This is a genomic window from Streptomyces sp. NPDC001508 (assembly GCF_040298665.1).
Taxonomy (GTDB): domain Bacteria; phylum Actinomycetota; class Actinomycetes; order Streptomycetales; family Streptomycetaceae; genus Streptomyces.
Genome location: NZ_JBEPAP010000018.1, coordinates 56,173 through 105,806, shown reverse-complemented (window position 1 = coordinate 105,806; position 49,634 = coordinate 56,173). Strand labels below are relative to the sequence as shown.

General features: G+C 70.8%; 47 protein-coding genes, 1 tRNA gene and 1 pseudogene (1 of these 49 running past the window's edge). 18 read left to right on the top strand and 31 right to left on the bottom strand.

All coding sequences use genetic code 11. The features are described from left to right. Positions 1-698: 698 nt before the first annotated feature. Positions 699-772 (bottom strand) — tRNA-Thr (locus tag ABT245_RS18655). 206 nt (positions 773-978) lie between these two features. Between ABT245_RS18655 and ABT245_RS18650 the strand changes: the two genes are divergently transcribed. From ABT245_RS18650 to ABT245_RS18640, 3 genes are all read left to right on the top strand, one after another. Continuing rightward, positions 979-2,115: an ABC transporter ATP-binding protein gene (locus ABT245_RS18650; protein WP_351734829.1), complete on the top strand. Its 1,137-nt coding sequence runs from the start codon at positions 979-981 to the stop codon at positions 2,113-2,115. Between the two features lie 242 nt (positions 2,116-2,357). Then, entirely contained in the window at positions 2,358-2,816 is a 459-nt protein-coding gene (locus ABT245_RS18645) for a hypothetical protein (RefSeq protein WP_351734827.1), read from the top strand. Positions 2,817-2,920: 104 nt separating this feature from the next. Further along, positions 2,921-3,652: a nucleotidyltransferase family protein gene (locus tag ABT245_RS18640; RefSeq protein ID WP_351734825.1), complete on the top strand. Its 732-nt coding sequence runs from the start codon at positions 2,921-2,923 to the stop codon at positions 3,650-3,652. A gap of 6 nt (positions 3,653-3,658) precedes the next feature. On the opposite strand, the pseudogene ABT245_RS18635 reads toward ABT245_RS18640, so the two are convergent. The 8 genes and pseudogenes from ABT245_RS18635 to ABT245_RS18600 form a co-directional block, all read right to left on the bottom strand. After that, a pseudogene (locus ABT245_RS18635) lies at positions 3,659-4,339 on the bottom strand (IS200/IS605 family accessory protein TnpB-related protein); the annotation flags it as partial. 604 nt (positions 4,340-4,943) lie between these two features. Continuing rightward, positions 4,944-6,671, bottom strand: coding sequence for a DoxX family protein (locus ABT245_RS18630; RefSeq protein WP_351734823.1), 1,728 nt, complete (start codon positions 6,669-6,671; stop codon positions 4,944-4,946). A 117-nt stretch (positions 6,672-6,788) separates the two neighbouring features. After that, the gene (gene rlmB, locus ABT245_RS18625; protein ID WP_351734821.1) at positions 6,789-7,730 is read right to left on the bottom strand and encodes a 23S rRNA (guanosine(2251)-2'-O)-methyltransferase RlmB; all 942 of its coding nucleotides are present in this window, start codon (positions 7,728-7,730) and stop codon (positions 6,789-6,791) included. A 99-nt stretch (positions 7,731-7,829) separates the two neighbouring features. Further along, positions 7,830-9,230, bottom strand: a complete 1,401-nt coding sequence (gene cysS, locus ABT245_RS18620; protein WP_351734819.1) for a cysteine--tRNA ligase — start codon at positions 9,228-9,230, stop codon at positions 7,830-7,832. A gap of 216 nt (positions 9,231-9,446) precedes the next feature. Further along, positions 9,447-9,851 carry a PPOX class F420-dependent oxidoreductase gene (locus tag ABT245_RS18615; protein WP_351734817.1) on the bottom strand — a complete coding sequence of 135 codons (405 nt, stop codon included), beginning with the start codon at positions 9,849-9,851 and terminating at the stop codon, positions 9,447-9,449. Positions 9,852-9,912: 61 nt separating this feature from the next. Beyond that, a complete protein-coding gene (gene ispF / locus ABT245_RS18610) occupies positions 9,913-10,482 on the bottom strand; it encodes a 2-C-methyl-D-erythritol 2,4-cyclodiphosphate synthase (protein ID WP_502982147.1) in 570 nt (189 codons plus the stop codon). Then, the gene (gene ispD, locus ABT245_RS18605) at positions 10,472-11,248 is read right to left on the bottom strand and encodes a 2-C-methyl-D-erythritol 4-phosphate cytidylyltransferase (RefSeq protein ID WP_351734815.1); all 777 of its coding nucleotides are present in this window, start codon (positions 11,246-11,248) and stop codon (positions 10,472-10,474) included. Before ispD ends, ispF begins: the two co-directional genes overlap by 11 nt. A 332-nt stretch (positions 11,249-11,580) precedes the next feature. Beyond that, positions 11,581-12,063: a CarD family transcriptional regulator gene (locus tag ABT245_RS18600; RefSeq protein ID WP_003953493.1), complete on the bottom strand. Its 483-nt coding sequence runs from the start codon at positions 12,061-12,063 to the stop codon at positions 11,581-11,583. Positions 12,064-12,666: 603 nt separating this feature from the next. Here ABT245_RS18600 and ABT245_RS18595 point away from each other — a divergent pair. Beyond that, the gene (locus ABT245_RS18595; RefSeq protein ID WP_351734813.1) at positions 12,667-13,332 is read left to right on the top strand and encodes a copper chaperone PCu(A)C domain-containing protein; all 666 of its coding nucleotides are present in this window, start codon (positions 12,667-12,669) and stop codon (positions 13,330-13,332) included. An 83-nt stretch (positions 13,333-13,415) separates the two neighbouring features. On the opposite strand, the gene phoP is transcribed toward ABT245_RS18595, so the two are convergent. Together phoP and phoR are read right to left on the bottom strand one after the other, a co-directional pair. Then, on the bottom strand, positions 13,416-14,087 hold the full coding sequence (phoP, locus tag ABT245_RS18590; protein WP_466437636.1) for a two-component system response regulator PhoP: 672 nt from the start codon (positions 14,085-14,087) through the stop codon (positions 13,416-13,418). A gap of 5 nt (positions 14,088-14,092) precedes the next feature. After that, positions 14,093-15,352 carry a two-component system sensor histidine kinase PhoR gene (gene phoR, locus ABT245_RS18585; RefSeq protein ID WP_351734810.1) on the bottom strand — a complete coding sequence of 420 codons (1,260 nt, stop codon included), beginning with the start codon at positions 15,350-15,352 and terminating at the stop codon, positions 14,093-14,095. A 227-nt stretch (positions 15,353-15,579) separates the two neighbouring features. Here phoR and phoU point away from each other — a divergent pair, with 227 nt between their 5' ends. Beyond that, the gene (phoU, locus tag ABT245_RS18580) at positions 15,580-16,269 is read left to right on the top strand and encodes a phosphate signaling complex protein PhoU (protein ID WP_351734808.1); all 690 of its coding nucleotides are present in this window, start codon (positions 15,580-15,582) and stop codon (positions 16,267-16,269) included. 849 nt (positions 16,270-17,118) lie between these two features. Beyond that, the gene (locus tag ABT245_RS18575; protein WP_351734806.1) at positions 17,119-17,274 is read left to right on the top strand and encodes a hypothetical protein; all 156 of its coding nucleotides are present in this window, start codon (positions 17,119-17,121) and stop codon (positions 17,272-17,274) included. Positions 17,275-17,356: 82 nt separating this feature from the next. Here the strand turns inward: ABT245_RS18575 and ABT245_RS18570 are convergent, their stop codons facing one another. Next, on the bottom strand, positions 17,357-18,445 hold the full coding sequence (locus tag ABT245_RS18570; RefSeq protein WP_351734804.1) for a hypothetical protein: 1,089 nt from the start codon (positions 18,443-18,445) through the stop codon (positions 17,357-17,359). Positions 18,446-18,731: 286 nt separating this feature from the next. Between ABT245_RS18570 and ABT245_RS18565 the strand changes: the two genes are divergently transcribed. Further along, positions 18,732-20,069 carry a DUF1254 domain-containing protein gene (locus ABT245_RS18565; protein WP_351734802.1) on the top strand — a complete coding sequence of 446 codons (1,338 nt, stop codon included), beginning with the start codon at positions 18,732-18,734 and terminating at the stop codon, positions 20,067-20,069. 3 nt (positions 20,070-20,072) lie between these two features. Then, a complete protein-coding gene (locus ABT245_RS18560; protein WP_351734800.1) occupies positions 20,073-20,420 on the top strand; it encodes a YidH family protein in 348 nt (115 codons plus the stop codon). A 111-nt stretch (positions 20,421-20,531) separates the two neighbouring features. Here the strand turns inward: ABT245_RS18560 and ABT245_RS18555 are convergent, their stop codons facing one another. Next, complete coding sequence (locus ABT245_RS18555) at positions 20,532-21,293, bottom strand: phosphoglyceromutase (protein ID WP_351734798.1); 762 nt, start codon at positions 21,291-21,293, stop codon at positions 20,532-20,534. 150 nt (positions 21,294-21,443) lie between these two features. Between ABT245_RS18555 and ABT245_RS18550 the strand changes: the two genes are divergently transcribed. Continuing rightward, on the top strand, positions 21,444-22,712 hold the full coding sequence (locus tag ABT245_RS18550) for an MDR family MFS transporter (RefSeq protein ID WP_351734796.1): 1,269 nt from the start codon (positions 21,444-21,446) through the stop codon (positions 22,710-22,712). 24 nt (positions 22,713-22,736) lie between these two features. Here the strand turns inward: ABT245_RS18550 and ABT245_RS18545 are convergent, their stop codons facing one another. Beyond that, positions 22,737-23,171 (bottom strand): DUF2000 family protein, encoded by a 435-nt coding sequence (locus tag ABT245_RS18545; protein ID WP_351734794.1) that lies wholly within the window; start codon positions 23,169-23,171, stop codon positions 22,737-22,739. Positions 23,172-23,220: 49 nt separating this feature from the next. Here ABT245_RS18545 and ABT245_RS18540 point away from each other — a divergent pair, with 49 nt between their 5' ends. Then, the gene (locus ABT245_RS18540) at positions 23,221-24,018 is read left to right on the top strand and encodes a helix-turn-helix transcriptional regulator (protein ID WP_351734792.1); all 798 of its coding nucleotides are present in this window, start codon (positions 23,221-23,223) and stop codon (positions 24,016-24,018) included. A gap of 25 nt (positions 24,019-24,043) precedes the next feature. Here ABT245_RS18540 and ABT245_RS18535 read toward each other — a convergent pair whose 3' ends face one another. Both ABT245_RS18535 and mshA read right to left on the bottom strand, forming a co-directional pair. After that, positions 24,044-24,553 (bottom strand): type III secretion system chaperone family protein, encoded by a 510-nt coding sequence (locus ABT245_RS18535; RefSeq protein ID WP_351734790.1) that lies wholly within the window; start codon positions 24,551-24,553, stop codon positions 24,044-24,046. Beyond that, positions 24,546-25,883 (bottom strand): D-inositol-3-phosphate glycosyltransferase, encoded by a 1,338-nt coding sequence (gene mshA / locus ABT245_RS18530; RefSeq protein WP_351734898.1) that lies wholly within the window; start codon positions 25,881-25,883, stop codon positions 24,546-24,548. Before mshA ends, ABT245_RS18535 begins: the two co-directional genes overlap by 8 nt. 261 nt (positions 25,884-26,144) lie before the next feature. On the opposite strand from mshA, the gene ABT245_RS18525 reads away from it, so the two are divergent. Next, positions 26,145-26,930 carry a class I SAM-dependent methyltransferase gene (locus ABT245_RS18525; protein WP_351734896.1) on the top strand — a complete coding sequence of 262 codons (786 nt, stop codon included), beginning with the start codon at positions 26,145-26,147 and terminating at the stop codon, positions 26,928-26,930. 757 nt (positions 26,931-27,687) lie between these two features. On the opposite strand, the gene ABT245_RS18520 is transcribed toward ABT245_RS18525, so the two are convergent. The 3 genes from ABT245_RS18520 to ABT245_RS18510 form a co-directional block, all read right to left on the bottom strand. After that, positions 27,688-27,855: an HNH endonuclease gene (locus tag ABT245_RS18520; RefSeq protein WP_351734788.1), complete on the bottom strand. Its 168-nt coding sequence runs from the start codon at positions 27,853-27,855 to the stop codon at positions 27,688-27,690. Further along, complete coding sequence (gene ltrA / locus ABT245_RS18515; RefSeq protein WP_351734786.1) at positions 27,855-29,114, bottom strand: group II intron reverse transcriptase/maturase; 1,260 nt, start codon at positions 29,112-29,114, stop codon at positions 27,855-27,857. Before ltrA ends, ABT245_RS18520 begins: the two co-directional genes overlap by 1 nt. Before the next feature lie 97 nt (positions 29,115-29,211). Next, positions 29,212-29,406 (bottom strand): hypothetical protein, encoded by a 195-nt coding sequence (locus tag ABT245_RS18510; protein WP_351734784.1) that lies wholly within the window; start codon positions 29,404-29,406, stop codon positions 29,212-29,214. A gap of 884 nt (positions 29,407-30,290) precedes the next feature. On the opposite strand from ABT245_RS18510, the gene ABT245_RS18505 reads away from it, so the two are divergent. Then, a complete protein-coding gene (locus tag ABT245_RS18505) occupies positions 30,291-31,376 on the top strand; it encodes a C40 family peptidase (RefSeq protein ID WP_351734782.1) in 1,086 nt (361 codons plus the stop codon). A gap of 457 nt (positions 31,377-31,833) precedes the next feature. Beyond that, positions 31,834-33,147 carry a PP2C family protein-serine/threonine phosphatase gene (locus tag ABT245_RS18500; protein ID WP_351734780.1) on the top strand — a complete coding sequence of 438 codons (1,314 nt, stop codon included), beginning with the start codon at positions 31,834-31,836 and terminating at the stop codon, positions 33,145-33,147. Between the two features lie 251 nt (positions 33,148-33,398). Here the strand turns inward: ABT245_RS18500 and ABT245_RS18495 are convergent, their stop codons facing one another. From ABT245_RS18495 to ABT245_RS18480, 4 genes are all read right to left on the bottom strand, one after another. Then, entirely contained in the window at positions 33,399-33,746 is a 348-nt protein-coding gene (locus ABT245_RS18495) for a DUF2516 family protein (protein ID WP_351734894.1), read from the bottom strand. A 101-nt stretch (positions 33,747-33,847) separates the two neighbouring features. Beyond that, positions 33,848-34,642 carry a hypothetical protein gene (locus tag ABT245_RS18490; protein ID WP_351734778.1) on the bottom strand — a complete coding sequence of 265 codons (795 nt, stop codon included), beginning with the start codon at positions 34,640-34,642 and terminating at the stop codon, positions 33,848-33,850. A gap of 77 nt (positions 34,643-34,719) precedes the next feature. After that, positions 34,720-35,229: a helix-turn-helix domain-containing protein gene (locus ABT245_RS18485; protein WP_351734776.1), complete on the bottom strand. Its 510-nt coding sequence runs from the start codon at positions 35,227-35,229 to the stop codon at positions 34,720-34,722. A gap of 589 nt (positions 35,230-35,818) precedes the next feature. Then, the gene (locus ABT245_RS18480) at positions 35,819-36,130 is read right to left on the bottom strand and encodes a hypothetical protein (RefSeq protein ID WP_351734774.1); all 312 of its coding nucleotides are present in this window, start codon (positions 36,128-36,130) and stop codon (positions 35,819-35,821) included. Between the two features lie 283 nt (positions 36,131-36,413). On the opposite strand from ABT245_RS18480, the gene ABT245_RS18475 reads away from it, so the two are divergent. Then, complete coding sequence (locus ABT245_RS18475; RefSeq protein ID WP_351734772.1) at positions 36,414-37,613, top strand: NAD(P)/FAD-dependent oxidoreductase; 1,200 nt, start codon at positions 36,414-36,416, stop codon at positions 37,611-37,613. Between the two features lie 144 nt (positions 37,614-37,757). After that, positions 37,758-38,654: an RNA polymerase sigma-70 factor gene (locus ABT245_RS18470; RefSeq protein ID WP_351734770.1), complete on the top strand. Its 897-nt coding sequence runs from the start codon at positions 37,758-37,760 to the stop codon at positions 38,652-38,654. Between the two features lie 16 nt (positions 38,655-38,670). Here ABT245_RS18470 and ABT245_RS18465 read toward each other — a convergent pair whose 3' ends face one another. Continuing rightward, positions 38,671-39,171 (bottom strand): HAD domain-containing protein, encoded by a 501-nt coding sequence (locus tag ABT245_RS18465; protein ID WP_351734893.1) that lies wholly within the window; start codon positions 39,169-39,171, stop codon positions 38,671-38,673. A gap of 259 nt (positions 39,172-39,430) precedes the next feature. On the opposite strand from ABT245_RS18465, the gene ABT245_RS18460 reads away from it, so the two are divergent. After that, positions 39,431-40,273: a nitroreductase/quinone reductase family protein gene (locus tag ABT245_RS18460; protein ID WP_351734768.1), complete on the top strand. Its 843-nt coding sequence runs from the start codon at positions 39,431-39,433 to the stop codon at positions 40,271-40,273. 352 nt (positions 40,274-40,625) lie between these two features. On the opposite strand, the gene ABT245_RS18455 is transcribed toward ABT245_RS18460, so the two are convergent. Both ABT245_RS18455 and ABT245_RS18450 read right to left on the bottom strand, forming a co-directional pair. After that, on the bottom strand, positions 40,626-42,800 hold the full coding sequence (locus ABT245_RS18455) for a phosphotransferase (RefSeq protein WP_502982146.1): 2,175 nt from the start codon (positions 42,798-42,800) through the stop codon (positions 40,626-40,628). 233 nt (positions 42,801-43,033) lie between these two features. Further along, positions 43,034-43,909, bottom strand: a complete 876-nt coding sequence (locus ABT245_RS18450) for a GntR family transcriptional regulator (protein ID WP_351734766.1) — start codon at positions 43,907-43,909, stop codon at positions 43,034-43,036. Between the two features lie 190 nt (positions 43,910-44,099). Here ABT245_RS18450 and ABT245_RS18445 point away from each other — a divergent pair, with 190 nt between their 5' ends. Further along, positions 44,100-44,282 carry a hypothetical protein gene (locus ABT245_RS18445; RefSeq protein WP_351734764.1) on the top strand — a complete coding sequence of 61 codons (183 nt, stop codon included), beginning with the start codon at positions 44,100-44,102 and terminating at the stop codon, positions 44,280-44,282. Here ABT245_RS18445 and ABT245_RS18440 read toward each other — a convergent pair. Both ABT245_RS18440 and ABT245_RS18435 read right to left on the bottom strand, forming a co-directional pair. After that, entirely contained in the window at positions 44,273-45,109 is an 837-nt protein-coding gene (locus ABT245_RS18440) for an HAD family hydrolase (protein WP_502982145.1), read from the bottom strand. The two genes, ABT245_RS18445 and ABT245_RS18440, sit on opposite strands and share 10 nt — an antisense overlap. Beyond that, complete coding sequence (locus ABT245_RS18435) at positions 45,058-45,936, bottom strand: GntR family transcriptional regulator (protein ID WP_351734760.1); 879 nt, start codon at positions 45,934-45,936, stop codon at positions 45,058-45,060. The genes ABT245_RS18440 and ABT245_RS18435 overlap by 52 nt, the downstream gene beginning before the upstream one ends. 157 nt (positions 45,937-46,093) lie before the next feature. Here ABT245_RS18435 and ABT245_RS18430 point away from each other — a divergent pair, with 157 nt between their 5' ends. Next, complete coding sequence (locus tag ABT245_RS18430) at positions 46,094-46,282, top strand: hypothetical protein (RefSeq protein WP_351734758.1); 189 nt, start codon at positions 46,094-46,096, stop codon at positions 46,280-46,282. On the opposite strand, the gene ABT245_RS18425 is transcribed toward ABT245_RS18430, so the two are convergent. The 3 genes from ABT245_RS18425 to ABT245_RS18415 form a co-directional block, all read right to left on the bottom strand. Continuing rightward, on the bottom strand, positions 46,277-47,185 hold the full coding sequence (locus ABT245_RS18425; RefSeq protein ID WP_351734756.1) for a GntR family transcriptional regulator: 909 nt from the start codon (positions 47,183-47,185) through the stop codon (positions 46,277-46,279). The genes ABT245_RS18430 and ABT245_RS18425 overlap by 6 nt on opposite strands. Positions 47,186-47,512: 327 nt before the next feature. Beyond that, positions 47,513-48,745 (bottom strand): GNAT family N-acetyltransferase, encoded by a 1,233-nt coding sequence (locus ABT245_RS18420; RefSeq protein ID WP_351734754.1) that lies wholly within the window; start codon positions 48,743-48,745, stop codon positions 47,513-47,515. A gap of 324 nt (positions 48,746-49,069) precedes the next feature. Continuing rightward, positions 49,070-49,634 carry the 3' portion of an RsiG family protein gene (locus tag ABT245_RS18415; protein WP_351734752.1) on the bottom strand. 53 nt of this gene lie beyond the right edge of the window, so only the last 565 of its 618 coding nucleotides appear in the window; its start codon lies beyond the right edge, outside the window; the stop codon is at positions 49,070-49,072.

Sequence of the window (49,634 nt, the reverse complement as noted above, 5' to 3'; positions counted from 1 at the left end):
GCACGAGGTGCGCTGGCTGACCGTGCCCTTCCCGGCGTTCCGCGGACTCGCCGAGCTGCCCGTGGTCCTCGATCCGGAGCGGATCGCCGGCTGAACGCATCGCCGACCGGCCGGGACCCGGGCAGTGGTGAGCCGGACATGCAGATCGTCGCGGGGCCTCCCCGAATCTGACGTGCGGGCTCCGGACAACGACCGGCGCGGATTCGCCGGGCCGGCTCTCGGACCGGCTGCGGACCTCGGAAACCGTACGTGCGCCACTGCCCGCCTTCGCTCCCTCCGCCGCGGGAACCGGCCGGCCGCCTCGAACTCCTCCGCAAGGAGGTCACGGCGCCCACGGCGCTCACAGCGCTCACAGCGCTCTCCAACGAAGGCGGGACCGGAGACTTCCCCACCGCGCGGGACGGCGTCGAACCGGGCCGCCCCAGGCCGTCACCGCCTTCGCTCCAAGCGCCCTCGACGGCCTCCACCGCGTGCCACCGGCCCCGGGGCGGGAACAGCCGGTCGCCGGCACGCAGGACGATTTCTTCGACTTCTTCGACTTCTTCGACGCGCTCGTCCGCCGGAGGCTCCCGCACGCCCGACAAAGCAGGCGGCCGGGACGGAGACGGACCGGCACACGAACGGCCCCGGACGAGGAGTCCGAGGCCGAACAGAGCCTCTCAGCCGGGAAAAGTCCCAGGTCAGAGTGGGTTTACCAGAGCCCCCTGTCGGATTCGAACCGACGACCTTCGCTTTACAAGAGCGGCGCTCTGACCAGCTGAGCTAAGGAGGCGTGCGGATGCGCGCTCGTGCAGTGTACCCAGGTCCCCGGGGCGTCCTGTCGAAAGTTTCCGCGAAGTTCACAGTCCCCCAGGTAATGACAGATCGGGGAAACGCGAGGTACCGTCCTGATCCAGTTCACCCACGTGGACTACACCATCCACCTTCCTACTCGGATCGTCCGGCACGTTCCTGCCGGTAGAAGGGGGCCTGCTCACCATGGCCACTGTTACGTTCGACAAGGCGACCCGGATCTACCCGGGTTCCGAGAAGCCCGCCGTCGACTCGCTCGACATCGCGATCGAGGACGGCGAGTTCCTCGTCCTGGTCGGCCCGTCCGGCTGCGGCAAGTCCACCTCCCTGCGGATGCTCGCCGGTCTGGAGGACGTCAACGGCGGCGCCATCCGCATCGGCGAGCGCGACGTCACCCACCTGCCGCCGAAGGACCGGGACATCGCCATGGTGTTCCAGAACTACGCGCTCTACCCGCACATGACGGTCGCCGACAACATGGGCTTCGCGCTCAAGATCGCCGGCGTCAACAAGGCGGAGATCCGCAAGAAGGTCGAGGAGGCCGCGAAGATCCTCGACCTCACCCAGTACCTGGACCGCAAGCCGAAGGCGCTCTCCGGCGGTCAGCGCCAGCGTGTCGCCATGGGCCGCGCCATCGTCCGCGAGCCGCAGGTCTTCCTCATGGACGAGCCGCTGTCCAACCTGGACGCCAAGCTCCGCGTCTCCACCCGTACGCAGATCGCGTCCCTCCAGCGCCGCCTCGGCATCACCACCGTCTACGTCACCCACGACCAGGTCGAGGCCATGACGATGGGCGACCGCGTGGCGGTCCTCAAGGACGGTCTGCTCCAGCAGGTCGACTCGCCGCGCAACATGTACGACCGTCCGGCCAACCTGTTCGTCGCCGGCTTCATCGGCTCCCCGGCCATGAACCTGATCGAGGTGCCGATCGCCGACGGCGGCGTGAAGTTCGGCAACAGCGTCGTCCCGGTCAACCGCGAGGCGCTGAAGGCCGCCGCCGACAAGGGTGACAAGACGGTCACGGTCGGTGTGCGCCCCGAGCACTTCGACGTGGTCGAGCACAACGGCGGCGCCAGCGCGTCCCTGTCCAAGGACAGCGAGGACGCCCCGGCGGGCCTCGCGGTCTCGGTGAACGTCGTCGAGGAGACCGGCGCCGACGGCTACGTCTACGGCTCCGTCGAGGTCGGCGGCACCCAGAAGGACCTGGTCGTCCGCGTCAACAGCCGCTCCGTCCCCGAGAAGGGCACGAAGGTGCACGTCGTGCCGCGGCCGGGCGAGACCCATGTGTTCTCGACCTCCACGGGCGAGCGCCTCACCGACTGACCACCGTCCGGCCTCCGCCCGGTCTCCCCTCGGAGCGGAACAATCCCGGTGATTCACCCAGGTTGACGAATCAGGGCCCCGCAGGCTGCTGCGGGGCCCTTGCCGTTGTCGATAAATTCCCCGACAAACAAGCGCATTTCGAGCAGTGTGCGTCAACTCCCATCCAGGAAAGGGCACTTCTCCGTCCCTCGAACCGGTGACCAAATGTCGCCAAATCATTACCGGGCGCTACCCTCACACGCGTGAAGCACTCCACCACCCAACAGACGCGGCGCGGTCGCCGGGGCCCCGCCCGCCGTATCGGCCGCACCCTCGCCCTCGTCCTGCCCGTCGTCCTGGTGCTCTCCGGGACCCTCGCGGTGACCCGAGTCAACTGGTCGGGGAACCCGTCGAACTCGGTGCTCACCGCCTCGGACGTCTCCTCGGTGAGCAGTTCCGCCCGGACCGTGCAGCGCGCGCCACAGGACGTACTGCGCGACCAGCTGATGGCCGAACTGCAGGAGAAGAACCCGGGCGCGGTCCTCACCCACCTCCAGCAGGCCGTCAACGGGCGCCCGTCACTGGCCAGGCACTGCACGTCCATCGCCCGCGCCCTCGGCCAGGCGGCCGTGCGCATCTACGGCGCCCCACGCGCGCAGTCGTACGCCCGCCCCGTCTGCGACACCTCCTTCGCCTCCGGCGTGCTGACCGCGCACGACTAGTGCTGCGACCGCCGGGCAAGCGGCCGTCGAGAAGTGGGTAACGGCTGCACAAGGGGCCGGTCGCGACCGGCCACCACGGGTGGGGCGCCACGTACAGTTCGGGCATGACCGATCCGAACGCCGCGTCGCGCCCCACTCAAGCCGTCGTCCTGGCCGGCGGCCAGGGCTCCCGGTTGCGCCCCTACACCGACGACCGGCCCAAGCCGATGGTCGAGATCCCGGGCACGGGCACCCCGATCATCGGCCACCAGCTGTCCTGGCTCGCCGAGGAGGGCGTCACGGACGTGGTGGTCTCCTGCGGGCACCTCGCCGAGGTGCTGCAGAAGTGGCTGGACACGGCCGACCTGCCGGTCCGCGTCAGCACCGTCGTGGAGACCGAGCCGCTCGGCCGCGGCGGCGGGCTGAAGTACGCGGCGGCCCACCTTCCCCACCCCGACCGGCCCTGGTACGCGACCAACGGCGACATCTGGACCCGTTTCTCGCTGCGCGAGATGGCGGACTTCCACACCGAGCGGGACGCCGTCGCGACCCTTGCCCTGGCCCGGCCGCGCATCCCGTGGGGCGCCGTCAAGACGGACGGCTTCGGCCACATCACGGACTTCATCGAGGCGCCGCCGTCGACCTTCGAGATCAACGCGGGTGTGTATGTGTTCTCGTCGGAGTTCGCCGCGATGCTGCCCGAGCGGGGCGACCACGAGCGCACCACGTTCCCGCGCCTGGCCCGCGAACGCCGCCTGGCCGGCTTCCCGATCCCCCACGGCGCGTACTGGCGCGCCATCGACACCGCGAAGGACCTCACGGAAGCAGCAAAGGAACTGACAGCCTTGGGCCACTGACCGTTCCTAGAGACTGAGCGGGAGTGGGTCCTGTTGCCGGAACCCGTGCTCAGCCGAACGCCCCGAACGGTGTTGGGCGTTCTGGTCCACCGCGTTCACTCCGTATCCGGCGCGCACGGATCGTGTCCGTGGTCCGGGAATGCGGGGGCGGTTTCCCTCACGCCCCGGGGCCACCGATCCGGCCTGGACGGTCCGATGCCCCGCACGATCACTCCGCTCGTGCGGGGGCAGTGCCGTCCGTCGCCGGACCGGATGTCCCAGGGCGCGCCTGCCGATCGCCACGGCGGCCGCGTCGTGGCGAGTGGTTGTGCGGTTGTTGCCCGTGAGGGGTTTCTGCCAGTGCTGGGCACCCCACTGGGAGGTGTAGGCCGGGTCCACGGCGACGAGCGGGATGCCGAGTTCGGCCGCCATGGATACGAGCCGGGCCCGCAGCCTGGACACAGGCATGCCGGAGATGAGCTTGCGGAAGCGCTTCTTGCGGCCGTGTTTCTCCCGGGTGGTCCCGGCGGTGAAGTCGAGGTCTTCGACGGCGATCGCGAGGTGGTGGTACCTGGCCCAGTGCAGCAGGCGGATCAGTGCGTGCCTGACCTGGGCGTCGCGGTGGCTGGTGGTGCCGGTCAGGTCGTAGCCGAAGCGGAGGGGCCGGCCGACGGGGTTGCCGTGTGTGTCCAGGCGCCAGGCGGCGATGGGGGTCCCCCCGCGCGAGCGAAGTACGGGAAGCCCCAGGGGATCCGGCCCTCTACAGCACGGAGTTCCCCGGGCACCCGCCCCCGCCGACACGGGGGCCCCGGCGCGGGAAGGGGCCGCACGTCCATCGCTCGTACGGAGGAAAAGCACCGCACGGGGGAAGAGAGCCGGAAGCCCCGGCACCGCAAAGGATCCAGCTCAGGGAAAGGGCCCGCACGTAGAAGGGCCCGGACAGCCCCACGTGCCTCCGGCGGACGGCCCCCTCCAGCACGGCATGCCCCAACTCGGGAGCCCTTGCGGCCCAGGGCCCCCACGGCCCGGGAGGCCCCCGCCTCGGAGTCTCCGGAGCACGGGCCCCCTATAACGCGGGAGGCCCCCGCCTCACAGCCCTTCCAAGCACAGGGCGCCCCGGCCGACGGGCCGGCGCGGGCTTCTCGGGGGGCGGTTACGCTCCGGCACGGGTTGTCCGGGCCGGAGTTGGCACTGGTGCGGGTCAGAAGCCCGTACGGCAGCCATGCCTTCGAAGAACCGGGTACGGGGGAGGTGGACCCCGGCTGAAGGAGGCCGGTGCCCGGGGCCCTTGTGGGGGCTGCTGGGGCGCAGGTCAGCCGAGGAGGCCGCCGACCAGGTGGCCCGGCTGGCCCGAGGTGGAGGAGCCGCCGCCGTCCGAGCCGCCCGTACCGCCTGAGCCGGGCGAACCGCCCGAGCCGCCGGAGCCGCCCGCACCGCCCGAACCGCCGGTCTGCGTGCCGCCGGAGCTGGGGCCCGCGCTGGTGCTCGGCGCCTGCCCGGCCGGCGAGGTCCGCCGCGGCGGGGCCTGCCCCACGGCACCCTGGGTCTGGCTCGGCGAGCCGCCGGTGGCGGTGCCGGACGAGTGGGCCGCGCCCGGGGTCGTCGCCGCGCCGGACCCGGACGGATCGGCGCCGGCCGTGGCACCCCCGCTCGGCGCGTCGGAGGCCGACGGGCCGGTCGGGTGCCCGCTGCCGGACTCGTCGGGGAGCGGCGAGCCGGGCACGTTGTTGCGCGGGGCCTCGCCGGGTCGGGGCACCACCACCCGGCTGGAGTCACGCACGGCACCGCCGAGGAGGGAACCGATGAGCAGGGTGAGGCCGACGGTGACGGCGGTGACGAGGGCGCCCCGGCGCAGCACATAGCGGCGCAGCTCCCAGATGTCGGAGCGCGGCCCGAGGGTGCGCCAGGCCCGGCCGGCGAGCCGCCCGTCGACGGAGTAGACGGGCGCGCCGGCGATGATCAGCGGGGACCAGGCGGCGAGGTAGATGATGTCGGGCGCGTCGTAGGCGGGGACGGTCTTCCAGCTGACGGTGACGATCAGCGCGGCCGAGAGCCCGGCGCCGACCACCGCGGCGACCCGCTGCCAGCAGCCCAGGATCGTGAGAACGCCCACGACGACCTGGAAGAAGGCGATGACCAGCCCGGAGCCGACCGGATGCTGCAGGGCGAACTGGCGCAGCGGCTCGGCGACGTCCCAGGGGTGCAGGGTGTTGAGCCACTTCACCATGGAGCCGCGCTTGCCGCCGTCGAAGTAGACGGGGTCGCAGAGCTTGCCCATGCCGGCGTAGACGGAGATGAAGCCGAGGAAGATGCGCAGCGGGAGCAGGACGACGCCGAGGTTCATCCGGCGGCCGGGGTAGTAGGCGTGCCGGGCCGGGTCGTCGCCGTGCCGCCTGCCCGAGGGCGCCTCGTCCGTCCCGGCCGGTTCGTCGTAGTCCTCGTAGTCCTCGAACTGCTCGTCGCTGTAGCCGGGTTCGTCGTACGCGCTGCCGACGGTCCGCATGCGCGGCAGCAGTCTGGTCTCACCGGGGCCGGGCGTGCGCTGGTGGCCGACCACGGGTGTCTCGACGGTCCGGTCGAGGTCGTCGTAGCCGCCGTAGCCGTAGTCGCCGTACCTGCCGTGGTCGGGGTCGATCCGCGGGATGACCCGGGTGCCCGCGATGTCGAGGGACGGCTCGTCGGCGTGGCGGACGCTGCCGCCCCGCACCGCCTGGAGCAGCCGGTGGGCGCCGCTGTCGTCGGGGGCCGAGCGGCCGCTCCAGATGACCGGCCGGCGCCGCGCCACGGCCGGACCCACGCCGCCCGCGGCGCCGCCGACGGGGATGCGCGCGGTGTCGTGGGCGGCACTCGACTGCCCGCCGATGCGCGGGTATTGGCTACGCCATGTCGAGGCGCCCAGCTGCACCCGGAAGCTCGCGTGGTTGACGATGACCTGCGCCGGATCGCTCGGCACCTTCACCATGCTCAGCGCGGGAGCGTCGTCGAATCCCGACGAGCGGTCCCCCGTGGGTGTGCGGGGTGTTCTGGTGTCCACACTCATCTAACCGAGTGATGCGGAGTTAGGACACTGCCTGGACCGGGCGGATCTGTCCGGACCGCGTCAAGCATGTCCAGGACGCCGGAATTAACCCGTACGGGTGAACTGACGCATGCGCGTTCAGGCCCGTCGGCGAGCCGCCTCGTACAGCACGATGCCGGCCGCCACGCCCGCGTTCAACGACTCGGCGCCGCCCGGCATGGGGATGCGGACCCGGAAGTCGCAGGTCTCGCCGACCAGTCGGGACAGGCCCTTGCCCTCGCTGCCGACGACGATCACGACCGGGCCGTCCAGGGCGTCCAGGGCGCCGAGTTCGGCCTCCCCGTCGGCGGCGAGGCCGACGACGACCATCCCGGCCTTCTTGTACGCCTCCAGGGCACGGGTCAGATTGGTGGCGCGGGCGACGGGTGTACGGGCGGCTGTACCGGCGGACGTCTTCCAGGCGCCGGCGGTCATGCCCGCCGCGCGGCGCTCGGGGACGACGACGCCGTGCCCGCCGAAGGCGGAGACGGAGCGGACGACGGCACCGAGGTTGCGCGGGTCGGTCACCCCGTCGAGGGCCACGATCAGCGGGTCCTCGCCCGCGTCGTGGGCGGCGCCGACCAGGTCCTCCGGGTGGGCGTACTCGTACGGCGGGACCTGTAGGACCAGCCCCTGGTGGTTGAGGCCGCCCGTCATCCGGTCCAGTTCGGGGCGCGGCGCCTCCATGAGGTTGATGCCGCCGCGCTCGGCGGCGAGTCGCAGGGCCTCACGGACCCGCTCGTCGCTGTCGATGAACTGCTGTACGTACAGGGTGGAGGCGGGCACGCCCTCGCGCAGCGCCTCGACGACCGGGTTGCGGCCGACGACCATCTCGGACGACGCCTTCCCGGCGCCCCGGCGCTGCGGCGGACGGCCCTGTGTGCGGCGGGTGTGCGCCGCGGCGGCGCGCTGCTTGGCGTGCCCCTTGCGCATCTCGGCGGGCGGGGTCGGTCCCTTGCCCTCTAGGCTCCGGCGCCGCTTGCCGCCGCTGCCGACCTGCGCGCCCTTCTTGCCGGACATGCGGCGGTTGTTCGCGGCCATGACCCACTACCTGTCTGTTGAAGCGTCGTACGTATGTCTGTGCGGTTGTGCCGCCCGGGCGGCCGGGCAACACCGTCGATCACCGGGTTCCCGGCGGGCTCAGCGCGGGCCGAGGCTCCAGCGGGGACCCTGCGGGCTGTCCTCGATGGCGAGGCCGGTCTGGTTGAGCTGGTCGCGGATGGCGTCCGCGGTGGCCCAGTCCTTGCGGGCGCGGGCGGACTCGCGCTGGTCGAGGACGAGCCGTACCAGACTGTCGACCACGCCGTGCAGATCCTCGCCGCGGTCGGCCTCGCCGGCCCAGTGCGCGTCCAGCGGGTCCAGGCCGAGGACGCCGAGCATGGCCCGCACCTCGGCGAGCCGGGCCACGGCGGCCTCCTTGTCGTCGGCGGCGAGGGCGGAGTTGCCCTGCCGGACGGTGGTGTGCACGACCGCGAGGGCCTGCGGGACGCCCAGGTCGTCGTCCATCGCCTCGGCGAAGGCGGGCGGGACCTCGACCGCGGGCTCGACCACTCCCCCGGCCTTCTCCATCACGCGCTGCACAAAGCCCTCGATCCGCGCGAACGCCGACTCGGCATCGCGCAGCGACTCCTCGCTGTACTCGATCATCGAGCGGTAGTGCGGGGTGCCGAGGTAGTAGCGCAGTACGATCGGCCGCCACTGCTTGACCATCTCGGAGACCAGGACCGAATTGCCCAGCGACTTGGACATCTTGTCGCCGGCCATGGTCACCCAGGCGTTGTGCACCCAGTACCGGGCGAAGTCGTCGCCGTACGCCTTGGCCTGGGCGATCTCGTTCTCGTGGTGCGGGAAGATCAGGTCGAGACCGCCGCCGTGGATGTCGAACGCGGTGCCCAGGTACTTGTGCGCCATGGCGGAGCACTCCAGGTGCCAGCCCGGGCGTCCGGGCCCCCACGGCGTGGGCCAGGTCGGCTCGCCGGGCTTGGCGGCCTTCCACATGGCGAAGTCGCGCGGGTCCCGCTTGCCGGTCTCGCCCGCGCCGGCGGGCTGCTGGAGGTTGTCCAGCTCCTGCCGGGACAGCTCCAGGTACTGCGGGAAGGACCGCACGTCGAAGTAGACGTTGCCGTCCGCCGCGTAGGCGTGTCCGCGCTCGACGAGTCCCTGCATCATCTCGACCATCTCGGGCACATGGCCGGTGGCGCGTGGCTCGTACGTCGGCGGCAGGCAGCCCAGCGCCTGATAGCCGTCGTTGAACGCGCGCTCGTTCTCGTACCCGATCGACCACCACGGCCGGCCCTGTTCCCGGGCCTTGACGATGATCTTGTCGTCGATGTCCGTGACGTTCCTGATGAAGGTCACGGCGTAGCCGCGGTACTCGAACCAGCGGCGCATGATGTCGAAGTTGAGGCCCGACCTGATGTGCCCGATGTGCGGTGCCGCCTGCACCGTGGCGCCGCACAGGTAGATCGAGACACAACCCGGCGTGAGCGGGGTGAAGTCACGGATCTGCCGGGCGCTGGTGTCGTACAGGCGAATGGTCACCACTCCAGGGTAGTGGGCGCGGGGCAGTGCCTCGCGACCCTTCGCCCAAGGGCCGCGCATTCGTGACATCGCGTGCGGGACCCCGGCGGTGCCGGGCCCCGGCCCGCATCGCGCGGGGCCATCGGCGATCGGCGGCGGATCGCGCACGGGCCCCTGTCCGATCGGCGGCTGATCGCGCGCGGGGCCCTCTGTGATCGGCGGCGGATCGCGCACGGGTCACACGGAGCCGGCGACCCGGTGGGGGGTGATCCGCACCACCACCCGCTCGGCGTCCTGGGCCGACGCGGGGTTGAACTCGGCGTACTTCTTGCCCGTGTACTTCAGGCTGAGTTCCTCGATGAGTTTCTGGCCGCCCTCGGTGGTCAGTTCGGCGACGCCGCGGATCTCGGCGTACTCGTAGGGCGAGTCGGGGTCCTGCACGACGACGCTCACCCGGGGGTCGCGGTCGAGGTTGAGCTTCTTGCGGCGGTCGGCCGTCGTGGAGATCAGGATCTGGTCGCCGTCCCGCTTCACCCACACAGGGGACAGCTGCGGGCCGCCGTCGGGCTGGAGCGTGCCGAGCACGATGAAGACGGGGGTGTCGAGCAGGGCCTTGAGCCGGTCGGACAGGGCGGCGGACATGCGGGGTACCTCCTGGTCTGCGGCGACGATACGGCGACTCTGCGGGTACCCTCGCACGCCCTCAATCCACCCGCACGACGAGCGCCGTGGCGATCGCCATCAGCCCCTCGTCCCGGCCCGGGAAGCCCAGGCCGTCGGTGGTGGCGCCGGAGACCGAGACGGGGGCACCGGCCGCCGCCGAGAGGATCTTCTGGGCCTCGTCACGGCGCTTGCCGATCTTCGGGCGGGACCCGACGACCTGCACCGCGACATTGCCGATACGAAAGCCGGCGGCGCGCACGATGCGGGCCGCCTCCGTGAGCAAGGTGATGCCGGACGCGCCGGACCACTCGGGGCGCCCGGTGCCGAAGTGCTGCCCCAGGTCACCGAGGCCGGCGGCGGAGAACAGCGCGTTGCACGCGGCGTGGGCGACGACGTCCGCGTCGGAGTGGCCCGCGAGGCCGGGGCCCTCGCCCTCCCACTTCAGGCCGGCGCACCACAGTTCGCGGCCTTCCTCGAAGGCGTGGATGTCGGTGCCGATGCCGACCTGGGGCAGCAGCGGCCCCCGGTCAGCAGCGCCGGAGGCACCGGTGGCGTCAGAAGCGTCCGAGACGCCGGAGGTACCGGTGGCGCCGAGAGCGTCAGAAGCCATCGTTGAGCCTCCTGCGGGCGAGGACCGCCTCGGCGAGGACCAGGTCCAGCGGGCGGGTGACCTTGAACGCCTCCTCGTGGCCCGGGACGACCACGACCTGCTCGCCGAGCCGCTCGACCATGCCGGCGTCGTCGGTCACATCGTCGGTGACCGACGCATGGGCCCGCACCAGCGTCCGCCGGTCGAAGCCCTGCGGTGTCTGCACCGCGCGCAGCCTGGCCCGTGGGGGGGTGGCCAGCACCGGCTCGGGCGCGCCCGGCCGCGCGGCGGGCTCGACCTCCTTGACGGTGTCGGCGAGGGGCAGCGCGGGCACGACGGCGTGGGCCCCGTCCCGGACCGCCTCGATCACCGCGTCCACCGTGTCCACCGGCACCAGCGGGCGGGCCGCGTCGTGCACGAGGACGATGCCGTACTCCGGCGGCAGCGCGTCGAGGCCGAGCCGCACGGACTCCTGGCGCGAGTCGCCGCCGGGCACGACCAGGAAGTCCGTCCTCCCCCAGCTACCGCCGGGGGTGTCCCCGGGCAGCGCGTGCGCGTCGAGCAGCGACTTGACCTCGGCGGCGCCTTCCGGCGGGGCCACGACGACCACGAGGGAGACGGCGCGGGACGCGGCGAGCGCGCGCGTCGCGTGGATGAGCATGGGGGTGCCGCTCAGCGCGCGGAGCGCCTTGGGAGCGCCCGGGCCGAGGCGTACGCCCCGGCCGGCGGCCGGAATCACGGCGGCGACGAGGGACGGCGTGGGGGAAGGGCGGGAAACGTCAGACATCGGTTCCTGTCAGGTTTGTGTGCTCGGCCTACGTGGGTATGGCCTGGAGAGTGCCGGGCGCGACGCCTTGACCGGACCCTTCCGTGACCCCGGTCGAGCCTGCTGCCCGGGCCCGGCACATCGAGTATCCGGGGGTTTCCCCGCGGTGCACGGGGGCTTTTCCTGCGGCGTACGACATTCAGGACACGCATATCCGGGACGTCGGACGCCCGGATGTCCGGACGTCGATGCCTGAGGGGACGGACATGCCGCAGCGCCCGGCGACAAAAGATCGTCATCGGGCACCGCGGCATTTCACTGTGCTGAGCAGAGCGGGCGTAGCCTGCCTCGTGTCAGGACGCGAGCACCTCGTCGAGCAGGGCCTCGGCCTTGTCCTCGTTGGTGTTCTCCGCGAGGGCGAGTTCGCTCACCAGGATCTGGCGGGCCTTGGCGAGCATGCGCTTCTCACCGGCGGAGAGTCCACGCTCGCGCTCACGACGCCACAGGTCACGCACGACTTCCGCGACCTTGATGACATCGCCGGAGGCGAGCTTCTCCAGATTTGCCTTGTATCGACGCGACCAGTTCGTGGGCTCCTCGGCGTACGGCGCGCGCAGCACCTCGAAGACCCGGTCCAGCCCGTCCTGACCGACCACATCACGCACGCCGACGAACTCCGCATTGTCCGCTGGCACACGCACCGTCAGGTCACCCTGGGCGACCTTCAGCACCAAGTAGGTCTTGTCCACGCCTTTGATCTGACGAGTTTCGATGGCCTCGATCAGCGCGGCCCCGTGATGGGGATAGACCACGGTGTCGCCAACCTTGAACGTCATGTGACAGGTACCCCTTCCGTGGCTATCCAGGGTAACACGGATACGGCGTCTTCTGAATGGCGTTTTCGCAGGTCAGGGCATATCTCGGGGCTTGACAACTACGCCAGGAACGTGCTTCGCGGGGTCACCGGAAGCAGGTATTCGCAGGTCGGAGCGCTTCTCCGGGCGGAGGGAAACGCATGCCTTACACACCTCTGGCGGCACCTCCGAGTGGACGAACGTCCCCATTTGTCCGGTTCCAGGCGTGCGACTTCCGCTACTCCGTTCGGCGGCTTGAGCCGGGTGCGAGACGAATCCGGAATTGATCACAGCCGTACGGCCGAGCGGTACGTGATCAATATCCGGAGCGTCCCCGCATTCCTTCACGTAAATTTTGCGCCACCTGTTATGTGAATGCCGCACGAGCACGGAGCCAAACGGAGTCAGAGTGACTCGGCAGTCACTTGTGCGGCGTGGGCGTACCCCCTGCGGGAGGGATGCGGGGCGCTTGGGGAGGGTCGGGTGCGGGCCCGTGTGAACGGCTCGGTAGCCTGAGCGCGCCGACAGATACTTAGGGCGGCTTTATCAGGGAGCCGCCCCTGCGTTCAAGGAGTTGCCGCCGCCGTGAGCAGCAGCCTTCGACGCGGCGCCCTCGCCGCCTCCGCCATCGTGTTCTCGATCGCCTCGCTCGCCGCATGCGGCGCCGGAAACAACGCACAGACCTTGGAGGTCAAGCCGGACAACGCGGCCACGAAGGTCGGCACTCTCAAGGTGCAGAACGCGATCGTCGTGACCCAGCCCGAGTTGCAGTCCACGGGTCCGGCGGTGGTCGCCGCGACCATCTTCAACGACGGCAGCACCGACGAGACCCTGCAGTCGATCGTCGTCGCCGGCACCAACAAGTCCGCCCAGCTCTCTCCCGCCAAGGGCCAGTCGCTCACCATCCCGCCCGGCGGCTCACTGATCCTCGGCGGCAAGAACAACGCCTCCGCCGTGCTGCCCAGCAGCCGCGAGGCGATCCAGGACGGCAACGCCCAGAAGATCACCTTCACCTTCAGCAAGGCCGGTGATGTGAGCCTGCGCGCCTTCGTGGTGCCCGCCGAGAGCTACTTCAGCTCCTGGGGCCCGAGCGAGATCCCGTCGGCCACCGCCTCGGCCCCGGCGGCCCCGGGCGCCACCGCGAGCACCAGCGCCAAGCCGTCGCACAGCGGCACCGCCGCGGACCCGTCGGCCTCGGGTGAGACCACCGCGAGTGCCACGGCCTCCGCCACCACGTCGGCCGGTCACTGAGCGGCCGGTCCGCGACGACACCGCCTTACGGCAAAGGGCGGCGCCTTTCGGGGCGCCGCCCTTCACCGTGTGCACACAGCGGTCTACGGCTCAAACTTGTAGCCGAGGCCGCGGACCGTCACCAGGTAGCGCGGCGCGCCCGGGTCGGGCTCGATCTTGGCGCGCAGGCGCTTGACGTGGACGTCCAGGGTCTTGGTGTCGCCGACGTAGTCGGCGCCCCAGACGCGGTCGATGAGCTGCATCCGGGTCAGCACGCGCCCGGCGTTGCGCAGCAGCATCTCCAGCAGGTCGAACTCCTTGAGCGGCAGGTCGACCTTGGAGCCCGCGACGGTGACCACATGCCGGTCGACGTCCATCCGGACCGGGCCGGCCTCCAGGGCCGCGGGCGTGACCTCCTCCGGCTCGCCACGGCGGCGCAGCACGGCCCGGATACGGGCCACCAGCTCCCGCGAGGAGAACGGCTTGGTGACGTAGTCGTCGGCTCCTATTTCCAGGCCGACGACCTTGTCGATCTCACTGTCCTTCGCGGTGACCATGATCACCGGGACGTTGGAGCGGCCGCGCAGCTGGCGGCAGACCTCCGTGCCGGGCAGGCCCGGCAGCATCAGGTCGAGGAGGACGAGGTCGGCGCCGTTGCGCTCGAACTCGTCGAGTCCGTCGGGCCCGGTGGCCGCCACGGCGACCTCGAAGCCCTCCTTGCGGAGCATGTACGACAGGGCGTCGGAGAAGGACTCCTCGTCCTCGACGACGAGCACTCGGGTCACGGAAGGACCTCCGGGGCGGGAAGCGTTTCGTACGCGGTCGGGTCGTGGGTTGGGGACTGCCCGTCCTCTTCGTTGAGGTCGGGGTGCTGCTGAGCACGGTCGCGGGCCGCACCCGCCTCCGGCAGCCGCAGAGTGAACGTGGAGCCCTGGTTCTCGGCGCTCCACACCGTGACCTCCCCGCCGTGCGAGGCGACCACGTGCTTGACGATCGCGAGACCCAGACCGGTGCCACCGGTGGCCCGGGAGCGGGCCGGGTCGACGCGGTAGAAGCGCTCGAAGATACGCTCCTTGTCCTTGTCGGAAATGCCGATGCCCTGGTCGGTCACCGCGAGTTCGATCATGTCGCCGCCCGACCCGCTGAGCCGGCGGGCGGCGATGCCTACGCGGGTGCGGGCCGGTGAGTAGTTGACGGCGTTCTCGACAAGGTTGCCGAGGGCGGCGGCGAGCTGTCCGCGGTTCCCCCAGACATGCAGGTCGGCGGTGCCGCCCGCGGCCATGGTGATCTGCTTGGTGCCGGCCTGGTGGCGGCAGCGGTCGATGGCCTCGGCGACCAGCTCGTCGACCCGGACGGGCTCGGCGTCCTCCAGGGGGTCGTCGTTCTGCACCCGGGACAGGTCGATCAGCTCCTGGACCAGGTTGGTCAGGCGTGTCGCCTCGATCTGCATACGGCCGGCGAAGCGCTGCACGGCCTCCGGGTCGTCGGAGGCGTCCATGACGGCCTCCGACAGCAGGGACAGCGCCCCGACCGGGGTCTTCAGCTCATGGCTGACGTTCGCGACGAAGTCGCGGCGTACCGCCTCGATACGGCGGGCCTCGGTGAGGTCCTCGACCAGGAGCAGCACCAGTCTTGAGCCGAGCGGCGCCACCCGCGCGGACACCGCCAGAGCCTCGCCCCGGCCGGTACCGCGCCGGGGAAGGTCCAGCTCCACCTGCCTTATCTCCCCGTCGCGCCGGGTGTCCCGCGTCATCTGGAGCATGGGCTCCACGGCCAGCTTGCCGCCGCGCACCAGCCCGAGGGCGTACGCGGCCGAGCTGGCCTTGACGACCGCGTCGGCCTCGTCGAGCACGACGGCGGAGGAGCGGAGCACGGACAGCACGGTGTCCACACCCGGCGGAAGCACCGGGTCCGTATGCAGGGAGGTCCGTGTCGGGCGCTTCTGCTCCCGCTCGCTCCAGCGGAACGCCAGCATGGCGATGACACCGGTGAGCACCCCGGCGATCGCTGCCGCTGCGGCGACCGCCGCGTTCACGTCCATGCATCAAGGTTAGGCATGGGGTACGACATGCCCACAGCCGTCGGAGTGCGACCTCGAACACTCGTCGCCCAGAGTTCACCTTGGAGCCAGCATTGGTTCATTTGGGGTGGCACAAACGGACGCGTACGAGCCGGACCGTGGGAGCGTGGGGTTCGCACCGCCTGGTTTCACCACGGGCCCCGGCCCCCGGAAACCCCACCGAAGGACACGTACGAGAGGGAACCCTGATGCGGGACGCGTACCACGAGGAACTGGACTCGATCGGCGACGGACTGGTGGAGATGGCCCGGCTGGTCGGATCGGCCATCGGGCGCGCCACGACGGCGATCCTCGACTCCGACCTCAAGCTGGCCGAGAACGTGATCGAGGCCGACCAGAAGGTCGACGAACTCCAGCACGACCTTGAGGCACGGGCGATAGCCCTGCTGGCCCGGCAGCAGCCGGTGGCCACCGACCTGCGGATCGTCGTCACGTCCCTGCGTATGTCGGCCGACCTGGAGCGCTCCGGCGACCTGGCGCAGCATGTGGCGAAGCTGGCCCGGCTGCGCTTCCCGGCGCGCGCGGTCCCGCACGACCTGCACGCCACCATCCTGGAGATGGGCCAGCTCGCGCAGCGGCTGATGGCGAAGGCCGCGGAGGTCATCATCACCAAGGATGTCGACCTGGCGCTCCAGCTGGAGCAGGACGACGACGAGATGGACCTCCTGCACCGCGCCCTGTTCCAGCACCTGATGGACGACCGCTGGAAGCACGGCATCGAGACCGCCGTGGACGTCACGCTGCTCGGCCGCTACTACGAGCGGTACGCCGACCACGCGGTGGCCGTCGCCAAGCGCGTGGTGTACCTGGTGACGGGCGAGCACGCGGACGAACTGCAGCCGGACATCAAGCCGGTGACGGGGGTCGAGGAAGCGTAGCCCTCCGGGGGCTGGGCCGGGACCGAACGGCCGGAGCCGGAAACAGACGGCTGGCCGGCCGGGATCGGACGGGCAGGACCGGGAACGGACAGCCCGAGAACCGGGATCGGACAACCCGGAGCCAGGAACGGACGACCCGGTAACCGGGTCGGACGGGCAGGACGCCGGCAACGGGCGGGCAGGGGCGGGAACGGACGGCCCGGGAGCCGGGATCGGACGGGCAGGGCCAGGGACGGACGGCCCGGGAACCAACGGCCAAGGCCGGGAATGGACAGCCCGGTAACCGGGAGCGGACGGGCAGGACGCCGGAACGGACGGGCAGGACCGGGAACGGACTGCCCAAGAACCGACGGCCAGGGCCGGGGACGGTCCTGGCCGTCCGGGGACGCTCCCGGCTCCTTCCGGGACGGCACGGCTCCCTCACGGACGGTCCTCGCTCCTTCAGGGACGGCACGGCTCCCTCACAGACGGCCCTCGCTCGTCCGGGGACGGTCCTCGCTCGTCCGGGGACGGCACCGGCTCCCTCACGGACGGTCCTTCCTCACTCGTCCGGGGACGGTTTTCGCTGCTTCGGCGTCGGTCGGCTCCTTCGGAGACGGTCCCGGCTCCTTCACGGACGGTCCCGGCTCCTTCGGGACGCTCCCGGCTCCTTCACGGACGGTCCCGGCTCCTTCGGGACGCTCCCGGCTCCTTCGGGACCGTACTGGCTCGGGTGGTGGGTGCTCGGGGCTCGGACGTGGGCGCTCCGGATGTGCGGGCGCCTCCGTGCGCCGTTGATGCGCCCGAGGGAACGGGCATGGAATGGGCAGAAGGCGCCAGGCGCCAGCCTCTAGGTCTCCAGGAGGACCCATGGCCGAATCCCCCAGCACCATGCCCGACCCCACGCGGGAGCGCGAGACCGAACAGCCCACCGAGATCAGGAAGCTCCAGCTCATCGGCGCGTGCGGCTGCGGCTCGGGCTGCGGCTGTGGGTGCCAGTCGGGCAACCCCTGCCAGTGCGGCTGACGACAACCGCCACTTCAGAAGGGCCCGGGTGACGTGCGTCACCCGGGCCCTTCTGCGCATGCCCGCCGGGTATGCCGGTCGCTCACAGCCGCGAGGCGGTCCCGCACCCGGCGTCGCCGGCCCCCCGCATGCGCGCGTCCATCGACGTACTCCGGTCGTACGGGTCCACCTCAGGACCGTCTCCCTTGCCCGCGCCGTCCGTGTCGAACCGGGGGGTGAGATAGCCGGTGAAGGTGTCGCAGCCGCCGTTGGCGGTGTCCACCCTGTAGGAGACGAGGGAGAACGTCCCCGGCTCGATGACCACCTTCGCCGGGTCGTCCCAGCTCACCACGACCTCGCGGCGCACGATGGTCCGCGTGACCTCGTCGCCTTCCGCCGCGGGTGCGACCGGATAGACGTACGTGACGTCGGTGGACACCTCGACCGCGCCGCGCTCACCCTCCCGGTACGTGATCCGTCCCCGTGTCTTGACCACGTCCCCGACGAGCCGGGCCCGCGCCGTGTCGAACCGGCTGAACAGCAACAGGGGATCGTTCTCGCGACTGGGCGCGCGGAACGCGGCCGCCAAGTAGTCCTGCACGTCCTGCTGATGCGGATTGATCAAGGCGATCGCCTTGCCCGGCCGCTCCCCGCGCAGCACGGCGGGACTCAGACTGGACGCGGCAAGGAAGTCCCGGGTCCTGTCGAGTGCCTGCGCGACCTGCTTCTTGCTCATCCAGCCGGTCGCCCGCGCCTCGGGCAGACCGATCCCGGCTGTCCCGTCTGCCCACCGTGCGGCGGGCGACCCCTTGAACGGCCGCTCCAGAGTGGGCAGTTGGGCCGCTTCGGTCGGCGGCGGCTGGTCCGGACGCACCGACTCCACGGCGAGCGGCGCGCCCTCATTGCCGTCACCGCCCCCGAACCAGCCGGTCAGCCGGCCCGGAGCCAGCGCCACAGCCAGTACACCGGCCGCGGCCAGCAGGCCGACCACGTACCAGCCCTTGCCCCCGCGCCGCCGGGCCGGTCCGTGACCGCGCCACGGCTCCGGCGGGCCGGTCTCCTCCCGCAGCCGTCGCGCCACCATGCGGGCCCGCGCGGACGGCTCCTGCGGCGCGCCCGGCGCCCCGGCCTCGGCTTCCCGCAGGAAGCGCTCCCACTCCTCGTCCGATATGGACCCTTCGCCCTTACCCACGAAGCGTTCCCCGCCCCCTACTCATCTCCCGGCCCCTCCCCAGGACCACCCATCGCCCCGCATCATCACACAGCCCCACCCGACTCCCCGTTCCACCGCCGCCACCGCCAACACCCGCCGCCGGCTTGCCCGGTGGATTCCCGGCTTCCCTGTCACGGCCCCATCCAGAGTGACGGCGGTCACTGACGGTCATACATGGTGGTCGCCGGTTCTTGGGGTGCGGGCCATGACCGGGCTTCATATCGTGGAGCGTACGGGGGTTCCTGCGAGTGCCCAGGAGAAGCCGATGGCGGATGAGCAGCTGGAGCAGTTGGCCACGGAGGCGTGGTTGTACGGGTATCCGCTGATGACGGCGGCCGTGTCCAGGGACGTCATGACAGCGGTCGCGGCCCGTGACGATGATCGGCGCAAGGCTCCGGTCAACCAATTCTGCTATATGCGCCGTACCCCGGATGCCTCATTCACCGAGGTCGTCTCCCCGAATGCCGACACCCTTTACTCCAGCGCATGGCTGGACCTCTCCGAAGAGCCGCTGGTGCTCAGCCTGCCCGACTTCGGGGACCGGTTCTGGATGGTGCCGATCCTCAGCGCCTGGTCCGATGTCTTCGCCGTCCCCGGCAAGCGTCAGCACGGCCCGACGGCCGGCCCGTTCCTGCTGGCCGGGCCTTCTTGGTCCGGGCAGGCCCCGGAGGGCCTGACGGTGCTGCGATCGCCCACGGCCGTGAACTGGATCATCGCCCGGTATGCCACCAGCGGTCCATCGGACTATCCCGCCGTTCACGACCTTCAGGACCGCACCCGGCTCATTCCTCTGTCGCAGTGGACCGGGAATCCCGACGACTACACTCCGCCGAGTGACGTCCCTGTCGCGGCCCAGGTCGACACCACCACCGCGCCCGTCGACCAGGTCGACCGTCTCAGCGGCTGGGAGTATTTCGCGCTCCTGAACCAGCTCATGGTCGACAACCCGCCCTACCCCGCTGACGCCGCGTTCCTCGACCGCCTGACCCGGCTCGGCATCTCGCCCGGCGCGGCTCTCGACAGCCCACCGGAGGAAGTGCTGGCCGCCCTGAACTCCGCGGCTGCCCGCGGCCCCAAGGTGTTGCACGATCTCATGGCCCAGGCCGAGTCCCCCGGAAATCAGGTCAACGGATGGACAATTCACCGGGGCCTCGGCGACTACGGGACCGACTACGCCAAGCGCGCAATCGTCACCTGGGTCGGTTATGGCGCCAACCTTGACGTCGACGCTCTGTATCCGCACGCCACCACCGACGCGAACGGAGAGCCCCTCGACGGCGCCAACCGCTATGTCCTGCACTTCGACGCGGGCCAGACTCCGCCTGCCCGGGGATTCTGGTCGCTGACGATGATGAACGATCGCCAGTTGTTCGTCGACAACCCCCTGGACCGCTACGCGATCGGTGACCGCAGCGGTATGCGCACCGACTCCGACGATTCCCTGGACATCTACATCCAGCACGACCATCCCGGGCCCGACCGCGAAAGCAACTGGCTCCCAGCCCCCGAAGGCAGCTTCAACCTCTTCCTACGCCTTTACTGGCCCGAGGAGCCCGCCATCACCGGAGCCTGGGCCCCGCCGCCAGTGCAACGAACCAGCTGAACCGTGATCCCGGACACGCCCAAGGGCCCATCGCCGAACACCGGCAGCCGCGCCCGGGACCACCTGGCCAACGAACGCACGTACCTCGCCTGGCTGCGCACCGGCATCAGCATGGCCGCCCTCGGAGTAGCCGTCGCCAAATTCGCACCCCACCGGGGGATCCACGCCGTAGCCTCCGGAGGCATCCTCCTCCTGGCCGGACTGCTCATCAGCGGATACGGCACCTACCGCTACCGATCCGTCGGACAACGACTCGAAGCCGGCCTCTACGCCCCCGCACGCTTCGCCCTCATCGCGGCGGCCACGGGCATCACCCTGCTCGCTCTCCTCGCCATCATCGTGCTCCTCTGACAGCCACACCCCTCCAACACAAACCCAGCCCCCACCACCACGACCCAGCCCCCACCAAAAAGCCCCCGCCCCGCGAAGAACTCACAGACCGAGGGCTCAAAAGATGGACGCCTACTTCTTCTTGCCCTGGTTTTTCACTGCCTCGATGGCTGCTGCTGCCGCCGCTGGGTCGAGGTAGGTGCCGCCCGGGGTGAGGGGCTTGAAGTTCTGGTCGAGGTCGTAGGCCAGGGGGATGCCCGTGGGGATGTTCAGGCCCGCGATGTCGGCGTCCGAGACGCCGTCCAGGTGCTTGACCAGGGCGCGCAGGCTGTTGCCGTGGGCGGCGACCAGGACCGTGCGGCGCGTGAGCAGGTCGGGGACGATGTCGTCGTACCAGTAGGGGAGCATGCGGACGACGACGTCCTTCAGGCACTCCGTCTTCGGGCGCAGCTCCGGCGGGATGGACGCGTAGCGCGGGTCGTCCGACTGGGAGAACTCCGCGCCGTCCGCCAGCGGGGGCGGCGGGGTGTCGTAGGAGCGGCGCCACAGCATGAACTGCTCCTCGCCGAACTCGGCGAGCGTCTGCGCCTTGTCCTTGCCCTGGAGCGCACCGTAGTGGCGCTCGTTCAGGCGCCAGGAGCGGTGCACCGGGATCCAGTGGCGGTCGGCGGCCTCCAGCGCGAGCTGCGCGGTGCGGATCGCGCGCTTCTGGAGGGACGTGTGGACCACGTCGGGCAGCAGGCCGGCGTCCTTGAGCAGCTCACCGCCGCGGATCGCCTCCTTCTCGCCCTTCTCGTTGAGGTTGACGTCCACCCAGCCGGTGAACAGGTTCTTCGCGTTCCACTCGCTCTCGCCGTGGCGGAGCAGGATCAGCTTGTACGGTGCGTCGGCCATGCCTCAGAGCGTAATCCACGCATTCGGCCCCCCGCGGAAGCGCCCGAAGACCGGACGGTTGACGGCATCTGTTAATCGAGTGGCCCTCGCCGAAGGCCCTCTCGTAAGTTGTGCCCAACGCTTGAGCCGCTTACATCCGGGGGTCCGTCCATGTCCGTCGCCGCACTCAGACGCGCCGCCCGGCAGACCGTGTCCGGGCTGCCCCGCGAGTTCTGGTGGCTGTGGACCAGCACCCTCGTCAACCGGCTCGGCGGCTTCGTCGCCACGTTCATGGCGCTCTATCTGACCGTGAACGAGGGGTACAGCGCGTCGTACGCGGGTCTCGTCGCCTCGCTGCACGGGCTGGGCGGGGTGGTCTCCTCCCTCGGCGGCGGGGTGATGGCCGACCGGCTGGGGCGGCGCCCCACGCTGCTCATCGCGCAGTCGGCCACCGCCGCCTCGGTGGCGCTGCTCGGGTTCATGCGCGACCCCGTCGCCATCGCCGCCGTCGCGTTCCTCGTCGGCATGGCCTCCAACGCCTCGCGGCCCGCCGTGCAGGCGATGATGGCGGACATCGTCCGGCCCGAGGACCGGGTCCGGGCGTTCTCCTTGAACTACTGGGCCATCAACCTGGGCTTCGCCGTCTCCTCCATGGGCGCGGGCTTCATCGCCGAGGTCAGTTATCTGGCCGGCTTCCTGATCGAGGCGGCGATGACGGCCGTCTGCGCGATCGTCGTGTTCGTCAAGCTGCCCGAGTCGCGGCCGGTCCGGGTCGGCGAGCAGGGCAGCCAGGGTCCCAAGGACGAGGTGAGTCTCGGGACCGTGCTGCGCGACGGGCGGTTCATGGCCGTCGTCGGGCTGTCCTTCCTGGTGGCGGTGGTCTTCCAGCAGGGCTCGGTCGGACTGCCGGTGGCGATGGGCTCGGCCGGGTTCTCGCCCGCCGACTACGGCATGGCGATCGCCGTCAACGGCGTGCTGATCGTCGCCCTGCAGATCCCTGTGACCCGCTTCATCGAGCACCGGGACCCGCGGCGGCTGCTCGTGATCTCCTCGTTGATCGCCGGATACGGCTTCGGGCTGACCGCGTTCGCCGGGTCGGTCGGTGTGTTCGCGCTCACCGTGTGCGTGTGGACGCTGGCCGAGATCGTGAACGCGCCCACTCAGACGGGTCTGGTGGTGCGCCTGTCGCCGGTGCACGGACGCGGTCGCTACCAGGGCATGTACACCCTGTCCTGGTCCGTCGCGGCGCTGGTCGCGCCCCTGATGTCCGGCCTGGTCATCGACCGCTTCGGCGCGGAGTGGCTGTGGGGGATGTGCGCCCTCGTCGGTACGGCGGCGGCACTCGGGTACGGGCTGCTGATGCGGCGGCTGCCCGCCGAGCGGACCGTGCCGCCCTCCGCCGCGCCCAACGGCAGCGAACCCGAGGTCCGCGCGGCCTGACCCGGAAACCCGGGCCGACGTGCGTCATGGGTGCATGCGTGCCCCCTTCAGCACCTTGTCGACCGCGTTGCGCGGCCCGTACACCGCGAGTCCCACGAGGTCCAGTTCCGCCGTGGGCACCGCCCGGACGGCCGCGCGGTTGTCCCGGTCGTTGCCCGTGGTGAAGAGGTCCGAGGTGAACAGGGCCCGGGGCAGCGCGCGGGTCAGGGCCCGGCCGTGGGCGGTGGTCAGCGTCTCCTTGGTGCCCTCGAAGACCAGGACCGGCTGGCGGAACATGGGCAGGTAGGGCACGCCGTCCGCGTCCTCGTAGGGCTCCCCGATCACCTCGGGCGCCTGCGCGCCGAGGCCGCTGACCAGGAACGCGGTGACGTTCAGGCGCTGCCAGGGCTCCAGGTCGGCGCGGAGCAGTACGGCGATCTTGGTGTCGAAACGGACGGGTTCCGGGCTCTGCGTGCTCATGCAGTGAGACTGCCCGGCGGCCCGGGATGCCGTCTTGTACGTTCTTTGCATGGCCGTGCGTCCGGAAGTCTCCGCCTGGCGCCCGCGGGTCCCGGGTGTCGTGGAGGTCTTCCACGCGCGTTTCACCGAGTACGCGTATCCGATGGACGTCCACCAGGCGTGGACGCTGCTGATCGTCGACGACGGCGCCGTCCGCTACGACCTGGACCGGCATGAGCACGGCACCCCGCACGACACGGTCTCGCTGCTGCCGCCGCATGTCCCGCACAACGGCTCCCCCGCCACCCCGCACGGCTTCCGCAAGCGCGTCCTGTATCTCGACGCCTCGCGGCTCGGCGACGATCTGATCGGCCCCGCGGTCGACGGCCCCGACCTGCGCGATCCGCTGCTGCGGCGGCGCGTCGCCCAGGTGCACGGCGCGCTCGCGCGGCCGGGCGACGAACTGGAGGCGCAGAGCCGGCTGACGCTCGTCGAGGAGCGGCTGCGGGCCCATCTGCGGCCCCGGGTCGGGGCGGCGCCGGTCCGGCGGGACCCCACGCTGGCCCGTTCCCTGCGGGAGTTGCTCGACGAGCGGATCGCGCACGGCATCGGTCTTGAGGAGGCGGCGCGGCTGCTGTACGCCCATCCGGCGCATCTGGTGCGGGCGTTCAGCTCCGCCTATGGGATCGCGCCGCACCAGTACCTGATGTCACGCCGGGTCGAGCGCGCCCGCCGGCTGCTGCTCGACGGGCGGGCGGCGGGCGAGGTGGCCCCGGTGACCGGCTTCTACGACCAGGCCCATCTGACCCGGCACTTCAAGCGGCTGGTGGGCGTCACCCCGGGGCGCTATCGGCTCAGCGCGCGCTGAGCGTCGTACGGAGCGCTTCGGGCGGTCAGTCGGCCGGGCGTCGAGTCAGATGAGTGAACGCGTCCAGGTTCCGGGTCGATTCGCCCCGGGACACCCGCCAGGCGTACTCCTTGCGGATCGCGGAGGCGAAGCCGAGTTCCAGGAGGGTGTTGAAGCTGCCGTCCGCGGCCTCCAGGACCTGCCCGAGCAGGCGGTCGGTCTCCTCGGCGGTGACGCAGGACAGCGGCAGCCGGGCGGTGACGTAGATGTCGCCGAGCGGGTCGACGGCGTAACTCACGCCGTACAGCCTGAGGTTGCGCTCCAGGAGCCAGCGGTGGACGGCCGCCTCGTTCTCGTCGGGGTGGCGGATCACGAACGCGTTGAGGGAGAGGGAGTGGCGGCCGACGATGAGCGAGACCGTCGTCGACAGCTTGCGGGTGCCGGGGAGCTTGACCACGTAGGTGCCGGACTCGGGGCTCTCCCACTCCAGTTCGGCGTCCTTCAGCGCGCCCTCGATGACCTGCGCCGCGCGCTGCTGCTGTGAAGCCTCACCCATGGGGCGAGCGTACGCGACGGCGGTGCGCCTGGGTCGCGGCCGTGTAGACGTCGGCGGTGGCGGCGGCCGCGGTGTCCCAGCCGAAGGACTGCGCGTGCCGGGCCGCGGCGGCGCCCATACGGGCGGCCAGCGCCGGGTTCTCGGCGAAGCGGCGCAGCACGCGCGCGTAGTCGGCCGGGTCGTGACCGCGCACCAGGAAGCCGGTCTCACCGTCGCGCACCGCCACCGGAAGCCCGCCGACCGAGGCCGCGAGCACCGGCGTACCGGCCGCCTGCGCCTCTATCGCGACCAGCCCGAAGGACTCGCTGTACGACGGTACGACCAGCACCGAGGCGGCCCGGAACCAGTCGGCGAGCCGCTCCTGGCCGACGGGCGGACGGAACCGCACGACATCAGCGATGCCGAGCCGGGCGGCGAGTTTCTGCAGGCCCTCGGGCTTGGCGAGGCCGCTGCCGCTGGGCCCGCCGACCACCGGCACGACGATCCGCGATCGCAGCCGGGGGCACTCGTCGAGGAGGACGGCCACGGCGCGCAGCAGCACGTCGGGGGCCTTCAGGGGCTGTATGCGGCCCGCGAACAGCGGCACCAGGGCATCCTGCGGCAGGCCGAGGCGGGCGCGGGCGGCGGCGCGGCCGTCGGCCGGCAGGAAGCGCTCCAGGTTCACGCCCGGGTGGACCACGGCGACCCTCGCCGGGTCGGCGGCGTAGTGCCGCGCGAGTTCGCCCGCCTCCTCGGCCGTGTTGGCGATCAGCCGGTCGGCGGCGGTGACGATCTGCGTCTCACCGATGACCCGGGCGGCGGGCTCGGGGGTGTCGCCCTCGGCCAGATTGGCGTTCTTGACCTTGGCCATGGTGTGCATGGCGTGCACCAGGGGCACGCCCCAGCGCTGGGCGGCGAGCCAGCCGACGTGGCCGGAGAGCCAGTAGTGGGAGTGGACCAGGTCGTAGTGGCCGGGCCGGTGGCCCGCCCACGCCTGCATCACGCCATGGGTGAAGGCGCACAGCTGGGCCGGGAGGTCCTCCTTCGCCAGGCCCTCGTAGGGGCCGGCGTCGACGTGCCGGACGAGCACGCCGGGGGCGAGCTGGACCGTCGGCGGAAGGCCGCCCGCGGTGGCCCGGGTGAAGATCTCCACCTCGATGTTGAGCGCGGCGAGGCGCTGCGCCAGCTCCACGATGTAGACGTTCATGCCGCCGGCGTCGCCGGTGCCCGGCTGGTGGAGCGGTGAGGTGTGCACGGAGAGCATGGCCACGCGGCGGGGTCTGCGGTGCAGTCGCAGCCGCGGGGGCGTGGCCGGTGAGCGACGCCCGAGCCTGCTGACGTACTGGCTCACGGGGCGTTCCTCCTCGTAGCGGGCATGCCGTACGGAGGACGTGGTACGCCCTCCAAGGTGGTCCAACAGCGGAGGGGGCAACTCCATTTCCCGATCGTTTTCCCGATCGCATGCTTTACTCAACTATTACCCTTGATCGCTCAACCGTTCGATACCGGAATGCGTGGGGCATCCGCGGGCGCGCTTACTCTCGTACGCATGACAGCCCGCGCCGCCGCCCTGCCCCGCTCTCGAGTTCGCCCGAACGGGGGCACCCCCATCGTGGGAACGGTGACACGCGGGACCACCAACCCGAACCGTCTGCGCCGCATGGACCGCTGGATCGCCGCCACGCACGGCGCCGAACTGCGGCGCGCCGCCGACCCGGTGGCCGTCGACCTCGGCTACGGGGCCGCGCCCTGGACCGCCGTCGAACTGCTCGGCCGGCTGCGCGCCGTCGCGCCCCGCACGCGGGTGGTCGGCGTCGAGATCGAACCGGCCCGGGTCGCGGCGGCCGAGCCGTACGAGCGCGCCGGACTGCACTTCCGGCACGGCGGCTTCGAGGTCCCCGTGCCCCGGCGCCCGCACCTCATCCGGGCCGCCAACGTGCTGCGCCAGTACGACGAGGGGGAGGTGGCCGACGTCTGGCGGCGGCTGTGCGCGCGGCTCGCCCCGGCCGACGGCCGCTCCCGCGGCGGGCTGCTCGTCGAGGGCACCTGCGACGAGATCGGACGGCGGCACGTGTGGGTGGCGCTCGGCCCGGAAGGCCCGCGGACGGTCACCTTCGCGACCCGGCTCGGCTCCCTGGAGCGCCCGTCCGACCTCGCCGAACGCCTCCCGAAGGCGCTCATCCACCGCAATGTGCCCGGCGAGCCGGTGCACGCCTTCCTGCGTGACTTCGACCGTGCCTGGGCCGCCGCCGCGCCGTACGCCGCCTACGGTGCGCGGCAGCGCTGGATCCGAGCGATACGGGACCTGACGACCGACTGGCCGGTGACTGACCCACCATGCCGCTGGCGACAGGGCGAAGTGACCCTCCAGTGGACGGCGTTGGCCCCCCGGGGGTAGGGGACGGCGACCCTACGGGGCGCGGGGCGCGGACACCCCGGGGTTACGGCGTTGGCACTCCGGCCGCAGAGGGCAGCGACCCTACGGTGCCAAGGGGGCGCGGACACCCCGGGGTTACGGCGTTGGCACCCCGGAGCAGAGGGCAGCGACCCTACGAAGCCAAGGGGGGCGTACACCCCCGGGGTTGGGGCCGCGTCGGGTATCAGCGCGCTGGGTCACATCGACGCCCTGGAACGGGGGCGCGGGGCCGAGGGGCAGGGCGCGTTGGCACTTCGGGGTTAGAAGCGAGCCACGCATCGACACCTCCGGGCCAGGAGGCGTGCCAAGCCTGGACGCCCTCCGCGGGAGGGAGCTTGGAAGCGGGACGCGTATCGACACCTCCAAGGGCAGCAAGTGTGCCGGGCCTGGACGCCCCTCCGGGGCAGGGGGCTTGGGCGGCGCCCCGGGGGTGGGTCATGTCCCACGTCCTGGTGTACGGGGGCAAACGGGACGCGTTCCGCTATGCGGCTCCAGGTGATCTTCGTCGAGTCCCGGTCCCACGCACCCTGCTGAGGCGGATCGAGCGTCCGGTGGAGCGCAGCCACCGCCGCCAGCCTGCGGGTTCCGGCTACTTGCCGAGTAGCCGAGGGGAATCTCACCCCTCGGCCCTCACAGAGTGAAGTAGGCCGCCGACGAGGTGTCCGCGGCTCGGGTCCTTTTCCGACGGCCCCTTCCCGAACGGTACGGGTCAGTTTCCCGGCATACCGCTCTCCAGTGATCATTTCCGAGGGACTGCGGTGGGCCGCCCAGCATGGATGTCTTCATGGCAGCGTCGACAGATGACCAGGGTCTTCCGCTTCCGTTTGGCCATGAGATGGACCCATGCCGGTTTCTCGCGTCGGCCAGGCTGGTTGAGATCGGCGAGTTTGCTTGTCGTTCTGGCCATCAGACCGTTACGGCGCATGCGGTGAGGCGCCAGTGCGCGAACATGCGGGGGTATCGCTGGGCGATCTCCTGCATCTTCGCGATGGCCTTCCGCTTGGCCGCGAGCCGTTTGTACTTCTGGCGGATCCAGCGCACCAGGTAGGCATTGATGCGCATCGCGAAGGGGATCAACGCCCACGGCCTGAAGCGGCTGTAGTAGTTGAGCCAGCCCGCCACCACAGGGTTGATCCTGCGGGCGAGCTCCTGGAAGGACAGGTCCGAGCGGGTATGCAGGTGCCAGGACCGCAGCTTGCGCCCCATCTTCTTCAGGGCATCCTTGCTGACCGCCGGCTCGAACCCCAGGAACAGGTTCCCGTGTCGACTCCGGCTCTTCCGGGCGCGGAACGTGTACCCAAGGAAGGTGAAGGCCGTGTGCTCGTACCAGCCTTGGCGGTTGCCGTCCTTGCAGTAGATGATCCGGGTCTTGTCCGGGTGCAGCTGCAACCCGACTTCGGCCATCCTGTCCCTGAGCTCGGTCAGGACCTGGCGGGCCTGGCGCTCGGTGCCGCAGTGCAGTACCGCGTCGTCCGCGTAGCGTTCGAACCAGACGGATGGGAACTCCCGGTCCATCCAGGTGTCGAACGCGTAGTGCAGGAACAGGTTCGCCAGGACGGGCGATACGGGGGCTCCTTGCGGAATCCCGCATTCCCATTCCAGCAGGGTGCCGTCGGGCATGGCGGACGGGGCAGCGAGCCACCTCCGCACGTACAACTTCACCCAAACGGCATCGGCGTGCGCTTCCACCGCCTTGACCAGAAGGTCCCAGGGCACGCTGTCGAAGAACTTGGCGATGTCGAACTCCACCACCCAGTTCCGCTTCCAGCAGCGCTCCCGGCATTTTCCTACCGCGTCAAGGGCGGACCGTCCGGGCCGGTATCCGTAGCTGTCCGGATGGAAAATTGGCTCCACCCTGCGCATCAGATGCCGGGCCACCACAGTCTGGGCCACCCGATCAGCGACAGCAGGAATGCCGAGCATTCTCGTGCCCCCGTCGTGTGGCTTGGGAATGGCCACCGCGCGCACCGGATGCGGGAAGTACGAGCCCGACGACATCCTGTTCCAGACCTTGTACAAGTTATTCTTCAGGTCCTTCTCGAAGTCGGCGATGCTCTGTCCGTCCACTCCGGGTGCGCCCTTGTTATCCCTGACTTCCTCCCATGCCTCCTTGACTTCCCATTTCGAAATCTCAAACGGCTTGACTGATGACTTCAACTGGCCCATCGGACTCCTCCCGGACATCGTCCGGTTGATACGATCAACTCAGTCACGAACGACCCGGCCCCTTCGCTCCACCCCCGTTACAGGGGCTTCCTCACTACTACGAGCCGGTCCGCCAGCAGGCCCCGCACCGGTACTCGACCCCTTGCAGTGTCTGCTGCTTGGGGAACTCCCTCACGCCCTCCGCCACGCGGCGGGCGTTGTCGGGACCTGCCTTCTCCTGTTCCATGCGGAAGCCGCAGACCGGGCTCACGTCGCCTACATGCCGGACACCGCTCAGCCAATAAACGGGCACCCGCTGAGCTCATCCCGGAGTTCCGATCACACCCCGGTTTCGATGTCTTCTGTGTGTATTGCGACACGTCAGCAGCGATTCACTTGCATTCGTCTCCCCGGTCCCCACCTGACGCCTCTCACGACACCTTTTCCTCATCGCTCACCACGACAGTCGTCAACTAACGCAGCATGAGGTGGTTTGACGCCTCCCCCCGCAGGGCGACGCCGAAGGGCCATAAATCCTTCATCTCCCGCACAGCATCATTTCCAGAAGTGGCCCTACAACCAACTCCCTTTCATGTTCAGGACACAAGACCGGCTACACCACTCGGCGGGACGCCATCCAGGGATTAGGCGGGCGGGTGTCGCTGCCCTTGGGGCAGGGGGCGTGAGGGCGCCCCAGAGGTGAAGGCGGGCGGGTGTCGCTGTCTTGGGGGCAGGGGGCGTGAGGGCGGCGGGGTTGAAGGCGGGGCGGGTGTCGGTGCCTTGGGGTTTGCAGGTGTGGCGGGGGTTTCTTCGAGTTGGTTGCTGGGGCTGTCGTTCTCCCGTTGCGATCGGCGCCGCGAGAGCCGTCTTCGCCTCGTACGGGAGGGCCTGCGCGATGGCGGCGGCCGGTATGAACAGCCGATAGTCCTCGTCCGCCGCCTGCCGAAGGGTCGTCAACGCAGTACCAAGGTGCCCCTGTTCCGCGTGCCGTGCCCCGGTGCAACCGCAGGTGCGCGGCACTATGCGTGGTGAGGAACGATCGACGTGAGTCGTTCGTCACAAAGGCGGGAGATCGTCGTGATCGAGTGGGAAAGAGGGCAGGACTCGCCAAGTACCCCTCTGTCTCTTTACGCCGCGGCATGGCACGATCCCCCATGCGCACAAGTTACTGACGGTAAATCAGTTTGGGGGCATGGTATGGAAACAGGCAAGCGCGGCCTGACCACGACGGCAGTGGCCGTGGTCTGCGCGATCACCGTGCTGTCGGCGCCGGGCACGGCGTTCGCGGCCCCCTCGCCGACGCCGTCCCCCACCGCCTCGCCGTCGAACGCCCCGAGCCTTGCGCCCAACAAGGACCTGGACGCCGTCCGCAAGAAGCTCGACAGGCTCTACCACGACGCGGCGGTGGCCACCGACGCCTACAACGCGGCCGAGGAGAAGGCGAAGGAGCAGTCCACCGAGATCGTCGAGCTGGCCCGGAAGATCGTCCAAGGCCAGCGCAGACTGGACGACTTGAAGGACCGCGCGGGCGCCGCGGCGCGCGCCCAGTACCGCACCGGGGGGCTGCCGCCGGAGGCCCGGCTGATGCTGAGCGACGACCCGCAGCAGTTCCTGAACGGCGCGGGACGGGTGCTCCAGGGCCAACGGGCCACCAAGGGCCTGATCGGTGAAATGACCCGCACCCAGCATGACTTGGAGCAGTACGCGAAGGACGCCTCCGCCCAGTGGGACAAGCTGGAGGCGGGCCGCAAGGCGAAGGCGGCCGCCAAGAAGAAGATCAAGCAGCAGATCTCCGCCGCCGAGAAACTGGAATCCCAGCTGGAGAAGCGGGAGAAGAAGCGGCTGGCCGAGCTGGAGCGGCAGGCCGCGTACCAGGCGCAGACCGCCTGGCTCGACACCGGGATACTCAAGGAGATCACCGGCAAGGGGTCCGCGCAGGGCAAGAAGGCCGTCGCGTTCGCCTCGGCCCAGCTCGGCAAGCCCTACGAGTGGGGCGCGGAGGGTCCGGACACGTTCGACTGCTCGGGCCTGACGTCACAGGCGTGGGCGGCGGCCGGCCGTCCCGTCCCGCGCACCTCGCAGGAGCAGTGGAAACAGCTCCGGCACGTCGACGTCGCGGACATGCGCCCCGGCGACCTCATCATCTACTTCGACGACGCCAGCCATGTCGGGATGTACGTGGGCGACGGCGCGATGGTCCACGCCCCCCGCCCCGGACGGACGGTGACGATCGCGGGGGCAGGCTCGATGCCGATCCTGGGCGTGGTACGACCGGACGCATGAGCGGGCCACGGGTGCACGGGGCACCGGGCGCGCAAGCGCGGAGCAAGGGCGCCGGGCGGGTAGCGCGGAGCAAGGGAGGTCGGGCCCGTAAGCGCGGCGCGAGAGACGTCGGGCGTGTAAGCGGGACATGGGAGGCACCGGGTGCTTGAGCCCGGGTGCGAAGGGCGCGGGCGCGTAAGCGGGGCGCGGGGCGTCGAGGGGAGCGTGATGTCGGCCACGTGACCCAGCGCACGCCCCCGCTCCGGCAAACCCCGCCGGGACGTGAGCTTCGTCATTCCGCCGTACGGCCACCGTGTCCAACTGCGGTACGGAACGCGGCATATGACAGTGGCCTGAGATGGAACGCCGCGGCTCACACCATTCCGTTGCGGTGGTCAGTACCGCTATGGTCCCCGTCGGGTGGGTCGAGGTCCCTCGCCCCGCCGTGCCCTCGGGGGGAGGGAAGGAACCCAACACCATGCCCGTACCCGTACCGCGGCAGAGAGCCATCCCGGCCGTGGAGAGTGGTCAGGCGCAGGCCGGGTCGGCCGTCGGCGGCCCCCTCGAGGAAGAGGCCATCCGCGGGGAACCCGGCGCCCCGGCCTTGGCCGGTGCCGCCCTGACCCTGCTGCTGATCGAGGACGATCCGGCCGGTTCGCCGATCGTGCCCGAACTGCTGGACTCGGCCGGCAAGCCGATCCGCGTCCGCACCGCCCGCAACCTCACCGAGGCCGGACGGCTGCTCACCGACGACGTCCACTGCATCCTGCTGGACCTCGCGCTCCCGGCACCCGGCCGGTCCGGCGACGATGACGACGAACTGGCCGTGCTCAAGCACGTCCTGGAACTCGCGCCCCGGCACGCCGTCCTCGCACTGACCGCGTCCAACGACGCCGAGCGCGGCGCCGAAGCGGTACGCGTGGGCGCCCAGGACTACCTCTTCCGGGACGAACTGGACGGGCGGCTGCTGAGCCGGGCCATCCGCTACGCGGTGGAGCGCAAACGTTCCGAATCGGCCGAGCGGCGGCTCGCCGAGGGCCGCCTGCGCGCCCAGGAGAACCGCCGTCTGGAGCGCGGCCTGCTGCCGACGCCCCTGCTGGAGGGCTCGTCGCTGCGCTTCGCCGCCCGTTACCGGCCCGGCCGCTCGCGCGCGCTGCTCGGCGGTGACTTCTACGACACCGTGCGCACGCCCGACGGCACGGTGCACGCCATGATCGGCGACGTCAGCGGGCACGGCCCCGACGAGGCCGCGCTCGGCGTTGAGCTGCGCATAGCGTGGCGGGCGCTGACGCTGGCCGGACTGTGCGGCGACGAACTGCTCGGCACGCTCCAGGAGGTGCTGGAGCACGAGCGCTCGGACGAGGAGATCTTCGCAACGCTGTGCACGGTGGACATCTCCCCCGACGGCCGCTGGGCGGGCCTGTGCCTGGCCGGCCACCCCTCGCCGCTGCTGGCCCGCCCGGGCTGCCCGGCCCGGCTGCTGCCGTACGACAACAACGGCCCCGCACTCGGTCTGCTCCCCGGCGCCCGCTGGCCGCGCATGCAGGTGGAGCTGGGTGCGGAGTGGAGCCTGATGCTCTACACCGACGGTCTGATAGAGGGCCGGATCGGAGAGGGCGGGGAACGCCTCGGGCAGGACGGGATGGTGCGCATGATCCGCCGCCAGTTCGCCGAGGGCCTGCGCGGCGAGAACCTGCTGCGGGCCGCGGTCCACGAGGTCCGCGACCTCAACGGAGGAGAACTGACGGACGACGTGGCGGTACTCCTGCTGGACCGAACCCCCCAGCCGTAACGACGCCCCCGGGCGGGGCCTGCCCCACGCGAGGCCGCGCCGACGCCGGGGGCGGTGGGTGCGCCGGTGCGGGTGCGCCGGTGCGGGGGTGTCCGGGACCGCGGTGGGCATGGCGCCGGCGGATCGGCCGGGAGACTCGGCAGTCGTAGGCGCAGGCGGCCGGGGTGCTCAGCGGGCGGCCCGGAGGCCGGGCGGCCGTAGGGCTCAGCGGCCCGGAGGCTGGGTGGCCGGGGTGCGTCGGGACGCGATGGTCAGCGGCCGCCGTTGTACGGGCCGTACGGGCCGTCGCTGCTGCTTCCGCCGCGGCGGCGGCCCCAGCCGCTGCCGCCCGACACCTGCTTGAGCGCGGGCCGCACATCCACGATGTAGACGATGCTCGCGATCACACCGATGACCGGCAGGAACGACAGGATCGAGAACAGATAGCTCACCACCAGCGCGATGGCGAGGATGATCAGCCAGAACACCTTGTTCTGCTTGTCGGCCGCGCGGAAGGCGTCCTCACGGCGGAACGCCGCGTCGAACAGCCCGAACGCGGCCAAAGCCATCAGGACGATCTTCAACAGCCCCAGGAACCCCGCGAAGCCCAACATCAGCATGTCGCCCACCGCCCCTTCCTTCCCGACTCCTACGCGGCAACCGTACCCGTACAACGGGCCGGACACCCCAAGGGTGCCCGGCCCGTACGCGAGAACGCCCCTTACTTGGCCGGCGGCGTGCTCTTCTTGACCGGGGGCTTCGGGGCCGGGGAGGTCTTCTGCGCCGGGGACGGCCTGTGGACCGGAGAGGTGGCCCGCTGGGCCGGGGACGCCTTCTGGGCCGGAGACGTCTTCGAGGCCGGAGCCCTCTCCGCAGTCGCCCTCTCGCCCGGCGCCTTCTCGGCCGGGGCCTTCTTCGCCACCGGCTTCTTCGCCGACGCGGGCCCGGTCCCGGCCTCGGCGGGCTTCGGCTCGGCCTTGACGGCCACCCGCTCCGTCTTCGGCTCGACGGCGACGGCCAGGTCCTCGATCTCCTCGGCGGCCTCGCCGCGCCAGGTCCGCACCGCCTGCTCGCCGTGCTCGGCGACCTTCTCGTAGGTCTCGCGGGCCTTGACGGCGTACTCGGCGGCGACGCCGACGCCGCGCAGGGCCAGGTCCTGGGCGGACTCGCCGAGCTTCTTCAGATCGGCGTCGATCGTGCTGCCGAGCTTCTTCAGGTCGCCGTCGAGGGTGCCGAAGAACTCGTTGACCTTGGTCTGAAGGTTCTCCTGCGCCTCCCTGGCCCTGCTCTGGAGGGTCGCCTGCGCCTCCTTGGCCCGCAGGGCGGCCCGCTCCTGCACGGCCTTCGGGTCGGTGTTGCGCACGGCCTCGATACGGGCCGGGGCCTCCGTGCGCAGCTGCTCCACCAGGCCGGGGACCTTCTTGGCCTGCTGGAGGGCCAGGTCCGCGGTGCCGGCGGCGAAGTACAGCGGGGTCGGGTCGCTGAGGGTCTTGCGCAGATCGTCGGTGATGGCCATGGTGATGGTCCTCCCGGATTCACATTCGGCTGAGGTTTGTGTGGTCCGCGGCGGGGCGGCCGGTGCCCTGGTCCGGCTCAACCGGCCGTCCGCTGCGGGTCGGCGTCACTGCCGTCGTCCGTGCGGGTGTCCTGCACGGCGGTGTCGTCGTGCAGGTCTTCGCGACCGTCGCTCCCGTCGGCGCCCGCCCGCGCGTCCGCCGCGCCGCGGCCGGCGTCCGCGCCGCCGCCTTCGCCCCGGAATCCGTTCTCCTTGCGGAAGGACTCGTAGATCTGCAGCAGCACCTGCTTCTGCCGTTCGTCGAGGGTGGGGTCGGCGAGGATGACGGCGCGCGTCTCCACCTCGTCGCGGTCCCGCTCGGCGTCGAGGATTCCGGCGCGGACGTACAGCGTCTCCGCGGAGATCCGCAGGGCCTTGGCGACCTGCTGCAGCACCTCCGCGCTCGGCTTGCGCAGCCCGCGCTCGATCTGGCTCAGGTACGGATTGGACACGCCGGCGGCGTCGGCGAGCTGCCGGAGCGAGAGCCGCGCGTTACGGCGCTGCTCGCGCAGGTAGTCCCCGAGGTTGCCGACATTGAGCGATGCCATACGTCCACCTTGCCCCACCCCCGCTAACAATTGCAAGCACCCGCTTGCAAAAGTGCGTGTGAGGGAGCAGCAGGCGGACGATGTCTGCTGTCCCGTCTCTGTGATGTCCGGGCATTTGGTGGGGTGTCTCGGTCTTCTCCGGGTACGCCGTCGCCGCCCTCTGCACGGTCGTCGTGTCTGGTCGGCGGAGGCCCGGATGGATGCGAGCGTGGTGTCGGCGGAGGACGTCGAGCTTGAGTACGTCAGCGTGTCTGGGGTCCGTGAGCGGGGTTCGCTGGGGCGGCTGAGGTCGGTACCGTTCGAGTCGGTGGGGCCCGAGCGCCGGTTCCCGGCCTTTCGGGGGCAGGGCAACTGGTGCGGCTGGTACTGGTCGGCGGCCTGCGGCGAGGGCCCGTCCCGGTCACCTCGCCGCCCTTCGTCCCGACCATGCTGCGTCCGCTGCCGCATCCGGTCACTCCGTTCGCGAACGAGACCCTCGACTCCTACCGCCACCGCCTCGCCGCCGCGAACCAGACCGAGTTCCGCACCATGCGCAACCCCTCACGCCGGCTCCAATGCCCCCTCAACGAACTCGAACGGCTGGAAATACTCAGCGGCCGGCCCCGCACCACCCTGCTCTGGCCCCCTCCCGGAGCTGCGGCACCACGCACCCGACATCGTCGCGCCGCCCGAAGTCTTCATCTTCAACACGCGCGCCGCCTGTGATCTGTGCAGCGAGCGCTCCGGCAACAACGGCCAGCCCATCCAGGTCTACCTCCGCGGGCTTCACGACAACGTCTGCATCCGTCACCGGCGCCGGCTCAGCTGCGGTCGCGTGAACGTCTTCGAGCAGATCGACCTCTCCCACGCTCCCGAAGTCGTCCGCGCCCAGCGCCTCCTTGGCCGGCTGGAACGTCGACACGGGACGTTCGCTCTGGGAACCGCCTACCGCCACTGCGAGCGGTTCTGGAGAGAGACCGACCGACGGGCACTTGTGCGCGGCGACCGGGATTCCGAGCGAGACCGGACAATATCTGCCGCTGCTCCGCGATGTCGTCGTACGTGAGGGTCACGCGTCGGACGATGTCACTGGTTGAGCCAGGGTTTCATGAAGTACGGCTTCGGAGTGATGTGCGTCACACGGTGTCAGGGTGAGTCGCCGGGCGGTGTCTTGGGGGCGAGGTTCGAGAGACGGAGGAGACGTCATGGTGGGGAACACCGAGGTGATCGTGGTCGGCGGCGGATACGCCGGTGTCATGGCGGCCAATCGTCTGACGCAACGGGACGACGTGACGGTGACACTGATCAACCCGCGCCCGGCCTTCGTCGAGCGGGTCCGGCTGCACCAGCTGGTGGGCGGGACCCACGAGGCGGTGGTCGACTACCGGAAGGTCCTGGCCGGCGGCGTGCGGCTGGTGGTCGACGCGGTGACCCGGATCGACGCGGCCGAGCGCAGCGTGACATCGGCGGCCGGCGACACGTTCGGCTACGACTACCTGATCTACGCGGTGGGCAGCGGCAGCGCCGAGCCGCGCGTGCCCGGAGCGGCCGAGTTCGCCTATCCGGTCGCCGGCCTGGAGGAGGCGCGGCGGCTGCGGACGGCGCTCGACGCGACGCCCGCGACGGCCGCGGTGACGGTGGTCGGAGCCGGTCCGAGCGGCATCGAGACCGCCGCCGAACTGGCGGAGGAGGGCCGCGCGGTGACCCTGGTCTGCGGCGGGCCGCTCGGCCCCTATCTGCACCCCCGGGGCCGACGCTCGGTCGCCGGGCGGCTGGCCGGGCTCGGGATGACCGTGCTCGACGGCCCCGGCACGAAGGTGACCGCGGTGACGCGGGATGCCGTACGGCTCGACGGCGGCCGTACGGTGCCGAGCGCGGTGACCGTCTGGACCGCCGGGTTCGGCGTGCCGGACCTGGCCGCGCACAGCGGGCTGAGCACCGATGCCGAAGGCCGCCTGCTCACGGACGAGACCCTGACGAGCGTGGACGACACGCGCATCGTCGCGGCCGGTGACTCGGCGGCACCGTCGGACCTGCCGTTCCGGATGGGCTGCCAGTCGGCGGTTCAGCTGGGCCCGCAGGCCGCCGAGACGGTGCTCAGCCGGATCGCGGGCCGGCGTCCCGCACCCGTCAGCGTGGGGTTCGCCGGCCAGTGCATCAGCCTGGGGCGCCACACCGGCGTCTTCCAGTTCGCCCGCAGGGACGACACCGCGATCGGGTTCCACCTCGGCGGACGCCCGGGGGGAAAACTCAAGGAGATCGTGTGCCGGAGCATCGTCCGGCAGCTGGCGTACGAGGCGCGCAAGCCCGGTGTGCGCACATGGTGGGCCAAGGACGACAAGCGTGCACAACGGCTGCGGGCCGAGCGCTCCCAGGCCCCGGCCGCCCCTGAACGAGGCGCCTAGGCCAGGCACCGGCGTCCTGGCCTCGATCGCGGACCGGACGAACGGCTGCCGAGGACAGCACCCACGAGAAAGGACCTTGCAGTGGACGCACCGCTTGACGGCCCTCGGCATCCGGGGCGGGCCGGGCAGGAGGAAGGCCCGGACGTGAGTGACCGGGCCGCCGATCCGGCGACCGCGGCCTTCCTCGCCCACTGCAATCTGCTCTTCACCGTCGCGTACGAGATGCTCGGATCAGCGGCCGACGCGGAGGACGTCCTACAGGAGACCTGGCTGCGCTGGGTCGAGGCCGACCTGGAGCAGGTGCGCGACCGGCGCGCCTACCTGGTCCGGATCACCACCCGGCAGTCGCTCAACCGGCTGCGCACCCTGAAGCGCCGCAAGGAGGCGTACGTCGGCTCCTGGCTGCCCGAGCCGCTGCTCACCGCGCCGGACGTGGCCGAGGACGTCGAACTGGCCGAGAACCTGTCGATGGCGCTGATGCTCGTCCTCGAAACGCTGTCGCCGACCGAGCGCGCCGTCTTCGTGCTGCGTGAGGCCTTCGGCGTCGGCTACGACGAGATCGCCGCCGCCGTCGACAAGAGCACCGCGGCCGTCCACCAGATCGCCCACCGCGCCCGTCGGCACGTCGACGCCCGCCGGCCTCGCCGGGCGGTCTCCCCGAGCGCCACCCGGGCGGCCCTGGACGCCTTCCGGCGCGCGCTCGAAACCGGCGATCTCCAGGGCTTCCTCGACGTGTTGGCCCCTGACGTGGTGATGGTCAGCGACGGCGGAGGCATCAAGAGGGCCGCGCTGCGGCCGACCGTCGGCGCCGACAAGGTGGCCCGTTTCATCGTGGGCGGCGCCGGCAAGGCCGGCGTCACGATCACCGGCGACCTCACCGTGGTCAACGGCAACCCGGCACTCCTCCTGCGCGTGGACGGCGAGTTCGACGGCGTCCTCGCGGTCCGTGTCGAGGACGCCCTCATCACCGGCCTCTACTACGTCCGCAACCCCGAGAAACTGACCCGCGTAGCCTCCGAAACCACCCTCACCCTCCACTGACCACGAAGCACCGTCCTCAGGCCGTCGTGGTGTGCAGCCAGTCCCTCAGCGCGGCGAAGTCCCCGTCCGTGATGCCGTACCGGTGCTGGACGCGGTACAGCAGCGCGGGTGCGGGGTACCGGGCCGCGACCCACGCCCGGTCGGCCTCGGTGTTCTCGTCGTCGATCCATACGAAGGGCCGGCCGGCCGCCCAGTCGAGCAGGGGCCGGGTCTTCCAGTGCAGCAGGGCGGGCGGCTCGTCCTCGTCGGGCCAGGCGACGACCGGCAGCGGGGGCAGTCCGAGCCACGGCGCCACACACGTGTTCGCGTCGTCCATCCAGGTGGTGGCCCACACCAACTCGCAGCCGAGGGCGGCCAGACGGGGGCCGAGCAGGGGATCGATGCGGGCCGGCAGCGGATGCTCGGCGGGAGTCGGTGAGGCGAGCCCCGGCAGTGCGGCGTCCGGCTCGTACTCGGGATAGGGGCCGGCCGCCCCGAAGGGGAGCAGCGTCCCGTCGATGTCGAGGAAGAGAAGCATCATCCTCAGGATCGGGCATGGGGCACGGCCCGGTGCGGGGTGGGGTGGAAAGTGGGTGGTGGGGGTGGGTGGGAGGCGGTAGCGTTCGTGGCATGACTGCCGGGTCGGCCTTGGGCCATGAGCGAGTCGGGTGCCCGGCCTCTGAGTGAGGCCGCAGGTTCCCCCGGCCGATGGGGCCCGGGGGAGGGCGAGGGGCCCGCCCGTTTTCTTCTCTGCACCACGAAAACCCACCGCGGAGAAGGAAGAGAGAGAACACAGCGTGCCCCATGACTTCAACCAACGCATCATCGAAGAGTTCCGCGCCCACCACGGCCGCCTGAGCGGCCCTTTCGAAGGCGCCCGTCTGCTCCTGCTCACCACGACGGGCGCCCGCACCGGCACCCGGCACACCACCCCGGTCGGCTATCTCCCGGACGGCGGCGACCGGGTCCTGGTGATCGCGTCGGCGGCCGGCTCCCCCAGGCACCCGGACTGGTACCACAACCTCCTCACGCACCCCCGGGTGACCGTCGAGAGCGGAGTGTTCACCTACGAGGCGGAGGCGGTCGTCCTGCACGACGGGGAACGGGACGCGGCCTTCGCGCGGGCGGTGGAGGCCGAGCCGGGCTGGGCGGAGTACCAGGACAAGACGGACCGGGTGATTCCGGTGGTCGCCCTGCGAGAGATCGCCAAGGCCGGCCCGCCCGATGTGAACGCCGCCTCGCCCGGCGAGGCGATCCGGCTGATCCACGACGTCTTCCGGCGCGAACTCGCCCTGATCCGGGCGGAGCTGGACCAGGGGAACGGATCCACGCTGGGCGCGCAGCTGCGGGTGAACTGCCTGACCCTGTGCCAGGGCCTGCACAACCACCATCAAGGCGAGGACATCGCCCTGTTCCCGCAACTCGCCGACCGGCACCCCGGATTCGCCTCGGCGCGCGAGCGGCTGGTCCGTGAGCACGAGCGGATCGCCGAGCTGGCCGAGGAGTTGCGCCGGGCGGTCTCGACGCATGACCCCGCCGCCGCGCGGGCGGAGGTGATGCGCCTGACCCGGGAGCTGGAGGCCCATCTGGCCTACGAGGAGGAGCAGTTGCTCCCGCTCCTGGAAACGCCCGTGGCCTGACCGCGGTCCGGCTCCGGGCCGGTGGCCGGTGGTGCCGGTAGCCGGTCGCCGGTGGTGCCGGTGGCCGGTCGCCGGTGGTGCCGGTGGCCGGTGGTGCCGGTGGCCGGTGGTGCCGGTGGCCGTCAACGGACGGCCACCGGCAAGGACACCGCACCACCACCCGCCCACACCACCACTCCCCCGCCGCACCACCACCCGACCGCACCGCCACTCCCCCGCCGCACCACCACCCGACCGCACCGCCACTCCCCCGCCGCACCACCACCCGACCGCACCACCACACCCCGCCACACCGCTCCCCCGCCCGCACCGCCACACCCCGCCACACCGCTCCCCCGGCCGCGAGGCCCCGTCACGCCAGGGCGCGGGCGAGGTACGGGTTGGCGGTGGGGCGGGTCGGCAGGCCGAGGGAGCCGGTCGCCGCGGCCAGTGTCATGGCGTACGAGTCCACGGCCCGGCGCACATTGGGCGCGTCCAGGCTCGCGCCGGTCACCAGCCGGTCGAGGTCGACATACGCCGACCGCACGATCTCGATCCACCGGTACACCCGCCAGTCCCGCCGCCAGTCGACAGTGTGCCGCTCGGGCAGCCGCTCCTCCCAGCGGCGGAACATGCGGTCGCGGATCTCCGGCCGGGTCGGGGTGAGATGCATGTGCCGGACCAGGTCGTAGAGCGGGTCGCCGACGACGGCCATCTCCCAGTCGATGAGGGTGAGCGCCAGCGTGTCCTCGCGGCGGACCAGGTTCCAGGGGTTCAGGTCGCCGTGCAGCAGGGCGGGCTCCCGGTGGCTCACGGTGTGCCGGGCCAGGATCTGCCGCAGCCGGGGCGCGTCGGGCAGCCCGAGCAGCCGGGCGAGCTGCTGGGACTCCTTCGGCAACTCGCCCACCAGCAGGACGAGTTGTTCGCACAGCCAGTGGTAGAACCCGCCCTCGCCCGCGGCCGGGTCGAGTGCCTTGTAGTTCACCTGGGTCAGGGCGCCGAGCTGGTCCACGAGCCGGTCCGCCTCGTGCGGCAGCAGTCCGTGCACCGGGTGGTTGGGGGGCTGGTCGGTGCGGCGCGGTCCTTCGTAGGTGTGGATAGCGAACCGTTCCCCCTGGTAGCCGGTGCCCAGGGCGAGGAACTTCGGTGCGGACACCCCGACCCGGGACAGTTCGATGGCCCGCAGGACGGCGTGCTCGCTCAAGAAGCCGCGCTCGCGCCGGCAGACGTTGGCCACCTTGCGCCGTACCACCACGGGGAAGCCGATGCCCGGCACCCGCACCACCGAATTGAGGTGGCCGGTGCCTTTGAAGACGCGGCTGGCCGGCGCGGCGCCCTCCGCGAACAGGGCCGGACGCACGGCCGAACGGGGGAAGTCGGGGTGCTCGGGCGCCCGCAGGTCGGGGTTCCAGTCGCTGACCTTCGCGGACAGGCCGAGGCCGCCGTTGCGGGCGGCCCGCCAGCGGAACAGGATCCGCTCGATCTCCCGCTCGTCCGGCACATTGCGGAGCCTGAGCGGTTCGGCCGCCGCCTCCAGGGCGCGGCGTACCGCGGCGGTGGCGTCGTCCAGGCTCTTCTGGTCGGGTGCGGCCTGGAGCCGGTTGGCGGCCCGCATCACGTCCGGGTAGACGGACTGCGCCCGCTCGAAGGCGATGTAGTGGCGCAGGTCCTTGCCCAGGCCGCCCACGGCCGCGGGGCGGATCAGCCGCATGGCGTCCGCCCAGGCGTCGATCACTTCGCCCCACTGGTGGGACGGGTACTGCATGCGCACGAGGTGTGTGGCGAGATCGTGCAGCGGATCGCCGTAGGTCGCCAGTTCCCAGTCGACGCAGATGAGGGGCGGGAGCCCGCTGTACGACATGATCAGGTTGTCGCGGTGCAGATCGGCGTGGAGCAGGCTGTACGGCCGCCGGGCCATGGCGGGGACCCGCTCGGCCAGCCGGATCAGGGCGTCCTCGGGAATGCCCAGCGCGGTGAGCAGCCCACCGAATGCCCGCCAATTGGGCTGCCTGATCTGTCGGTCCGCCAGATGCGCCAGGGTCTGCAGGAAGCCTTGGCTGTCCTTGTCGTTGCGCGGCCAGACCGCCGGCAGCGGCGGCAGCGCCTCCCGCCGTACCTGGGCCATCTGGGCGAGCAGGCCGGCCAGCGCCTTGATGAGCAGCGTGTCGACCGGCTTGCCGTTGTCGCACACGCTGGACAGGGGGATGCCCTCGACGTAGCTGTGGAGGGCGTAGCCGTCGCCCTTGGCGAGGCATTCCGGTACGTGCGGCAGGATGCCCCGGAGTGCGTCCAGGATCTCCGCCTCGTCCTGCCAGGTCCTGATCACCACGGGCAGCGCGTCGGCCCGGCGGATCCGTACGGTCACGGAGGTGCCGGCCTCGCGGCCCAGCAGCCGGGCCACGTCGTCGGCCAGCGGCAGGACGTAGTTCTGGTTGTGGTGTCCGCTGCTCGCCTGTCCCAAGTCGGCGGCCCGCTCCACGAAGACGCCGATGGCGTCGGATCCGGCGCGTTCCCCGTAGTGCCGATGGGGAAGAGGGGGTGCGCCCACTGGCCGCTCCGGGTGACTCGCAGGAGGGACGAAAGGTATGCCACACAGTAATGGCGGGTGCTGACGGGCACGACCGGAGTCAGATGTGAGTACGCACAACGGGTGGTTGGGGTGCCACTCTTCTCGTTCAGGTCGTTGCGGACGGACCGGTTCGCCGTCGCTTGGGCGACGGAGCCGTCGTCCGGCGGTGCGCGAATGGTAGCGCACCCGCCTGCCCTTCCCCGGCAGCGGCACTATTCGGCGAGCTTGTTCCAGACCGAGTCGAACCACGACTGCATGCTGGCCACGAACACCGAACCCGGCGAGTTCGGGTCGGTGTCCGTGACGTGGTGGGTCAGGGTGGCGCCGAGCCCGAGGACGTCGAGGGCGGTGATCACCTCGCCGGTGTCCAGCTCCATCTGACGTTCGATCACGTCGTACATGCCGTGCAGTGCCTCGGTGCCGTTGAGCAGATAGAGCTTGAAGGCCGGAACCAGCGGTACGTGGCGGATCTGCACATCGACCGAGCCCACCAGTTCCTCGGTGGACAGGTCCTTCACCAGGCCGCGCAGCGAGTCCGTGTGGCGGCGGCTGATGGCGGTCAGGCGCACCCTGGGGCGCTCGTCGGCCGGGTCGTCCTTGACCCGTGGATACGGCAGCCGCAGCCCTTCGGAGGGCAGCAGCATGCGCAGGGCGATGCGCTCCGGGTGGATGAAGCCGCCGCGGATGCGCTCCACCTGGAGGCGGATATGGGCGTCCAGCGACTCGGACGTCAGGGTGTAGACGTCCAGGGTGACTTCGGGCTGCTCGAACGCCTCGCTGATGAGGGGGCCGAGGGTCACGCCCCGGCTGGAGCGGGTGGCCCTGGGCGTCGGTGAGTGTATGCGCTGGGTCTTGGCCACCCGCCAGCCGCTGCCCTGACGGGATGCGATCCAGTTCTCGCTGGCCAGTTCCCGCAGCGCCCGCTGGACCGTGTCCCGGGAGACGTCGAACTCCTCGGCGAGGTCGCGTTCGGAGGGCAGGAAGGAGCGCAGCGGATAGGTGCCGTCGGTGATCCGGGTCCGCAGTTCGTCGGAGACCCGCTGGAACTTCCGGCCTCCGCCGCCGTCACCGGTGTGTTGCGCATCCACGACTCGACCGTACCGCTTTCGGGCCACTGGCAAACCAATTCCCCCACCAGGAGCCACCAGGAGCCACCAGGAGTGCGCATTGGCCGGTTGGTTAAGCGATCAGCCAACCAGGGCAGACCATTATCAGGCAACCAGTCCAATTGGACTGATCATGGATGGGACGCCGGAACTGGATAGGGGGTGGTGGGGCATGCTTCTGCCTCAGGTCACCGGGGCGCTCCTCGAACTCTTGCTCAGCATGGCGGCGCAGGCGAAGCTCGGGCTCGTGGGCGTGCTGCTGCTGATGACGGTGGGCGTGGGCATACGGGCGCAGCGAGTGGGTCTGGCGGTCGGCACCGCCGTGGTGTTCACCCTGCTGATGACTCAGGCCTGAGCGCGTACCAGGGCCAGGATCGTCGACAGTGAGTGCACGATGGCCGTGGCGCCCGCGTCGCGGAGGATCTTCTCCTTGCGGTCGTTACGCGCGTAGCCCAGGAACGGAACCTTGGCTGCGTTCGCGGCGGCGAGGTCCGAGGGGGTGTCGCCGATCATCAGGGCCGCCGACGGGGCCGCGCCCAGCGTGCTCAGGGCCCGGTTCAGGCAGTGCGGGTCCGGCTTCAGATGCTGGAGTTCCTGGGTACGGCCGTAGATGTGCGGGACGAAACAGGAGGTGAGGCCGCGGCTCAGCAGGTATTCACGCACCACCCGCGGGGAGTTGTTGGTGGCGATGGCGAGCCGGGAGCCGACCGCCGTCCAGGTGCGGATCAGCGGGTCGGCGTACGCGGTGGGCATCGCCGTGGCCGTGGCCCGCAGCTCCTCCTGGGTGAGACGCTCCTCAAGCTCCGCGACCAGGTCGCTGCCGGGGTGTCTGCGGTCCACGGCGCGCAGCACCACATGCGGATCCAGGGACTCCCGTTCCGGCTCCGTGAGCAGTCCGTGCAGGCCCCGTCCCTCCAGCCACTCCACGAGATCGACCGCCACACGCTCCGCCGTGTGCCCGGCGAACAGCCGGCAGATCGGTCCGTCGAAGTCCCAGAGCACGACGCGGACGCCCGCGATCAGCTCCGTCAGGTGTTCGGTCGCGTCCTGGGTGGCGTGCTGGATCCCGTTCGGGGTGTCATTTTCGGTCTCGGCTGTCACCGGTTCAGTCTGCGTCGTATCAGAAGTCACTAGGAGAGTGTCAGGTCCGACGTGATGGTTTCCCAGAGGGCGTCGAACCACTTCTGCGATTGCTCCACGAACGCGGCGTCCCGCTGTCCGGCCCGCTTCTCGAAGGAGAACAGGACGGACTTGGAGCCCAGGGTGTCGTACATCTCCAATGTCCCGCTGTCCGTGGGCTCCTCGCGGCGCGCGACCATGTAGTAGCCGATCAGCGCCTCCGCCCCGTTGAGCAGGTACAGCTTCACCGGCGGGGTGAACGGCAGCGCACGGAACGTGACATGCACGTCGACGTCGTGCGTGGAGCGCAGCGAGTGGAGGTTGTAGGTCAGGACCTGTCCCTGGGCGTTGCGCATCGCCAGCCAGCGCTGGTGGACCGGGTCCTCCTCGCCGCGCCCCTCCACCGGCACCGGGAAGGCGAGGTTGATGTCCCTGGACGGCAGCAGGATGCGTACGTCGAGCTTCTCCGGGCGGACGCGGCCCTCATGGATCTGCCGCAGGGGCTCGCTCATCGCCAGCATCAGGGTCTCGGCGGTGAGACAGACGGCGTCGATGCGCACGCGGGGCGCCGAGAACGCCTCCGCCAGCCGGGGGCCCAGTCCGACCATGGTCGGCTGGGGCTCGTCGCGCGCGGGCGCCGGCTCGGCGATCCGCGGCGGGCTGCCCTTGCTGACGTTGCTGAGCAGTCCGTCGTCCTGGAGCACGCGCAGCGCCTGGCGTACGGCGCCGCGCTCGACGCCGAACTCCTCGGCCAGTTCGGCCTGGGTGGGCAGCCGGTCGCCGGCCTTCAGCTCTCCGACGCGGATACGTTCCCGCAGGGTGTCGGCGATCTCCTGGGGAGTGAGCCTTCTGCTGCCGTTCACTGCCACGTTCTCCTGGGTCACGACCAAACGCTACAACTTCGATCCATCTAACGGGAGTTGCCTAGAAGTTGTTTATGGATAGTAGCCAAGTGGGGACAACTTAAGCAGAGTTGGTTGCCAACTTGGCCTAGTTGGCCGATTTGGCGGAAGTTTTGCTTCCTGGCAGCCCGAAGGGGGAACCACCGTGCCCGCCCTCGCCCTCATCTCCGCCGTGTTCGTCGTCGGCTTCGAACAGCTCGTGCAATGGAAGTACGGTGCCACCGGCCTTGTCGGCCTACTGCTGCTCACCATAGGCGTCAAGGCGAAGAGCCCGGCGGTCAGCTCGGCCGGCGCGGTCCTGCTCGCCGTACTGCTGGCCGGTCCCGCCCTATGAGGACAGATGAAGATCAGAACTGATCGTCTCCCACAGCGCGTTGAACCACAGATGGGACTGCTCGACGAACGTCGTGTCCCGCAGTCCGGCGCCCTGCCCGAAGCCGAACAGCATCGACCGGGTGCCGTCGGAGTCGTACATCTCCAGCTGCTCGTGCTCGATCTCCCGCTCGCGCCGGGACAGCGTGTAGTAAGCGAACAGCGCCTCCGCGCCGTTGAGCAGGTACAGCTTCACCGGCGGGGTGAACGGCAGCGCACGGAAGGTGACATGCACATCGATGCCGTGCGTGGAGCGCAGCGCCAGCAGGTTGTGCTGCAACACCTGGCCCTGCGCATTGCGCTGGGCCAGCCAGCGGCGGTGCAGCAGGCCCGCGGCCGAGGCATCCACCGGGGCCGGGAAGGCGAGGTCGATGTCCCGGCTGGGCAGCAGGACACGGACATCGACCTTGGCCGGTTTCAATCGGCCGGCATGGATCTGCCGCAGCGGCTCGCCGATCGCCAGCGTGAGCGAGACCGAGGTCAGACACAGGGCGTCGATCTCGACGTGCGGGGCCGCGAAGGCGGCCGCCACCCGGGACGCGAGGGCCACCATGGTGGGCTGCGGAGGGGCCGCAGGACCGGCCGGGGCGCGGCCGAGGCCCAGGTCGGGGGCCACGGTGGCGGGTGCACCCTTGGAGACGTTGGTGAGCAGGCGCTCCGACTGCAGGATGCGCAACGCCTGCCGTACCGCGCCGCGCTCCACGCCGAACTCGTCGGCCAGCCTGGCCTGCGTGGGCATGCGCTGGCCTGGGCGGAGCACGCCTGACTTGATCCTGGCGCGCAACTCGTCGGCCACCTCGTGGTGTGACTTCTGTGGCCGCTGTGACCTCTCCCGCTCAGTGGCGGAGGCGTGTTCCGGGTCCACGAAGAAACCCTACAACTTCCCGCCATCTTTCGGCAGTTCATGGGAAGGTGGTTATGAGACGCTTCCAAGCGGAGATAAGTACAGTGAAGTTGGTCGCCAACTTAGGCAACCTGGTCATACTTCCCGGTGGTTGGCCGACCGGGCTCCCTTCCGGAGGGGAGCTGGGAGCCTGGTCGGTCCGGCTCGACCGTGTATCGAACCGCCGCCGCCGGAGCACAGCCACAACTGAACACCGACAACTGAACGAACGCGGCCCAGCAGCCGTACAGCACAGTCACAACTGAACAAGCTCGCTACGGATGAACACGGTCGGCCGGGAGGAAGGAGTCAGAAGAGGTCCGGGCACCACGGTCGCCCGGGCGTGTGCAGCAGGGCGTCGGCCATCTGGGCGGCGCCCTCCCGTACTTCCCGGACACGGCCCAGCGCCAGCAGCCGCGCGGCCGACTCGTCACCGAGCCACAGCGTGGCCAACTCGGCTATGTCCAGGACGAGTTCCGCGTCATCGTTGGTCGGTGTGCAGCTCGCTCCGGCCGGCGAGGCGGCCAGTCGGAACCGGCCGCCCGCGAGGCCCTGCCGGTCGACGACCTCCAGCACCAGCGTGCCGGTGCCGTCGTAGGTACGGGCCTCCAGCGCCCGTACCACGTCCAGGATGCGCACCCACAGCCAGTCCGAGTGGGTCGTGACCCGGGCCGCGCGCGGGTCCGGCAGCAGCAGCGGAAGCAGGTCGTCCGGTGCGCGCGGGCCGCTCTTGACCTTGGTGATCCAGTCGATCGAGCACAGGTAGTGCCACAGGGCGCGCTCGGCCGCCGGGGTCGAGGCGATCAGCCAGTTCACGTCGGCGGTGTTCTGCGGCTGATTGCCGTGCCAGGCGTCGTCGGCCTGGTACGAGACCAGGCCCTCCACATCGCCGGAGGCGGAGCGGTAGGCGACGTAGTACGGCTCGGTCCAGTCGTTGAAGCGTACGACGCCCGTGCTGGCCTGCCACCACAGGTCGTCGCGGCTCACCGCGCCGGGCCGGGCACGGCGTACGCGCTCGTGCAGCTCGGGTCCCGCCTTGCGGACCTCGGCCGCGTCCACCAGGTCGATACGGGCGCCGTCCGCCGGGCCCGACCAGCGGGGGTCGAGGCCGGCGCGGGGCACGTCCACGGTCCACTCCGTGGTCCAGGTGGCGGGGCCGAAGCCGTAGCGGCCGTAGATCGGGTACTCGGCCGCGATGAGCGTCGCCACGACGTCACCGCGGTCCTTCGCCGCGGCGAGGTCCAGGCTCATCATGCGGGTGAGCAGGCCGCGGCGGCGGTGCGTGGGGGAGACGGTCACATTGGAGATCGCGTCCGCGGGGACGGTGGCGCCGCCGACCGCGGTGATCTCCTGGGCGAAGGAACGGAATGTCGCGACACAGCGGTCGCCGTCGAAGGCGCCCAGGAGGCGGCCGGGTTCGAACTGGGGGCGGCGCGCCTCCAGTTGCTCGGGGGTCGGGGTGGGCGGGCGCAGGAAGCCGGTGTTCAGGGCGCGGTGCCAGTCGGACAGCTCGGCCTCGGTGACAGGTCGGACGTCGGTCATGGGGTCACGGTAGGTGCGGTGCGCTGCGCTGTCTCGGCGTTTTCAGCCTGCCCACCCACCCGACTCGCCCCTCCACCCAGTCACCCCCACGGGGCTCCGCCCCGGACCCCGTCACCCCACGCAGGCGCCCCGCCGCGCGGCCCCGGCACCGGACGGCCACCCAGCCCGAAAGAAACCGCCCCGCCGGCCCCACGCAGCCCCGCGGGGCCCGCCCCGGACCCCATCACACGACCAACCAGCCCCCGGGCCTCACCGCCGCCGAACCCACCCCCACGGGGCTCCGCCCCGGACCCCGTCACCCCGGGGTCGTGGAGGACCCCGGGGTCAGAGGAGTAGGTCGTCGATCTGGGCCTCGCCGTCTCGGTAGCGGCGGGTGATTTCTGCGCCGCAGTCGTCCGCCGTGCGCTGGAGGTGGTGGCGACGGCGGGATGCCTGCCGTTCGTAGCGGACGAGGCGGCCCATCGCCGTGCTGAGTTCCTGGTCCGTGCGGGCCGTGAGGTCGGACAGCTCGACCTCGGCGAGCATGTCGGCGGCCAGCCGCCGGTACTCCTCGCCGTGCGGCGTGCCCACCGTGACATGGCGGGCCGAGGAACGCTGCCGGGCCGGGGCGTCGGTGAGGATCTCCGGGAGGCGGTCGACCACGGAGGCCGCCTCGGCCGCGGCCACGGACGCGGGCCCCCGCCGGGCCAGCTCCGCGCGCAGGATGTCGATCCGCCCCTGCAACAGCCGCCGTACGTAACTGAGGTCCGCCTCGTCGCGCTGGGCGTCCCGGCGCAGGGCCCGCAGCTCGGGCAGGCTCAGCAGAGCCAGGTCGTGCTCCGGCGCGTCCGGGTCCAGCGTCGGGCTGTCGTTGCGCTGGACGGGCGGCCGCTGTGTCTCCTGCCCACCC

Excerpts from the sequence above, each read along its gene's own strand:
- phoU (WP_351734808.1), top strand. The coding sequence starts at position 15,580 with ATGCGGGACGCGTACCACGAGGAACTGGACTCGATCGGCGACGGACTG.
- ABT245_RS18575 (WP_351734806.1), top strand. The coding sequence starts at position 17,119 with ATGGCCGAATCCCCCAGCACCATGCCCGACCCCACGCGGGAGCGCGAG.
- ABT245_RS18555 (WP_351734798.1), bottom strand. The coding sequence starts at position 21,293 with ATGGCCGACGCACCGTACAAGCTGATCCTGCTCCGCCACGGCGAGAGC.
- ABT245_RS18445 (WP_351734764.1), top strand. The coding sequence starts at position 44,100 with ATGCTTCTGCCTCAGGTCACCGGGGCGCTCCTCGAACTCTTGCTCAGC.
- ABT245_RS18565 (WP_351734802.1), top strand. The coding sequence starts at position 18,732 with ATGGCGGATGAGCAGCTGGAGCAGTTGGCCACGGAGGCGTGGTTGTAC.
- ABT245_RS18475 (WP_351734772.1), top strand. The coding sequence starts at position 36,414 with ATGGTGGGGAACACCGAGGTGATCGTGGTCGGCGGCGGATACGCCGGT.
- ABT245_RS18630 (WP_351734823.1), bottom strand. The coding sequence starts at position 6,671 with ATGAGTGTGGACACCAGAACACCCCGCACACCCACGGGGGACCGCTCG.
- ABT245_RS18490 (WP_351734778.1), bottom strand. The coding sequence starts at position 34,642 with ATGGCCATCACCGACGATCTGCGCAAGACCCTCAGCGACCCGACCCCG.
- ispF (WP_502982147.1), bottom strand. The coding sequence starts at position 10,482 with ATGGCTTCTGACGCTCTCGGCGCCACCGGTACCTCCGGCGTCTCGGAC.
- ABT245_RS18495 (WP_351734894.1), bottom strand. The coding sequence starts at position 33,746 with ATGCTGATGTTGGGCTTCGCGGGGTTCCTGGGGCTGTTGAAGATCGTC.
- ABT245_RS18640 (WP_351734825.1), top strand. The coding sequence starts at position 2,921 with ATGACCGATCCGAACGCCGCGTCGCGCCCCACTCAAGCCGTCGTCCTG.
- ABT245_RS18545 (WP_351734794.1), bottom strand. The coding sequence starts at position 23,171 with ATGAGCACGCAGAGCCCGGAACCCGTCCGTTTCGACACCAAGATCGCC.
- ABT245_RS18520 (WP_351734788.1), bottom strand. The coding sequence starts at position 27,855 with ATGGCCAGAACGACAAGCAAACTCGCCGATCTCAACCAGCCTGGCCGA.
- ABT245_RS18420 (WP_351734754.1), bottom strand. The coding sequence starts at position 48,745 with ATGACCGACGTCCGACCTGTCACCGAGGCCGAGCTGTCCGACTGGCAC.
- ABT245_RS18485 (WP_351734776.1), bottom strand. The coding sequence starts at position 35,229 with ATGGCATCGCTCAATGTCGGCAACCTCGGGGACTACCTGCGCGAGCAG.
- ABT245_RS18500 (WP_351734780.1), top strand. The coding sequence starts at position 31,834 with ATGCCCGTACCCGTACCGCGGCAGAGAGCCATCCCGGCCGTGGAGAGT.
- ABT245_RS18650 (WP_351734829.1), top strand. The coding sequence starts at position 979 with ATGGCCACTGTTACGTTCGACAAGGCGACCCGGATCTACCCGGGTTCC.
- ABT245_RS18540 (WP_351734792.1), top strand. The coding sequence starts at position 23,221 with ATGGCCGTGCGTCCGGAAGTCTCCGCCTGGCGCCCGCGGGTCCCGGGT.
- ABT245_RS18600 (WP_003953493.1), bottom strand. The coding sequence starts at position 12,063 with ATGACGTTCAAGGTTGGCGACACCGTGGTCTATCCCCATCACGGGGCC.
- ABT245_RS18465 (WP_351734893.1), bottom strand. The coding sequence starts at position 39,171 with ATGCTTCTCTTCCTCGACATCGACGGGACGCTGCTCCCCTTCGGGGCG.
- ABT245_RS18505 (WP_351734782.1), top strand. The coding sequence starts at position 30,291 with ATGGAAACAGGCAAGCGCGGCCTGACCACGACGGCAGTGGCCGTGGTC.
- ABT245_RS18615 (WP_351734817.1), bottom strand. The coding sequence starts at position 9,851 with ATGTCCGCCGCCCTGTCCGACCGGCTCAAGGCCCTGCTCGACACCCCC.
- ABT245_RS18550 (WP_351734796.1), top strand. The coding sequence starts at position 21,444 with ATGTCCGTCGCCGCACTCAGACGCGCCGCCCGGCAGACCGTGTCCGGG.
- ispD (WP_351734815.1), bottom strand. The coding sequence starts at position 11,248 with ATGTCTGACGTTTCCCGCCCTTCCCCCACGCCGTCCCTCGTCGCCGCC.
- ltrA (WP_351734786.1), bottom strand. The coding sequence starts at position 29,114 with ATGGGCCAGTTGAAGTCATCAGTCAAGCCGTTTGAGATTTCGAAATGG.
- ABT245_RS18535 (WP_351734790.1), bottom strand. The coding sequence starts at position 24,553 with ATGGGTGAGGCTTCACAGCAGCAGCGCGCGGCGCAGGTCATCGAGGGC.
- phoR (WP_351734810.1), bottom strand. The coding sequence starts at position 15,352 with ATGGACGTGAACGCGGCGGTCGCCGCAGCGGCAGCGATCGCCGGGGTG.
- rlmB (WP_351734821.1), bottom strand. The coding sequence starts at position 7,730 with ATGGCCGCGAACAACCGCCGCATGTCCGGCAAGAAGGGCGCGCAGGTC.